Source organism: Kitasatospora sp. NPDC057936 (genome assembly GCF_042887525.1).
Lineage (GTDB): Bacteria > Actinomycetota > Actinomycetes > Streptomycetales > Streptomycetaceae > Kitasatospora.
In genome coordinates this window covers 55258-112928 of the sequence record NZ_JBHVPD010000004.1, presented here as the reverse complement: position 1 = coordinate 112928, position 57671 = coordinate 55258, and the positions used below count along the sequence as shown (strand labels likewise).

The following is a 57671-nucleotide window of genomic DNA, read 5'->3' as shown; positions in this document are numbered from 1 at the left end:
GCGGGTTCCCGCGGATCTCGGGGAGTTCCGCGCCGGGCCGTCTCCGCACGGCCCCTCCGGCGCGACCCCGTCCGCTCACGCGCGGGCTCAGGCGCGGGCGTAGGCGCGGGGCGTAGGCGCGGGGCGTAGGCTGGCCCGATGGCCGAACCCACCGTCCTGCGGGACGATCTCGACCTGCCCGTCCGGCTCGGTCCGGGCCCGGTGCGGCGGGTGGTCTCGCTGGTGCCGTCGCTGACCGAGTCGCTCGCCGTCACCGCCCCCGGCCTGCTGGCCGGCGCCACCGACTGGTGCACCCACCCGGCCGGACTGGACGTGCCGCGGATCGGCGGCACCAAGAACCCGGACGTCCGGCGGATCCTCGCCCTGGCCCCTGACCTCGTCCTCGCCAACGACGAGGAGAACCGTCGGCCGGACCTCGACGCGCTGCGGGCGGCCGGCGTGCCGGTCTGGGTGACCGACATCCGCACCGTCGACGACGCGTTCCGCTCCCTGGAACGGCTGCTGACCCTCGCGTGCGGCCTCCCGCGGCCGGGGTGGCTGGACGAGGCGCAGGCGGCGTGGCGCGGGGTGGACGGTCGGCGCAGCGGGCAAAAGATCGACGGACGGCGGAGCGGGCAGAAGACCGACGGTCCGCGGGCGATCGTGCCGATCTGGCGGCGCCCGTGGATGGTCCTCGGCCGCGACACCTTCGCCGGGGACGTGCTGCGGCGCCTCGGGGTGCGGCTCGTCCACGCCGGCCACGCCGAGCGCTACCCGGCCGTCCCGCTGCCCGAACTGCTCGCCTGCGCACCCGACTTGGTGGTCCTGCCGGACGAGCCGTACCGGTTCACCGCCGGGGACGGCCCGGAGGCGTTCCCCGGCGTGCCAGCGGCGCTGGTCAGCGGACGTCACCTCACCTGGTACGGGCCGTCGCTCGCCGAGGCCCCGGCGGTGCTCGGCACGGCGCTCGACCACCCGTTCGTACAGGATGGGAACATGCCCCCGTAGGATGACCCGCCACTCGCCGGGACCACCGGCGATCAAGTGGGGGAACCACACATGGCAGTGAGCACATCCCGGCGTGCGCTGGTGATGGTGTCGGCCGCGGCCGTCTCGACCGCCGTCCTGGCCGGGTGCGGGAGCAAGTCCGCGACGACCGACACCCGTGCGGCGCCGGGCACGACGGCTCTGGCCGCGAGCGCCTCGCCCGCCGACACGGCCGGCGCGAGCGCGTCCGCGAGCCCGGCCGCGAGTGCGACGCCGTCGCCCGGCGCGAGCGCCACCGGCAGCCCGAGCGCGAGCGCGTCGGCGGGCAAGTCGGCCAAGGCGAGCCCGAGCCCGGGCCCGACGGCGAGCGGTGCCAAGCCCGGCGCGGCCAAGCCGTCCACCGGCAGTGCCGAGAAGGCCCCCGCCCCGGCCGCCGCCCCCGTCGCCGCGGCCCCGGCGCCGACCGCCAAGCCCGGCCCCGTCGCTCCCCCGCCGCCGCCCGCGCCCGAGGGCCCGCACGCCCCGCCGCTGCAGAGCAGTTGCAAGCCGAGCAAGCCGCAGCCGGACGAGGCCAAGGAGGCCGTCGGCGCGGCGCTCACCGCCGCGGCCGGCCAGGCCCGCACGCTCACCCTCAGCAGCGGAGGCACCGACAAGCTCCCGCCGCTGCCGGTCAACCTGGTCAAGGCCATCGCCTGGCAGGAGAGCGGCTGGCAGTCCGGCATCCTCGCCTGCGACGGCGGGATCGGCACCATGCAGGTCATGCCGAACACCGTGAGCTGGATGAACACCAAGTTCGGCACCGTCTCCGACGCCAAGACCCTCGCCGGCAACGTCCAGCTCGGCACCCAACTGCTCGACTGGCTGGTCGCCTACTTCGGCGACTCCGGGTTCGGCGGCACGTACGACCTCTCCCCCGACCCCGCCACCGGGAAGACCCCGCTGCTCGACCTCGTCATCTCCGCCTACAACGCGGGCGCGGGCAACGTCCACTACAACACCGCCACCGACCCAGCCACCGGCGCGACCGTCGGCAGCCTCGTCATCCCGAACCCGGGCTACATCGCCAACGTCAAGGCGCTCATGGCGAGTCAGCCCTGGAACAAGGCCGGCTGAGACCGGAGAACGCCCGAGGGGCCCGGAACGCACGTCGGCGTTCCGGGCCCCTCGGGCACTGCGATGGGTCCGTCAGCCGCGCGCGGCGGTGACGGCGGCGCCCAGCGCCTCCTTGATGCGCGGACCGAGGCGGCCGAAGCCCAGCTCCTTCATCGCGGCGCGCAGCAGCTCCTCCTCGCTGCGCTCGACCCCGTCGCCGTCCACCCAGCGGACGACCGCCAGCAGTTCCTCCGCCGAGTAGGCGGTCACGGGCCGCCCGGGCGTGAAGTCCGGCTTCGCCGGGCGACCGGCGGACGCGGCCGGCTCGACGGGCTGCTCCTCCGCCTCGACCGCCACTGCCTCGGCGGCGGACTCCTCCTCCACCGGGGCCGGAGCCTCGACGGCGGGCTCGACGGCGGCCTCCGGCTCGTCCGTCACCTCGGCCTCGACGGCCACCGGCGCCTCAACGGCCTCCGGGGCCTCGGCGATCGGCTCGGGGGAAGCCTCGGGGGTCGGCTCGGCAGCGGCCTCGACCTCGGCGACCGGCTCGGCGATCGGCTCGGCGAACGGCTCGGCCTCGACGGCGGCCTCGGGCTCGACAGCCTCGGGCTCGGCCTCGACGGTCGTCTCCGGCTCCACCGCCTCTGCCTCGACGCCGGGCTCCTCCTCCACCACGGCGGGAGCCTCGACGACGGCCTCGGGCTCGGCGACCGCAACCTCAACGGCGGGCTCGGCAATGGCCTCGGCCTCAACGACCGTCTCCTCGACGACCTCCACCGGCTCCGCGGCCACCTCGGCCACGACGGCCTCCGGCTCCACAACCTCGACCGGCGCCTCGACGGCCGCCTCGGCGGTCACCTCGGCCACCGCCTCCAGCTCGACAGCCTCGGCCTCGGCCTCAACGGCCGTCTCCTCGACGACCTTCGGCTCCACAACCTCAACCGGCGCCTCGACGGCGGCCTCGGTGGTCTCCTCGGCCACGGCCTCCAGCTCGACAGCGTCGGCCTCGATCTCAACGACCGTCTCCTCGACGACCTTCGGCTCCACAACCTCAACTGGGGCCTCGACGGCCGCCTCGGCGGCCACCTCGGCCACCGCCTCCAGCTCGACAGCCTCGGCCTCGGCCTCGGCCTCGACGGCCGTCTCCTCGGCGACCTCCACCGACTCGGCGGCCACCTCGGCCACGACGACCTCCGGCTCCACGACCTCAATCGCGGCCTCGGCAGCCTCAACGGCGGTCTCCTCGACGGCCTTCGGCTCCTCGGCCTCGACCGGCGCGTCCTCGGTCTCGACGAGCGCGGCAGCGGCGGCGGCCACGAGGTCGTCGGCCGCCGGGGACGGCGCCGGGAGGGAGACGACGGACGGCTCGTCCCCGATCTCCGCCTCGACCTCCGCCTCGGCCACCGGCTCCGCCGAAGTCTCGGCCTCGGCCTCGGCCTCGGTCACGGCCTCGGTCACGGCCTCGGTCACGGCCTCGGTCACGGCCTCGGCCGCCTCGTCGGCCTCCTCCGCGACGACAGCCGCGGCAGGAGCCTCCGCCAGCCCGTCGCGCTGGCCGCCGGCCAGGGCCTGGCGGGCCGCGTAGGCGGCGTCGGCGGCGCGGCGGTCGGCCCTGGCGGCGGCGAGCTCGGCGAGCAGGTCGCCGAGTCCGGCCTCTTCCAGGGTGGTGCGCAGGCTGTGGATGGTGGGCAGGCGGTAGAGGGTGCCCTCGTCGGCGGCGAGGCGCTCGACGAGGTCGACGAGCTCGGCGAAGGGCAGGCCGTCGAGGTCATGGTCGGGCAGGACGCGGGCGAGTTCGCGCAGGCCGGCGTTGATCGCGTCGAAGGTCTGGGCGGTGCGCTCGACGAGGGTGCCGTCGCCGGGGGCAGTGGGCAGGGTGCCGGAGGGGGCGAGGGCGGCCCAGGCGCGGCGCTCGACCTCGGCGGAGGCGAGGGCCTCGTGGAGGTCCTCGCGGCGGGTGCGGCGCTCGGTGGCGAGGGCGGCGGCCTGCTTGCGCAGGGCGCGGGCGCGCAGCCAGGAGAGCTTGACGCCGCGCTCGCGGCGCCAGGCGCCGTCGGCGGTGGCGGCGGTGAGGGCGTCGAGGTCGGCGTCGTAGGCGGCGGCCGTCAGGGTGCCGGAGGTGCGGTGGACGCGCTGGAGGAGTTCGACGAGGAGCACGGTCTTGGCGACGGTGTCGGGTTCGTCGAGCTTGGCGTCGGCGGCGAGCGCGGTGACGGCCTCCCAGGTCCGGGTGAGGTCGTGGCCGCGCAGTTCGGCGAGGGCGCTGCTGGCGGCGCGGGCGTCCTCGGGGGTGGCGACGGTGTCGAGGGCCGCGTACCAGGCGTGGGTGTCGGTGGTGAGGGTGAAGGCGCCGAGTTCGGCGTAGCGGCCGAGGTCCTCGCGGAGGTCGGGCTCCGCGGCGGCGTCCTGGGGGTCCTTGACGTCTGCGGCGTCGGCGACGTCCGCCGGGTCGGCTGCGTCGGCGTTGCGCGAGTGAAGCACTGTCATGTGAGGTCCGGTTCTGGGCGACGGCGGCGGGGCTGGCGGCGAGGGGGCGACGGACCGTTCGCGCGGGGTGCCCCGGGGCCGGGGCGGGGGGCGCGCGGTCGAACCGCCGGTTGTGGACGCCCAGAATACGGGTGCCCGTTCGAGCCTTGCACGCACCCACCGTCCGACGGGCCGGTGTCGCGTGCCATGACGCCCGGCTGGGCGCTACTCGGGAGGTCCGGGCGGGTGACCGCCGGCGGGGCCGGGCGGGTGGTGGTGTCGGCCGTCCGGGCGACGGAGGCGATCGAGGGGGACGGTGCGGGTGCGCCGACCGGGCGGTGGCCGGTGGCCCGGGGGCGGGCGGTGGCCGGCTCGGGCGAGGGCGGCGAGGTCGACGGGGGCGAGGTATTCGGACAGGGGGGTGCGGTGCCACCACGCTCCGGTCCGCCGCAGTTCGCGCCATCCGGTGAACCGGTAGAGGTGGAGGGTCGCCCGGACGTGGGTCGGCGGGGCGTCGGGGAAGGGGTTGTGGCGCAGCAGTCGCAGGGTGGCGGGGTCGCCGGTGAGGAGGCGGGCGGCGAAGGGCAGGAACCAGGGGCGGGCGTAGCCGGGTGAGATGCCGGCGAACCACATGAGCCAGTCGAGCCGTAGATGGTAGGGGGCGTACTGGCGGGGCAGGCGGCGGACGTCGCCGGGTTTGCCCTTGAAGCCGTATTCGCGCCAGACGGTGTCGGGGGTGAGGGCGGGTTCGTCGGTGCCTTCGACGACGACCTCCTGGCGGACGCGGTTGATGCTGCCGAAGGCGCCGTAGGTGTTGACGAGGTGGAGCCGGTTGAAGGAGCGGTTCATGACCTGGCCGCGGGAGAGCAGGTTGCGCACGGGCCAGTAGCTGAGGACGGCGACGGTCGCGGTGAGGGCGAGGACGAGGGCCTCGTACCAGGCGGGGGTGGCCGGGTAGGTGCGGGTGCGGACGGGCAGGCCGATGCGGGCGGGGTCGACGGCGGCGAGGGCGAGGGCGATGGTGAGCCAGTTGAGCCAGGCGAAGTTGCCGGAGGCGATCAGCCACAGCTGGGTGGCGGTGATCAGGCAGGCGGCGTAGGTGGCGACCGGCTGCGGGAGGAAGAGTCCGAGCGGGACGACGAGTTGGACGACGTGGTTGGCGGCGGCCTCGACGCGGTGGAGGGGGTCGGGCAGGTGGTGGAAGAACCAGCTGAGCGGTCCTGGCATGGGCTGGGTCTCGTGGTGGTAGCGCAGGCAGGTGAGGTCGCGCCAGCAGCTGTCGCCGCGGATCTTGATCAGTCCGGCGCCGAACTCGACGCGGAAGACCAGCCAGCGCATCAGCCACAGGACGGGGGCGGGCGGGGCGGTGTCGGCGGTACCGAGGAAGGCGGCGAGGAAGCCGGCTTCGAGGAGGAGCGACTCCCAGCCGAAGGAGTACCAGGTCTGGCCGACGTTGACGATGGAGAGGTAGAGGACCCAGAGCAGGGCCCACGGCAGCGGGGAGGCCCAGAGCGGGAGGGTGTCGCCGAGTCCGGCGGCGAGGGCCGCGGCCACGGCGGCTCCGGTCCACGCGACGGCGGCGAAGTAGCGGTCGCTGTAGTGGAGGTGGAACAGGCTGGGTGCCCGGCGGAAGGGGACGCGGGCGGTGAAGCGCGGCACCGGGAGCATGCCGTGGGCGCCGATCAGGGCGCGGAACTGGGCCGCGGCATTGAGGAAGCCGATCAGGTAGAGGCCGGCGAGCATCCGCTGGACGAGCAGCCGGCTCGGCCAGTAGTCGGGGGCGGCGAACCAGTCCATGCGGCCCATGCCTACCACCGCGGGCGGCCGGTCGGGCCCGAACGGGCGGGTGGGGGCGGGCGGTTCACCCGCTCGGTGGCGGCTGATGGCGGAGTTCGAACGGCAGGCGGCAAGCGGCAGGCGGTGGCGTACGGACGGTTGGGGTCCGGGCCCGGACGGCAGTGGGGCGGGGAGCCTCTCCTCGGGGGTGAGAGGCGCCCCGCCCCACTGGACGGTCCGGTGATCTCGACGGTGCCGCGGACGGCCGCTCGGCGTTCAGCCCGGCAGGACCATTCCGCTCTCCCCGGCGATGCCCGGGCGGCCGGCGGATCCGTTCTGCTGGAGCCGGTCGACCAGGAGGGCGGCCAGCGTGCCGAGCTCCTCCTCGGTGCGGGACTGCGCGGTGACGTCCATGCCGACGGTGAGGACACCGTTGACCTGGCCGGTGCGGGCGGTGCGCATCGGGGTGCAGGTGAAGCTGAAGATCTGCTGCCCGCGCTGGTCGGGGCGCCCTGACTGGATCCGGACGTCGCCGAGGACGGTGGCCCGCCCGGTGTGGTAAGCCTCGGCGACGGCCTGCTGGAGGCCGGCCGCACCGAGCTGCGGGTAGGCGGCGCCGACCGCGCCGTACGCCACCGGGGCTCCGAAGGTCTCGGCGTGCTGGGCGTTGGCGTAGCGGATCTCCTGGCCGGGGCCGTCGGTGAGCATGATCGGGAAGGGCGAGCCGTCGAAGGCGGCGAACATCTCCTGCTGCTGGGCGAGCAGGGTGTCGCGCAGCCGGATCTCGGAGAGGAGGGCCTCGGCGAGGTGCTGGATGTCGCGCAGGCGCTCGCGCCCCCACTGGCGGGGTTCGCGGTCGAGGACGCAGACGGTGCCGATGACGGTGTTGGTGTCGTCGACGAGCGGGGCGCCCAGGTAGGCGCGCACGCCGAGTTCGTCGACGACCGGGTTCCCGGCGAACCGGGGGTAGGCGAGGATGTCGTCGAGGGCGAGCGGGGAGCGCTGGGCGACGACGTGGGGGCAGAAGCCGTGGCTCAGCGGCATCTCGCGCGTGGGGAGGTCGAACGCGATGCCCCGGTCGGCCCAGGAGGCGCCGTCGTCGGAGGCCGTGTCGGAGGAGTTTGGCGGAATGTAGAGCCCCCGGAACATCTGGCGCTCGTCGTTGATGAAGTTGACCATCGCGATGGGGGCCCGGGTGATGCTGGCCGCCAGGTGGGCGAAGCGGTCGAAGGCTTCGTCCGCGGAGGGTTCGTTGAGACCGAGGGTGCGCAGTCTGCGGGTGCGCTCGGACTCGCCGGCGGCACCCGGGAACTGGCCTTGAGTGCTCATCACATCAGTCATGGCGCACATGTAATCAGACATCCGGGGGGTTCGGCGCCCCCGGGCCGGGTGGTTCTGGTTGCTGATGGACAGTCAAAGCCGCATGTGAACGGCCGCTCGGCAGGTTGCCGCGGGGACGAAGATCACTTCCCATCCGGTCACGTGGCGAAACCAAGCGAAATTCGGACGATCTTTTTCGCGCCAATCCAAGATCGGCTCTGGGTGACTTCCTTATGCCCATATGACAATGAGCCCTGCCGAAGACACGGACGGTAGCCCCAACCCTCGGGGATCCCGGCCGGAGTTCCGCACGCACCGGTTGCAAAGGGGCGAACGAGGGCAACCGGCCGCCACCCACGACCCCACACCCCACCGCAGCGGCGGCCGGCGCGGCATCGACGGCACGGACGGAGGCACGACACCCCGAAACGAGAGGACCCCGGCATGACCATGGACTACTTCACCGACGAGCGCCACGAGAGCCTCCGGGCGGAGGTGCGCGAGTTCGCGGAGAAGGAGATACGTCCGCACGTGGCCAGAATGGAGGCCGACCGGCAGGTGGAGTTCGAGCTGTCGCGCGAGATCGCCCGCCGGGGCTGGATCGGTGTGACGATCCCGCAGGTCTTCGGCGGGCTGGGGCTCGGGCACCTCGCCAAGACCGTCATCGTCGAGGAACTGGCCCGGGTGAGCGGTGCGATGGGCGCCGTGGCCCAGGCCTCGCAGCTCGGCGTGGCCAAGGTCCTCCACTACGGCTCGGACGCCCAGCGGCGCAAGTGGCTCCCGAAGTTCGCCTCCGGGGAGGCCCTGCCCACCATCGCCGTCACCGAGCCGGAGTCCGGCGGCCACGTGCTCGGCATGGCGGGCACCGCGCGCCGGGAGGGAGACGAGTACGTCCTCAACGGGCGCAAGTGGTTCGTGGGCAACTCCCACATCGGCGACGTCCACGGCGTCGTCCTGCGCACCGACCAGGGCAGCCGGGGGCTGTCCGCGTTCCTCGTCGAGAGCGACCGCCCGGGCTTCCGCACCGGCACCCGCGGCTCCCAGAGCGGGCTGCACGGCTTCAGCTTCGGCGAGATCGTCTTCGAGGACTGCCGCGTCCCGGTGGGCAACCGGCTCGGCCGCGAGGGCCAGGGCCTGGACGTCGCCTACTCGTCGTCCACGCTCTACGGACGGCTCAACCTGGCCGCCGTCGCCCTCGGTATCCACGTCGCGATCGTCGAGGACACCGCGCGCTTCGCGGAGGAGCGGGTGCTGTACGGCAAGCCGCTCAACCAGCTGCCCAACATCGCGCTGAAGCTCGGCGAGATGCAGTCCCGGCTGATGACCGCCAAGCTCGCCGCCTACCACGCCTCGCACCTGCTCGACCACGGCAAGGCCTGCGACGCCGAGCTGATGAACGCCAAGCTCATCAACACCGAGTACGCGCTCGACTCGGCGCGCAACGCCATGGAGATCCACGCGGCCCGCGGCCTGCACACCGACTTCAACATCGAGCGCTACCAACGGGACGCCACCCACGTCTACCCGCCGGCCGGCACCTCGGACATCCAGCGGCTGCGGCTCGGGCAGATCGCCTCGGGCACGTACGGCAAGCAGTGGTCGGCCGAACTGTCCGGGCCGGCCAGCTGGGCGTGGACCGAACTGGCCCAGCGGGAAGCGCAGCTGGAGGAGGAGGCCGAGCGCCGCGGCGGAGAGGTGATCACGATGCCGCTGGCGGGATAGCGGCCGGGCCCGGCAGCGCCGTCGACCCCGATCGGACCGACCACCCCTGTTCGCCGGTCCGCCCACTCGTCGACCGTCCGCCGACGCCCCTGCCGATGTGCCTGCCGACGTCTCAGCCGACGTCCCCGTCGCTGTCTCCGTCGATGCCTCTGTGGCCGACCCTTCAGCATACCGACGTTTGACCTGTTCCTGACGGCTCCGCGGAAGGATCCCCCGACCTCCCGCGGAGCCGTCCCCCTCACCGGGAAAACGGTTCGACCTGCGACGATCCGTCACCGCACCATCCGACGGGGGGTGTTCGCTTCTGCCATCAGCCGGTCACATATCGTCAGTTGATGTTGCGATGAGGGCACCTGGGGCTGGTAGCGTTCCTGCCGTCGGCGGCCGTGCTGCACCCCGCCCGGACACTGACACCGAGTCACCCCCGTGACACCGCGTCATGATCGTGACACCGCGTCACCCCCGTCCGGCAACCCCGGCCGTGGCGCCCCGAAGCCCCGGCCGGACCGCGCGCGGGCACAACCGCCGTTCGGCCCAGCAACAAGGAATCAGATGCCAGGCATATCGGCCCCCCGCACGGGCCACCGCGCCGGCCGGTCCGGCTCCCTCCGCAGCTCGCTCCTCCTCCTCGTGCTGGTCCCCAGCGTGGGCCTCGCCGCCGCCTGGGGCTACGCCGCCTACCTGCTGCGCGACGCCGGGCAGAACACCGCGCTCGCCGTCGGCAGCGCCGCCGTCGCGCTGGTCCTGCTGGTCAGCCTGGTCCGCGGCATCCGCGCGGCCCGCTCGCTGCCGGCCCGCCTCGCCGGACTCCGCGCCGACACCCTCGCCCTCGCCCAGCAGGAACTGCCCGCCGTCGTCGGACGGCTGCGCTCCGGCGAGCCCGTGCCCGTGCCGCCGACCTGGTCCCCGTCCCGGCGCACCGGCGACGAGGCGCAGCAGATCGCCGACGGCCTCGCCGCCGTCCGCCAGGCCGCCGTCGCCGCCATCGTCCACCAGGCGCAGGGCCGCGAGGGCACGAAGAAGGTCTTCCTCAACATCGCCCGCCGCACCCAGATCCTGATCCACCGGCAGATCAGCATGCTCGACGCGCTGGAGCGCGAGCACGAGGAACCCGAACTGCTGCGCGAGCTGTTCGCCGTCGACCACCTCGCCACCCGCATGCGGCGCAACGCCGAGAACCTGGTGATCCTCGGCGGCGCGCTGCCCGCCCGCCGCTGGCGCAACGCCGTTCCGGTCGTCAACGTGCTGCGCAGCGCCGTGTCGGAGACCGAGAACTACTCGCGCGTCGTCGTGCAGGGCGTGCCGCGCGCCTCCCTCAGCGGGCAGGCCGTCGCCGACGTCATCCACCTCGTCGCCGAACTGATCGAGAACGGCACCACCTTCTCGCCGCCTTACACCCAGGTGCAGGTCTCCGCGCAGGAGGTCCCGAAGGGGCTCGCGGTCGAGGTCGAGGACCGCGGCCTCGGCATGGGCGAGGAGGAGTACGAGCGGCTCAACGACTACCTCGCCAACCCGCCCGAGCTGGACGTCTCCGCGCTCGGCGACGACCTGCGGCTCGGCCTGTTCGTCGTCGCGCGCCTGGCCGCCCGGCACGAGATCCAGGTGACCCTGCGCCCCTCGCCGTACGGCGGCACCCGGGCCGTGGTGCTGGTACCGGCCGTGCTGCTGGAGAAGGCCGAGCAGCCGGCCGCGGTGCCCGGGCTGCCCTCCGGCGCACGCGTCACCCGCACGCCCGTGCCGGGGCCGCGTCCGGCGGCGACGGCGGACGATCTCGGCGTGCTGGACGGGGAGTTGGTGGACGACCTCGGCGTGCTGGAGGACGTGGCCCCGGGGCCCTCGATGCCCGCGGTTCCGGCCGTACCGGCGGTTCCCTCGATGCCGTCCATGCCATCCATGCCGTCCATGCCGTCCATGCCGTCCATGCCGTCCATGCCGTCCATGCCGTCCATGCCGTCCATGCCGTCCATGCCGACTGTGCCCCCGGCGTCCTCGATACCTCCGGGCGCTTCGGCGCCGCCGGTCGGCTCCGCGCCGTCGGCTGTTCCGGCGCCTCCCGCGCTTCCGGTGCGTCCGGTCGGCGGTGGCTCTGGGTCCGGGGCCGGCTCCGGCTCCAGCTCCGTCATCAGCGAGCTCCTCGCCCAGTACCCCGTGGACGACGACCGGGACGACGCGCAGGCCGCTCAGCCCGCCAACGGCGGCCTGACCGTGGGTGCCTCGATCCCTGGCCTGCCCGGCGCCGTCGTCGTCCCCCGGCCCGTGTACCCGCGCCCGTACGACGACATGGCCGAGAGCCACGCCGACGGCCTCGGTGGCGACGGCACCGGTGGGTCGAGCGGGACGGGTGGGGCGAGCGGGACAGGTGGGGCGAGCGACGCGCTCGAGTCCGACCTCGGCACCGTGTCCGCCGACCGGATCGCGCCCACCCACGAGCGCGCGGCCGACGCCCCGTTCGCCCACGACCCGGACGGCGAACTGCGCACCCCGCGCGTCCTGCCGCAGCGGGTCCGCAACGCCAGCCTCGCCGAGCAGTTGCGGGAGGCCAACGCGCCCGGCGGCGTGGCGGGCCCGACCGGCCCCGTCGCCCCCGCCCCGGCTCCCCGGTACGGCGGGAGCGACGACGGGAGCGTCTACAGCGACTTCGGGGACGCCGGGCGGGGCGACGGCTCCCGGGGCGATGGTCCCCAGGGCGGCGGCGCTCGCGGTTACGCCGACGAACCGTCCCCCCAGCGCTCCCGCGCCACCATGGCCGCCATCCAGCGCGGCACCCGGACCGCCCGCGCGTCCGACCCCGTGCCGGGCGCGCCGACCGCACCCGGCACGCCCACCACACCTGCCACGTCTGCCACGCCCATCGCGCCGACCGCACCCACCACACCCCCCGCACCGGCCGCGCCTCCCGCCGCTAAGGAAGCCAAGGAACAGCAGTGATGACGCAGCACACCGACACCCAGCGCGACCTCAACTGGCTGCTGGACCAGCTGGTGGCGCGGGTACCCGAGACCCGGCACGCCATCGTCCTCTCCGAGGACGGCCTGCTGGTCGGCCTGTCCCAGGGCCTGGACCGGGCCGACGCCGAGCACCTGTCCGCCGTCGCCTCCGGGCTGCAGAGCCTCGCCCGCGGCGCCGGCCACCGGTTCAACGGCGGACGCGTCCGGCAGACCGTGATCGAGATGGACCAGCTGTTCCTGTTCGTCACCACCGCCGGCCAGGGCGCCCGTCTGGCCGTGCTCACCAGCGAGCAGGTCGACGCCGGACTGATGGCCTACGAGATCAACATGCTGGTCAAGCAGGTCGGCCAGTACCTCACCGCCGCGCCGCGCAGCGACGCCGGCCAGGTCGGCGTGGGTGGCGGTGCGTGACCGCCGACGCCGACGAGGCCTGGTTCTTCGACAAGGACGCAGGCCACCTGGTCCGTCCTTACGCGATCACCAACGGGCGCACCGGCCCGGTCCGTGACGGCTTCGCGCTGATCACCCTCGTGGTCACCGCCGACCCCCGCACCGACACCAGCCGGCTCACCCCCGAACCGGCCGCGATCATCGACCTGTGCCGCGAACGGCCGCTGGCGGTGGCCGAGATCGCGGCCACGCTCGACCTGCCGGTGAGCGTGGTCAAGGTACTCCTCGACGACCTGGCCGAGGCCCGGCTGATCCTCACCCGCGCCCCGGTCCAGCTCGCCGAGGCGCCGGACATCTCCCTGATCCAGGCCGTGATCGAGGGGGTCCGCCGGCTCTGAACCGGCGGCGGCCCCCTCACCCAGCAACTCCCACTCCCCTACCAGGAGACCGAATTGACGACCCAGAGCCTCGTGCCGGGCGCGGTCAAGATCCTCGTCGCCGGCGGCTTCGGCGTCGGCAAGACCACCATGGTCGGCTCGGTCAGCGAGATCGAACCCCTGCAGACCGAGGAGCGGATGACCCGCGCCAGCATCGGGGTCGACAGCCTCGAAGGCGTCCAGGGCAAGTCCACCACCACGGTGGCCATGGACTTCGGCCGCATCACCGTCCGCGACGACCTGGTGCTCTACCTCTTCGGTACGCCCGGGCAGTTCCGCTTCTGGTTCATGTGGGACGACCTCGCCCTCGGCGCCCTCGGCGCGATCGTCCTCGCCGACACCCGCCGGCTCGAAACCAGCTTCGCCGCCGTCGACTTCTTCGAGCAGCGGGGCATCCCCTTCGCGATCGGCGTCAACTGCTTCCACGGCCGCCGCGACGCCACCCCGGAGGACGTCCGCCACGCCCTCGACCTCGGGCCCGAGGTGCCGGTCGTCCTCTGCGACGTACGGGAACGGGCCTCCAGCAAGGAGCTCCTGCTCGCCCTGCTCGACCGCGTCCACCGCAACGCCCTCGCCGGGCGGCGCTGAGGCGCAGGGGTACTGACGGGTGGAGGTACTGACGGGCGGAGGTACTGACGGGCGGGGTGGGGTGCGGTTTCAGGCGGAGGCGGGCGTCTCCAGGGCCGCGAGCGCACGGACCAGCGGTGCCAGCTCCGGTACCTCCGCCGCCCGGGCCAGCGTCGCCTCCAGGGCGGCGTCGTGCACCGGGCGGGCGGCGGCGAGCAGTTCCCGGCCCTCCGGCGTCAGCTCGGTGTAGATCCCGCGGCGGTCGTCCGGACAGAGGTAGCGGCTGAGCAGGCCGCGACCCTCCAGCCGCGCCACCAGCCGGGTGGTCGCGCTGCTGCTCAGCGCCGCCGCCCGGGCCAGCTGCTGCATCCGCATGTGCCAGCCGTCCTGGCGCGACAGCGCGTCCAGCACCGTGTACTCGACCACCGAGAGCCGGTGCTCCGCCTGGAGCGCCTTCTCCAGCGCCGTGTCGATCAGCCCGTGCAGCGCGGCGAGCGTGCGCCAGCCGCCGGCCCGGATCTCGGCGGCGTCGTCACGGATCCCCATGGCTCGACTCCCTCTTGCGCGGTTCGGTCCCTCGTCCGCTCAGTATGACAGCCGACGCCGGTTACCTGTTTCTGCAATTACCTGGCCTTATGTGTCGGGCGCGGGGCGCCCGGTGTGGGCGGCTCGGGGAATCAGGCCCGGGGATTCAGGCTCAGGGAATCAGGCCCGGGGAATCAGGCTCAGCGAACCATGCGTGGGCCTCCGGTGGGGTCCAGGCCGCCTGGCAGAGGGCCGTCGCCAGGGCCTCCGTGTAGTGCGCGGCGGCCAGCCAGGCGGTGGTGAACGTGCTGTGGTCGTCGGGGAGCACGCGGCCGAACACGTCGCGGCGGTGGTCGGTCGCGGCGGTGCGCAGCGCGTCGAGGAGGTCGGCGGCGGTGGTCAGGCCCGCCTCGCGCAGCCGGGCACCGTCGGCTGCGGTCGTGCTCGTGCCCGGGGTCAGGGCGCTCCGGCCGGAGGTGACGGTCTGCTCGATCCGACGGCCGAGCAGGTGCGCGGGCGGGTCCAGCGGGTGGGCGGACGGGTCGAGGGGAGGGGCCTGGACGCCCGGGGTCGCGGGGACGTCGGCGGCCTGGAGGCGTTCCAGGCCGAGGTTGACGCGGCCGGCCCGGTCGGCGGGGAGGGCGAGCGTCGGGGTGTCGGTCGGGCCGGCGTCCGGGGTGTCGGTGGACTCCTCGGCCGCAGCGGTGCCGATCGCGAGCAGCCGCAGTTCGGGACGGGCCGCGCGCTCCAGGCGGCCGATCACCCGCAGCCGCAGGCCGGGGGCGGCGGCGAGCAGGGCCAGGTTCGCGCGGTGGGCGAGCCCCGGGTGGTCGTGGGCGGCGCGCAGCGCGACCACCGGGCCGTCCTCGCCGCAGCGTGCCAGGAGGCGTGGTGCTCCCCCGGGCGTCTTCGCCGGGGCGTGCTCGGTGGGAGCGTCGCTCGTCGGGCCCAGCAGGGTGACGTCCAGGAACAGGAGGTCGCTCCCGGCCGGGCGCGTCTCGTACGGGACGGCCTGCGCCGCGAGCGCGCGCTCCACCTGGGCGGCCACCGGTTCGGCCCAGAGGCCGGCGGCGGGCTCCGCCGTCCACGCGGCGCCCGCGGCCCGGACGGCGCGCACGGCGGCGCCGGCCCCGAGCCGTCCGCTCGCCGATCTGGTGGCGCCCTGGACGGCCAGCCCGGCGCGTGTGAACTCGCGGTGGCTCAGCGAGGTGTCGCCCAGCCGGACCGCCCGGTTGCCCGCCCCGACGGCCTGTGCGGCCGCCGCGTCGGGGTCGGCGTACGGCAGCACCTCGGAGACGGTGCTGAGCCGGCCGCCCGCGTCCACCGCCCAGCTGAGCACGCCCGCGTGCGTGGCCGTCAGCACCGGCTCGGCGAACAGCCCGTGCAGCCGCAGCCCGCCCGCGTCGCCGTACGCCTGGCGGGCGGTGCCGCGCAGCTCCGCGACCGGGCCGCGGACGGGACCAGTAGCGGAACCGGTGACGGAACCGGCGGCGGGGCCGGCGGCCGGGTCCGCGGTGAGGCGGCGGGTGAGGGTGAGCAGCTCGCGCAGATCGGCGACGAGGTCCGCGAGGCGGTGGTCCGGCGCGCCGGAGCGGGCCGCTCGGATCCGCGTCGCCACGGTGACCGCCACCGCGGCCGGGCGGTACAGCCCCGCCGCGCGGGCACCGTGGGCCGCCCGCAGCAGCTCCGCCTGGGCGACGGCTCCCGCCCCGCTCACGCCCGCCGCCAGGACGGCGGCCGCGGCGTGGTGGAGGTGGCGGGCGGCGGCCTGCTCGGCGGGGGTGAGGACGTCGTCGTCCGCCGCCTGTTCGGTGGGAGCGGCGGGATCAGCGGGTTCGGTGGGTGAGGCGGGTTCGGACGGCCCGGACGGCCCGGACGGCCCGGACGGCCCGGACTGCTCGGGATCGTCCGTGGCGTCGGCCAGCGGGCACAGCGTGACCGCCGCCGCCCGGTGCACGCACGCCGGGGCGAGCAGGCAGCCGCAGTGCACGCCGGACGGGTCGGCGAGCACCCCGCCCGGGGCGTGCAGGACGAGCACCGTCTCCTCGTCCACCTCCACCCGCCACTCGTCGCCGGAGCTCGTCACCGGACGCTCCGCCAGCTTCGCCGCCGCGCCGTCCAGCCGCTTCTGCAACCGGGCGCTCAGCCCCGCCACCACCTCGGCGACCACCTCGGGCCGCACCCGCGGCCAACCGATCGACCCTGCCGTCATCGCACCTTCTCCCCCACCCAGCGGGCCAGTTCCAGCGGGCTCAGTGCCGCCACCGGCATGCCGGCCGCGACCAATTGGCCCGCGACCGCGGTCGAATACCGGGCCGCGCCCGTGTCGTCGAGCGCCGCGCAGCCGAGCACGTGCACGCCCGAGTCCACCAGCGCCCGGGTCTGCGCGAGCAGCGCGCCGACCGGGCCGCCCTCCTCGAAGTCGCTGATCACGGCGACCAGCGTGCGCGACGGCACCGTCACCAGCTGCCGCGCGTAGCGCAGGCCGGACGCGATGTCCGTGCCGCCGCCGATCCGCACCTCCAGCAGCAGGCCCAGCGGGTCCTCCACGCGCTCGGTCAGGTCGACGATCTCGGTGGAGAAGGCCACGAAGTGCGTGCTCAGCGACGGCACCCCGGCCAGGATCGAGGCGGTGAGCGCCGCCCAGACCGTCGACGCCTCCATCGAGCCGGAGACGTCCACCACGAGGATCAGCCGCCAGTCCGCCGACTTCCGCGCCCGCGTCCGGAACACCGGGCGCTCCGGCACGATCACGGTGCCGCCGTCCGGGGCGGGGCGGGCGGTGGCGAGGTTCGCGCGGATCGTGCGGTCGAGGTCCAGCCCGCCGCCCGGGCGACGGCTCGGGCGCGGCAGGCTGATGCCGGTCAGCGCCGGGCGCAGCCGGGTCGCCAGCTCGCGGGTGAGCTCCTCCACCAGGCGCCGCACCAGCGGGCGCAGCCCGGCCACCCGCGCCTCCGGCAGACCGCCCGCGTGCTCCAGGACGGTGCGCAGCAGCTCGACGGACGGGCGGGCGGCGCCCGGGTCGATCGCCTCCAGGGCGTCCGTACGGCCCTGGGCGACGGCCGCCGCCAGGACCTCCTCGCGGATCCCGGGCCCGAACAGCGCCGACAGCTCCTCGGCCCACTCGCGGACCCCCGGGTAGGGGGCCTCGCGGCCGCCCCGCCGGCCCCGGCCGTCCAGGCCGGGGCCGGAGCCCTCGCCCCGGCCGGTGCCGTACAACTCGTCGAGGGCGGTGGCGAGTCGGGCGGCGCGGGCGCCCCGGCCGGAGCCGCCGGGGCGACCGAGGAGCAGACGCCAGCGCTCGGCGGGGGCGAGGCCGTGGCCGGTCTCGGGGAGGGCGGGCAGGGGCTCCGGGGTGCGGGCGGGTGCGGTGGGCGGTGCCGGGAGCAGTCCGAGTTCGCCGAGCACGCCGCGGGCGGCGAGGTCGGCCCTGGCCCACGTCGCCAGGACGGCGGGCGGCACGGCGTCGGGCAGGTCGACGAGCCGCGTGCCGAGGCGCTCCTCGACCAGCGCCAGCAGCCGGTCGCGGGCGGCCGGGCTGAGCGTGTCGAAGCCTCCGCGCAGGGCGGGCAGACGGTCGAGGAAGGCCTCGTCGGGCAGGGAGACGACTCGTTCCAGGACGGGTTCGAGTGCCTCGGGCGCGGCTGCGAACAGCCCCTCGGCGGCCGACAACAGCCCGACCAGTGACCGGGCGAGGGCATGGCGTGCCTCCGGCACGGTCGCGCCGTCGACCCACGACGCGGCCCGGCCACCGAGCTCGGCGGCCGGGTCCTGCCCGAGCAGGACGCGGACGGCCCCGGCGGCACCACGCACCAACGGGCTCCCGCCGTCGGCGAGTTCGCGCAGCACGTACCCGAGCCGGACCCCGCCGTCGAGATCCGCCCGCCGCGCCAGCTCCACCAGGGCCCGAGCGTCCGCAGGATCGTCGGACCCGCTCAGACCCTCCAACTGCCGCACGGCAGCGGCGATCAGGAGGTCGCTGACGGCGGCCGGCGAGGCATGGAGGTGGGAGGGGGTGGCCGCCTCCGGGGCGGCGCCGTGCGGCAGCGGGGCGGCGCTTCCGGGGGACGGCGTGAAGGGGTGACGGTCCGACAGCGCAGAACCGCCCTGCGGCAGAAGGACGTCGGGGGCGCCGGTGGGATCGGTGGCGGGGGCGTCGGGAAGCGCCGCTCGGGGGTGGGCCTGGGTGGGGGCGGCCAGGGACGTGGTGTCCGGTGCAGGCCCGGAGCCGACGTGGGCGCCACCCGGCACGGGCACGCCGCACACGACGCCCGGGGCCGACTCCCCCGCCGGCTCCGACTGCGCGCCCGGCGCCGTGACGGTGACCGGGGGCGCAGTGCCCTGCGCGGCGCCGTCTGCCGGCTCCTGTTCGGGCGCGGGTGGGGTCAGGGTCACGGGGAAGTGGCCGGCGGACAGGCGGTCCAGGGTGGTGAGGGCGTCGAGGAGGTCGGGGAGGGTGCCGGCGGCGGGGAGGGTGGTGGCGAGTTGGGTGAGGCGGGTGCGGGTGAGGGCGGGGAGGTCGCAGGCCGCGGCGTCGGCGAGGCCCTGGATGACGTCGCGCGGGGTGGGGCCGTCGGCCTGCTGCTCGCGGCGGAGGCGGTCGCGCAGGGTGCCTTCGGCGGCCTGGGCGGGGGTGACGCCGCGGGTGCCGGCGACGGTGAGCATCGCGGCGGTGGCCGGGGTCCAGTGCAGGCGCCAGCGGGTGCCGAGGGTTTCGGTGCCGCCCGGGCCCGTCGAGTCGACCCGGTCGCCGTAGGGGACGCCGCAGGCGGAGAGGCGGTTCAGCAGGGTCTCGCGGCGGCGGTCGAGGGCGCTGCGCAGCGGGTCGAGGCGCAGTTCGCGCGGGCCCGGTTCGGCGGGGCCGGGCAGGCCGAGCGTCCCGGTGAGGGCTTCGACGGCGGGGCCGAGGCCGCTGCGGGGTGCTGCGGGGGTGGCGCGGCCGGTGCGGCTGCCGACGAGGACGCGTTCGAGGGCGCGGGCGACGGCCCGGCCGCGGCCGAGGGGTTCCCCCTGGGCGAGGACGGTCTGGACGGCTTCGACGAGTTCGCCGCGGCCGGGGGCGGCGAGGCCGCGAAGGCGGGCGAGGTCGCCGGTGAGGCGCACGATCTCGCGGGCGTCGGCGGGGCCGGAGGGGTGGTCCTGGGTGCGCAGGGCCTCGGTGATGCGGACGGCGGTGGTGGTGAGGGCGGCGGCGAGGCGGTCCGGGTCGCCGGCCGCGTCGAGGACGGTGTGCTGCCACTCGGGGTCGCGGATGCCGGCCGGGTAGCCGGAGCGGGCGTCCAGGAGCGGGTAGGTGTAGGGGATGAGGGAGACGACGTGGGCGGGCGCCTCCGCGCCCGGCGGTTCGTCGTCGGCGTGGGGCCCGTGGGCGTGCGGCCAGGCGGCGTACGACTGGTCGGCGTGCGTTTCGTCGGCGTGCGGCCCTTCGAGCAGCGCCGGTGCGTGGAAGGCGCCGATCACGGCGGCGACGCGCCGCCCGCCGGCCGAGGCGGCCGCGATCCGGGCGCGCATCCAGGCCTCGCGCCGGAGGTCGTACGGGTCGACGCCGGGGCCGGTCTCGGCGTCGCGGCGCATGGCCCAGCCGACCAGCAGCGCGGCCCGGCGGACCGCCTCCGGGGCGGAGCCGGGGGCGGCGGTCTCGACGAGGCGGTCCCAGAGGTCCTCGTCGCCCTCGCGGCCGGTGAGCCGCCGGCGCAGGGCGTCGGTGACGGACGGGCCGGCGGCCGGGCCGCCCGCGGACCGCTGCCCGGCGCCCCGGTGGGCGAGCGGCAGGTCGCAGGCGAGGGCCTCGACGCCGTTGCGCCGGGCCCAGCGCAGGGCGGCGAGCTCCGGGGAGAAGTCGGCGAACGGGTAGAAGGCCGGTCCGTCAGCGCTCTCGGTAGAAAGGTCGGCGGGGGCCGCCGCGAGGGCGACCGGGGCCTCGGTGGCCTCGTCCGCCAGGTGGCCGAGCCAGGGCTGGAACTCGGCGGGGAGTTCGACCAGCACCGCCTCGGGCCGGGCGGCGTCGAGCAGCGCGGGGACGACCGCGCTGAGGGACGGCGCGTGGTGGCGCACGCCGATCAGGTACGGCCCGGGCCGTTCGGTGCCGGCGGCGGCCAGGCGGGCCGCCGCCTCCTCGACGGCCTGCCGGGAGCCGTCGGACCCGGCGGCACCGGTCGGGATGTCGGGCATCACCGCGCTGCTCATGACCTCACGCCTCCAGGGCCGGGCGCAGGTCCCACAGGGTGCGCCAGGTGGCGGCGCCCTGTTCGGCGCGGCGCCGGACCGGGCCGTCCCAGTAGCCGAGCAGCCGGCCGGCGTCGGCCGGGTCGTCCTTGCGCACGACGCCGATCAGCTGGCCGGGCAGGCGGCCGAGCAGGTCGCCGCCGTCGGGCAGGTAGGCGGCGGTGACGCCGAGGGCGGTGGCGACCGAGACGGCCTCGGCGGTGCTCATCACCGTGGACGGGCGCTCGACGTCCCAGCCCTCGGTGGAGCGGCCGGTGCGCAGGTCCCGGAAGGCGGTGACCAGCGCTTCGAGGACGGTGTCGTCCACCGTGAACGGCGCGCCCGCGCGGGCGACGGCGGCGGTGGACTGGCGGCGGACCAGGTCGACCTCGGCGGCGAGGCTCGCGATCGGGCCCACCGTCTCGAAGTTGAACCGCCGCTTGAGGGCCGCGGACATCTCGCTGACGCCCTTGTCCCGCAGGTTGGCGGTGGCGATCAGGGTGAAGCCGGGGGCGGCGTGCAGCTGGGCGTCCGGGGTGCCCGCCAGCTCGGGGACGGCGACGCGCCGTTCGGAGAGCAGCGAGACCAGGGCGTCCTGCACCTCCGGCAGGCAGCGGGTGACCTCCTCGACCCGGGCGACGGCGCCGGCCGTCATCGCGGTGAGGACCGGGGACGGCACGAGGGCCTCCCGGCTGGGGCCCTTGGCGAGCAGGAGGGCGTAGTTCCAGCCGTACTTGAGCTGGTCCTCGGTGGTGCCGGCGGTGCCCTGGACGGTGAGCGCGCTGGTGCCGCACACGGCGGCGGCGAGCAGTTCGGAGAGCATCGACTTGGCGGTGCCGGGCTCGCCGACGAGCAGCAGGCCGCGCTCGCCGGCGAGGGTGACGACGCAGCGCTCGACCAGTGCCCGCTCGCCGACGAACTTCCGCTCGATGACGAGGCCCTTGCGGCCCGCCTTGAGCTTCTCGCCGTCGCTGCCGAGGACGAAGGTGACGACGGCGCGCGGGGTCAGCCGCCAGCCGGGCGGGCGCGGACCGGAATCGTGCGCGGCGAGGAACTCGAGTTCGGCGGCGTACTTCTCCTCGGGCGGCGTGATCTGCCGGGCGGGCGCGTCGGCCGGGGTCGTGCCGGTAGGGGTCGTGGTGGGGGCGGTCATCGGCGGACCTTCCTGCGCTTCGCGGTCTGGAGCTGTTCGTATCCGGGGGCGTCGCCGTCGACGGTCCGCTGCCAGGCGCGGGCGAACAGCTCCGGGACGGGCTGGTGCGGCAGCGCGGGACGGTGGGTGGCCAGCTCGTAGAAGTCGGCCTTCCAGGTCTCGGCGGGCAGGGCGGGCGCCTTGGCCTCCTGCCAGCCGCAGGGCAGGAAGAGCGTGCGTCCGGCGCGGGCCCGCTTGGCCTCCATGACGAGGCCGGTGGCGGCGAGTTCGGCGCGGGCGCGCTTGAGCCGGGCGGGCTTCCAGCCCGTCCAGCGGGCAGCGTTGCGGTCGGTGGGGTCGGGCAGGGCGAGGAGCTGGAGGTAGAGCGCGGCGGCGTCCTCGCCGAGGCCGTGGGTGCGGGCCGCCTCGGCGACGAGGGCGGGGACGGAGAACTGCGGGTTGTGCAGCCACCGCGCGTCGCCCTCGGCGGAGCCGGCCGGCTCCGTGGGGGCGGCCAGGTTCTCCGGTTCGCCGCCGAGGACGGCCGCGATGGCGGCGAGCTCGCTCGCGAGCCCGTAGCCCGCGCCCAGTCCCTCCAGCAGTTCGAGCACCTGGTCGTCGGCGCCGGTGAGCCCGGCGGGGCGCAGCAGGACCCGCTCCATGGTGCCGCCGCTGGGGGCGAGGACGAGGGCGGGGCCGCAGCGAACCAGTCCGTCGGGATCGGCGCCGCCCTCGGGGGGCAGGCCGTAGTGGGAGCGCAGGATCACGGCCAGCGACTGGCCCTTGGCGGTCTGGAAGAGGTTGAAGTCGAACAGGAGCTCCGGGTCCGCGAGGCGTTCACGCAGGGCGGTGGCGGTGCGCGGCAGCAGCGGGCGCAGCGGGCTGTCGGCGGGCAGGTGGTAGACGAGCCAGCGGAGGGCGTCGATGGCCCCGCGCAGCATTCCGAAGCCGGGGACGGCGGAGGCGTCGGCCGCGACCATCTGCTTCGACGACCCGTCGGGGGTGGTGGTGAGGCGGAAGGTGGTGGTGCGGCTCAGCCAGGGCGTCCGGTCGGGGTTGAGGACGGCCTCGACGTGGTCGACGTCGACGCCGGTGACGGTGGCCTGGGCGTCGTCGGGGAGGGTGACGAGCCGTCCGAAGTGCCGGATCCAGGCCTCGGCTCCGGCGGTGAGGTCGGGGCCGTCGCTCGGGAGGGTCTCGGGGTCGGCGGGCAGCAGCGCGGCCCAGACCTCGTCGAGTCCGGTGCGCTCGCGCCGGCGCAGCCAGTCACGGGCGGCGGTGGCCTCGGCGGCCTTGAGGCCGAAGTCCGGGAGCCGGTCGGCGGGCAGCACCGGGCCGTGCCACTGGAAGAGGGCGGGCGCCGCGGCGAGGACCAGGGAGGCCCGGGCCGTGCCGATGCCGGTGAGCTCGCCGAAGGCCGTGGCCCGCGCCCGGTCGGCGGGGACGGGCCCGTGCAGGGCGAGGACCCGCAGGAACGTGGCGATCCAGGCGGCGTCGAGCCGCTCCTCGGTGTTGCGCTCCGCGATGGTGGTGAAGTGGTCGACCGGACCGAACTCGCCGCTCGGGTCGTGGTCGACGGCCAGCCAGTACGCGTGGTCGCCGCGGGTGTTGCGGTGGCCGAGGATGACGACGGTGCGGTCGCCGTGGCGCAGCACCTGGCCCTGGCGGTGGGCGGTGGGCCGGCCGGTGGTGGTGCGCTCGGTGGGCTCGCTGAGGGCGATCTGGCGCACGGTGGCGCCGCGGTCGGCGAGCAGGCCCCGGGTGAGCTCGCCGAGCAGGAGCACGAGGGTGGAGCGGTGGGCGGGCTCGGTGAGCGGGGAGGCCGCGGCCTGGACCAGGAGGTGGAGTCGGCCGAGCAGGGGCAGCCACGCGTGGTGGATGTCGCCGCCCTTGAGGTCGACGGAGGCCGGGCTGCTCCAGCCCTCGGCGGTGGCCGGGGGCGGGTCGGCGAGGACGGCGGTGACGGTGCGCAGGTTGTTCAGCACCTTCCAGGTGCCGGGGGCGCCCCACGAGGAGCCGTAGCGGTCGACGTCGGGCACCCAGCCGCTGACGGCGGCCTGGAGTTCGGCGTCGCGGCCGTGGTCGGGCCGGTGCTCGGGGGGTGCGGCGGCGGTGGCGGTGGCGGCGGTGGGTCGAACCTCGGCCTCGGGCTGTTCGACGAACCGGCCGACGCCATTGAGGAGTTCGGCGGCGATCCGGGCGAGTCCGGTGACGCCGGCGAGCAGCCGCGGGTCGGTGATGCCGGGGAGGGCTGCGCCGACGGCCCGGACGGGCAGCCTGCGGCGGGCGCCCCGGCGGTGCGTGAGTTTGCGGCGCACGCCCTGGACGGTGAGCCAGCGCTGCTCGTTCTCGGGCACCGGTTCGACGTCGGCGGGCCAGGCGATGTCGATGAGCGCGGCGGCCTGCTCGGGGGTGACGGCGCGCAGCACCTGCGAGCCGGCCTCGTCGCGGGGGCGCAGCGCGTGCCAGTGGTCGAGCGGCGGGACGAGTCCGGTGCCGACGGCCTGGAGGTCGCCGGGGCGGCAGGGGCTGAGGTCGACGGTGCGGGCGTGGTCGGCGGTGGCGACGTCGGGGCCGAGGTCGGGCAGGGCGAGGGCGAGGTGGTCGCGGATCGACCTGGTGACGACCGGGCCCGTCGGGGCGCTCTCTCCCGGTGCGGCGGCCGTGCCCGGCAGGGTGAGCCGGCCGACGGGGACGATGTCCGGGTGGGCCCCGTTCAGGGGCATGACGATCGTGCGGCCGTCGGCGCTGACGGTGGTGACGGTGCGCCCGGTGTCGACGCGCACCCAGCTGCCCAGCACTGTGCCGTCGGTGCCGAAGGGCGTGTGCTCCAGGCCGGGCTGGAGCGGCAGCAGCCGCGTACGGTCGAGGTCGAGCGTGCCCGCGGCGGCCGAGGCGGCGATCACGGGCGGTTCGGCGGCGCGGCCGAGGGTGCCGGTCGCCGGGTCGAACTCGTGCAGCGCCCGGCCCGTCGGGCCGTGCCGCAGCGTCCAGTGGCCGGTGCCGTCGCCGAGGACGGGGTGCTCGGCGGGCATCCGGGTGTCGCCCGTGTGCAGCGGGCGCTCGCCGGTGGTCCGGCCGCCGCCGGGCAGCGGGAGGGACGGGGCTTCGGGGTGCCGGTCGCCGTAGTAGTACCGGGCGATGGTCTCGCCGCCGAGTTCGAAGGTCTCGGCCGGGCGGCCGGACCAGTAGGCCCGCTGCTTGCCCTTCTCGTGCCAGACGACGAGGAGTTCGCCGTCGACGAAGCGCAGCCGCGGGCGGCTCCATTGTTCGAGCTTGGGCAGGCGCAGGGTGTGTTCCAGCACGATGCCCTGCGGGCCGACGACGACGGCGCGGTCCAGGCGGGCGAGGATCAGGTGCGGCCAGGCGTCCTCGACGATCAGGCCCTGCAGGGTGCGGCCGCCGGGCGTCTTCCCCAGGTCGTCGTCCTGGCTGCCGACGGGATCGGAGGTGGTGCCGGGGGACTTGGGCGGGTCGGCGAGCTTGTCGAGCGCCTCCTCCAGGGCGGGCCAGCCGAGTTCGTCCAGGATGCCGGCGCCGAGCGCGCGGGCGAGCAGCCCGGCGACGTCGAGGGCCGCGATCCGCTCGGCGGCGGCGGGGGAGATCGACCGGAGCACCGAGCGGTACGGCGAGAGCGAGCGCACGAGGTCGGCGGCGCCGGCCAGGCCGCGGGCGGCCGCCACCTCGGCGGCGCGTTCGTCCGCCCACTCGGCGAACAGCTCGCGCAGCAGCGGCAGCGCGGGCAGCTTCTGCTGCACGGCCGTCTCCCACGCCGAGGGCGTCGCCGCGCGCAGCACGCCCCGGAAGCGGGGGTCGGCGGCGACGGCGGCCAGGTCGGGGCCGGTGGAGCCGCTGTGGCGGGCCCAGCCGGTGAGGTCGAGGCCGAGGCCGGCCGGCGGGTCGGCGACGGGCACGCCGTCGGCCAGCAGCCGCTCCAGCAGGTCGAGTTGGGTGGTGCTGCGGCGGATCCCGGTGAAGAGGTCGACCGGGGTGCCGTCGGCGCGCAGCCGCTCGGCCATCCGGCCTGCGAGCGCCACCGTGGCGGCGCAGGTGGGCCGGGAGCCCCAGCCGCGGCCGATGTGGTCCGTCCAGCGGCGGAGCCAGGCGGCGGGCGCGGTGTCCTCGGCGCCCTGCACGCCCTGCGCGCCCGGGGTGTGCTCGGGGCGCGGACCGGTGAGCAGGCCCTCGGCGCCCGTCTCGGCGAGCACGGCCAGCCAGGCGGCGTCGTGCGCGGAGGCGTCGGAGTTGCCGCCCGCGGTGGGCATCAGCTCCAGCAGGCGGACCCGCACCGCCTCGTCGCGCCTGCCGAGGGCGACGAGGGCGCCGTGCCAGGACTTCCAGAACGCGACGGGCGCCCGGTTGGCCGCCGGTGCCGCCAACAGCTCGGCGAGCAGGGACTGTTCGTGTTCCTCCCGGTCCAGTCCCGCGGCCTTGACGAGGGCGCGGGCGTCCTCGGCCACCCCCGCGTAGGGGGCCATGCCGGCGGCGGCGCGCTCGGTGCACAGCTGGCGGAAGCGCTGCCAGGCCGTCGCCGCGTCGAGCCGGGCGCCGAGCGACTTCACGTACTGCCGCAGGGACTTGACGGTGAGCGCACCGGCCAGGGCGAACTCCAGGAAGACGGCGCGCAGCCGCTCCTCGTCCACCTCCAGGCCGTGCGTGCGCTCGGCCTCGCGGGCCTTGCCGAACCAGCTCGCGGCGTAGGTCTGGTTGCCGACCCCGAGGAAGATCCGGCCGACCTCCTCGCAGAAGGTGGGCAGGAAGTGCGGCACGGCGCGGCCCAGGCGCGCGGCGAGCGCGTCGAAGCCGTCCTTGGCGGCGCCGGGCTTGGACTTGGCCTGGCGGGCCAGCCGCTCCAGCTCCTTGACCAGGGCCAGCGCGTGGTGCCCGTTGGCCGGGTCGTGGACCAGCGCCCACGCCGGGAAGCCGAGCGCCTCCTGGCGCACCTGGCCGACCTCGGCGGGCTCGGCCTGCGGCGCGAGGCCGAGGAAGTCGACGGCCAGGTCCTCGGCGGGGCCGAGCGCGCCGGGCACCAGCCGGACGATCCGGCGGCCGTCGAGCGCGGGGTGGGCGTAGGTGCGGGCGGTCAGCACGTCCGCGGCGCTGTCGGAGCGGCCGGCACCGGGCACGGTGCCGGCCGGGAGGACGGCGCCGGCGTCGAGCAGCCGCTCGTGCCGGCCGGTGTCCGGCAGGGCGCTCTGGCCGGTGCCGTCCGGGCCGGTGCCGTTGACGGTGATGCCGTTGGCGGTGGTGCCGTTCAGGCTGGTGGCGGTCATGCCGCTTCCTCCCCTTCGATCGTGCGGCCGGCGTACAGCGCGGCGGCCATCCGCATGCCCTCGGACCACGCCACCGGACCGACCTGCGCCAGCGGCAGCGCCCGGCCGTCCGGCCCCGCCCAGCTGAGCGGGCCCGTCTCGCACTCGTCGTAGTCGTAGTAGTCGCCGACCCACAGCCGGGCCTCGACCGTGCGGCCGTCCTCGACCACCGGCACGACGGCGCTGCCGCCGCGCACCCGGTAGCCGAGCCGGGCGCAGCGCCCGACGAGCTCGCGCAGCTCCTTGTAGCGCCCGCCCGCGTACGTGGTGACCTCGGTGCCCGCCGGCACCTCCGCCGGCCGGTGCCAGACCTCGCGGTAGAGCTGCTGGACCCGCTGCGAGACGCCGAGTTCGACGGCGAACTCGCGCAGGTCGTCGAGGTCCGCGAGGAGGACGGGGTGGGGTATCCGGATCTCGCCGTCGGCCAGGCGCACGGTGTCGCCGTCCAGGTCGACCAGCCCGAGCCCGCGCTCGGCGTCGGCGTCGCGCAGGAACCCGGCGACCTCGCCGTCGGCCCCGGTGACGACCAGGTCCCGCAGGACGCCGCGCCAGGCCTCGTCCGCCCACACCGCGGTGACCACGGCCGCGGGCACGGGCAGCGAGCGCACCATCCACCGCTCGACGTCCTCCAGGCAGCGCCGCTCGTGCGCCCCCAGCCACTCGGCGAGCTGCCTCAGCTGGGTGACCACCGGATCGTCGCCGAGCTTCGGCGGCACGGCCTTCAGTTGCCGCCCCGCCGCGTTCCGGCACAGCACCGTGCCGTCCCCGTCGAGCGCGACGCGGTACCCGCCCGCACTCGTCTCCACCCATGCCACGGCCGTTCTCCTCCCACCTGTCGGTCAGCGATGGGAGGAACGTAGCGAGGCCCACTGACAACGCGACGCCCAGGGTCCCGGCTCCACGACCTGCGGAAACCAAACCCATCGAACGAGTGAACGATCCGCTGCTACGCCCCGGGCTCCGCAGCCTCCCGGAGCCAGGCCCGCATCTGGCGCAGGCGCAGCCGCTTGGCGGGGGCGGTGGATTCGGCGTCGATCAGCTCGGTCATCTTGGCGACCGCCTCGGGGACCAGGTCCGCACGCTGAACGTCCCGGAGGAGGTGCCACTCGAGGACGCGCGGCGGCACCAAGTCCTCAAGGAGGCGCCACCAGAGGCGGACGGCAGCTTCCCGCTCGCCGATGGAGACGAGGTCGGACGCGAGGTCGACCATCTGACCGAGAGTCACCCTCGGGTCGGTGATGACCGTGTCGACCAGCCGGTCGACGTGTTTCCTGCCTTCGACGAGCACCAGAATCCTCAGCGCATCGAGCAACTCCTGACCGTCGACCTCCGGGGACTGCAATTGGCAGTGCGCCAATTCGACCATCAGGCCGTGATGCCGGTCCCCCTCCTTCAGCGCCAGCACGTGGAGAACCCCGGCACGCCAGCCCGGGTCCCTGCCCGCGAGCCCCTTCGCCTCACGTTCCAGGACGGCGAGCGCATCCACCGCGGAGACCTCATAGAGGACGTCCACGGCGCGCCCGGAGAGTTCCGGGCCGAGACGGGGTGTCCGCAGGGCTCGCTCCGCGAATTCCCGCGCCGCACGCTGAACGCCGCCGTTCAAGAGCTCCTCCGCGCACGGCACCAGATCGAACGGATCGATCCGCTCTCCTCCTCCGAATCGGTCGGTGATCTCCGCCATGCCCGCCGGGCCGAGAGCGGCCAGCAGCACGGCGATGATCCGGGAAGCGCTGGCGTTCCGCTGCTGCGCCCCGGCGGCATGCGTGCGGGCCCAGTCCAGCGCGACCGAACTCGCTCCCAGTTTCGCCGCGGACGGCAGCAGGCCGCTGCCATCACCCTCGGGCTCCATCCGTTCGAAGGCTTGCAGCAGCAGGTCTGCGCCTTCGTGGCCCGGGGCCTTGGCCCACAGTTCGGCGGCTTGTTGGAGTTGCTCGCCGTCCAAGAGGTCCGAATCCAGCAGTCCTTGGGCAATCCTGGCGGCTGCCGAGCCCTCCCCGAGCTTTTCGAGCGCCAAGGCCACCGATATCGCGCCACCACCGCGGGCACCCGGGTACCGGAGGGCCAGTTCGGCGATCTCCCCGGCGGCGCCGGGGTCGGCACTGAGCCACGCCTCGGCCGCCATTCGCCGGTCACTGGCATCGGCGACCGGGGTGCTCAGCACATCACGGGCGTATCCTGCCGCCTCGGAGGCAATCCCGAGGGTCTCCAGCGTTTGCGCCTTGACGGCCGTCGCCCAGAGATGGTCCCACCTTCCTTCCCAGGCATGTGCATGTTGGATCACCGCTTTCTGAGCACCTGAACTGATGGTCCGGGCGATCCGGGCAGCTCGCGGAAGCAGTCCGTACGTGTCGGGCAGAACAGACCGGAGCAGCTCTTCGAGTTCGATGACCGGCAGGCTCCTGGTGAGCGCGCCGACCGCCTCGAGCCGATAGAAGAGTCCCAGAGCGGTCCCGGTCGCCACGGCTCGCAAGCGCTCGACCACCATCGGATCATCGCCGAACGCGGCGAGCCCTCGCATGGCCTCGACCGTCTCGCTGGAGTCATTCCGCGCGCAGTCCATCAAGCGGTCCGCCAACGCCATCCGGAGCCCCGGGCCGATCGTCACCCCTTCCGCGATCAGCGAAGCGGCCAGGGTGAGGGACTCGATCTCCACCTCGCCCAGCAGGTGCCCGACGATCAGGTCGCCGTCGCAGCCCTCCCGCTCCGACCACAGGCGGAATGTGAACAGGGCGAGCGTCTTGCCCGCGCCGCCGGTTGCGCGGGCGACCCAGGCCTTCAGATCGGGGAAGTCCGGGGGAATCTCCGCGGCGTAGGAGCGGGCGGCGAGGAACTCCGCGAACGACTGGTGCAGGAAGCGGAGGTCGTCCCCGTGGGCGACCAGCAGGCCCGAGTCCAGGAGCACGGCCCGCAGTTCCCGGTCGGACGGGTCGGCACGGCCCTTCAGCCACTCCCGGGCGGCGGCCGTCAGCAGGCCGCCCTGTTCGATCCGGTAGCGGCCGAGGGTCTCCAGCAGGTCCTCCAGCCATGGCGCCCCACCCTCCCGGCGGCGGAGCAGGTACTCCAGGAAGCGCCGGTAGAGGCTCAACCGGTTGCTGGGCAGGGCCCGCAGCGGCTCCAGCGTGGCGCTGATCGCCGCGATGGTGGCGAGCAGGGGGTTGCGGACGAGTTCGCTGAGCCGCCCGTCCGCGATCTCCTCCAGGAAGCGGGCGACGGACGCGGCCGCAGCCTCGGCGTTCTCGCCCTGGGCGGTGAACCACTGGTGGGCGAAGGTGCGCAGTTCGGCCTCGTCAAAAGGCTCCATGCGGTAGCCCTCGAAGCCGGCGGCCCGCAAGGGTGCGAGTTCGGTCTCCGGCAGCGGCCGGGAGGTGACGAGGAAGCGGTAGGCGCTGTCGGCCCGGGCGTGCTGGGCGACGGCCCGAATGATTCCGGCCCGTTCCTGCCGGTCCGTCACTTCATCGAGGCCGTCCACCATCACGAGCCAGCGGGCTCCGTGGACACGGCCTGCGAAAAGGCCCGGTTCAGGGTCGACGAGCAGGCTGTGGCCCATGCAGGCGAGGGCGGCCCCGCACAGGGCGGCGCTCCACGAGCCCTCCTCTCCGACCAGGTCGCGGGCGGCGATGCGCAGCGGGACGAGCGGTTCGGCGGTCGGGGCGGCGTCGATGGACTCCTCGCGCAGCCAGATCCGGGCGAGCAGCCAGGTGAGGTGGTGGGCGAGCGTGGACTTGCCCGCCCCGGGCTCGCCGGTGACCAGCAGATGGGTGTGCCGGTCGAGGAGGTCCGAGGCGGGCAGCACGGCGTCCCACTCCGGTGACTTGGTGCCGCTCCTCTCCTGCGCCGCCGGGCCGCCGCGCGCCTCCGGGCCGCCGTCGGCCGGCTCGCGGACGGTCTGGGCGCGGACGTGCTGGCGCACGTAGATCGCCGACAGTGGCGGTTCGACGACATCGAGGAGGTCGTAGGGCAGCCGGTCGACCACGGCGGCCTGGGCGCCGAGCAGATTGCCCAGCACGGCCCCAGCGGCGGGCAAGCGGTCCCAGGAGGCGAGCCGGGGAGCGTCGGCGGCGCGTTGGGCGGCGGTCGCCCGGTCGAGGGCCAGCTTGGCGCGCTTCCAGAGCGGAGTGACCTCTCCGGGGTCGCGGCCGAGCGCCGTGGCGAGCAGTTGCACGGTCGCGAGCGGATAGAACTTGGCGGCGTTGTGCACGCCGTAGACCAGGTTCTTGTCGAAGAGCCCGGCCTGCACGAACGCGTTGGGCGTGCGGTAGCCCTTCTCGGCGAGGGCCTGCCGGAACCAAGCCGCGAGCGGTTCCAGCTCCCGGTACCGCACCTGCTCGCCCTTCGACGGACGCCCCCCAGGCATCGCATCCCCGCCCAACTTCTCACGCCCGACCGGTGTTTCCCCCGGTTTCCGGAGCCTAGTGGGAAACTCCCGCCGGTCGACAGTCTGGGTTTCGGCCGCCCGGCACCGGGCCCGGCGGCGATGACCAGAGGAGGTCCGGCGTGTTGTCGACCGACTTGCTGACGAACCCGATGGTTCTGCCGATCCTGGCGGTGTCGGGAGTCGCTTCCGTGCTCCGGGCATGGATCTCCCACCGGACGACGATCCGGCTGGCTACCGAGCGGACGCGGCGGGTGGCGTTGGCGCTCGGCAAGGGGCAGAGGAGGTCTGCGGAGGTGTTGCTTGCCTGCGCGGAGTTGGAAGGAGTAATTGGAGACGGCACCCCCGGAGAAGCCGCGGCGGCCCGTCAGCGGGTGCGCGGGCGGGGGACGATGACCGGGGCGCCGTCGGCCGGGGCGGGGAGGACGTCGGTGTCGACGTCGTACAGGGCACGCACGAGGTCCGGGTCGACCACCTCGCGGGGCGGGCCGCTGGCGACGACGGCGCCGTCGCGCAGGGCGACGAGCAGGTCGGCGTAGCGGGCCGCCGCCGCGAGGTCGTGCAGGACCATGACGACGGTGCGCCCGTCGGAGGCGACCTCGCGGACGAGTTCCAGCACCTCGACGGCGTGGCCGAGGTCGAGGGCGCTGGTCGGCTCGTCGAGCAGGACGACGGGGGCGTCCTGGGCCAGCACCATGGCGAGCCAGCAGCGCTGGCGCTGGCCGCCGGAGAGGCGGTCGAGGCGGCGGTCGGCGAGCGACTCGACGCCGGTGGCGCGCAGGGCGTGGGCGGTGCGCCGCTCGTCCTCGGCGGACCACTGGCGGAACAGGCCCTGGTGCGGATGGCGGCCGTAGCGCACCAGGCCGGCCACGGTGACCGCCTCGGGCGCCTGCGGGCTCTGCGGGAGCAGCGCGACGCGGTGCGCCGCCCGGCGCGGGCGCAGCCGCCACACGTCCTCGCCGCCGACCAGGACCCGCCCGGCGTCGGGCCGATGCAGCCGGGCGACGGCCCGCAGCAGCGTGGACTTGCCGCAGCCGTTGGGGCCGACGACGGCGACGACCCGGCCGGCCGGCACGGCGAGGTCGACGCCGTCGAGCACGGGGCGCCCGGGGCCGTAGCCGGCGGTGAGGCCCTGGACGGTCAACTCCACGGTGTCTCCAGATGGTTGATAGGCGTGCGGTTCAGGAGGCGGTCAGGGCCTTGGTGATGTCCTCGATGACGACGCCGGCCGCGAGCGGGCCGCCGCGGGTGGACCAGACCGAACCGTCCACCGTGACGGCGTGGTTGTTCTTCACGGCGCCCAACTCCCGGTAGGCGGGCTTGGACTGGACGTCCTTGAGGGCGGACTTGCCGTCGTCGGTGAGGGTGGAGAGGAACAGCCAGTCGCCGTCGATCTCGTCGAGCTTCTCCAGGCTGAGCGCCGGGCCGTGCGCGTTGCCGTCCTTGTCCTGGGACTTGGGGCGGGTGAGGCCCATGTCGAGGGCGACGCCGCTCGCGAACTGCTTCTTCTCCATCCAGCTGGGCCCGGTGGGGTTCCATCGGACGATCGAGACGGCCGCGCCCTTGCCGGGGCCGAGGCCCTCGCCCGCCTGCTTGGCCTTGGCGTCGTAGTCGCCGATGACCTTGTTGGCCTGGTCGAGCTTGTTGACGGCGTTTCCGATGCCGCGCAGGGCGAGCTTCCAGTCGTCGGTGGGCGCCATGGTGACGAGCGTGGCCGGGGTGATCTCGCGCAGTTGCTTGAGCACCTGCTCGTCCTGCATGTCGCCGGCCAGGATGAGGTCGGGCTTGGCGGCGATCACCTTGTCCATGACCGGCTGGAGCAGGTTGCCGACCACCGGGACGCCCTCGACCTTGCCCTTGAGGTAGGCGGGCGGCGCGTCCAGGCCCTGGCCGTTGGTGATGCCGACCGGCTGCACGCCGAGGGCGAGCACCGCGTCGAGGTCCTCCTGGGTGAGGGTGACGATCCGCTGGGGGGCGGCGGGGACCTCGACGGCCTTGCCCGTGGCGTCCTTGACGGTCCGCTTGTCTCCGGACGACTGCGGCGCGTCGGCCGCCTTGGCAGAGGAGCCCGACGAGCCCGACGAACCGCACCCGGCGAGGAGGAGGGCGGCCGCCCCGGTGACGGCCAGCACCCGGGCCGCGCGGTGGCGGGCGGGACGGAGCGGGCTCTGGGCGTACGGCATGGGTGCCTCCGGGCAGCGGTGGTACGGGAGTTCGGCGGGCTCCGCCGGATCGGCGCGACGGGGGCGCCAGGACGGACCGCTTTCGACGTTAGGTTAGCCTTACCTTATGACATTGTCGCAAGTGGGCGTCCACGAAGCACCCCGGACCGGCCCGCGCAGCTCCCCCGCATCCCCCGAGCCCTCCGGGCCCGCCGGGGCGCCGGCGCGCGAGGGCCACCGCCGGACCTGGCCGGTCGCCGCCGGGGTGCTCGCGGCGCTGCTGGCGCTCGCCGCCCTCTCGCTGTCCGTCGGCGCGGGCGAGGTCGGCCCGGGGCGCGTGCTCGCCTACCTGCTGGACCGTGACGGCGCCCGCGCGGACGGCCGACTCGCCCTCGTCGTCGGCGATCTGCGCCTGCCGCGCACGCTCGCCGCGCTGCTGGTCGGCGCCGCCCTCGGGGTCGCGGGCGCGCAGCTGCAGTCCGTCACGCGCAACCCGCTCGCCGAGACCGGCCTGCTCGGCGTCAACGCGGGCGCGTCCCTCGGGGTCGTGCTCGGCATCGCCGTGCTCGGCGTCCAGAGCTCGTACGGCTACCTCGCGTTCGCGTTCGGCGGGGCCCTGGTGTCCGGCGTGCTGGTGCTGCTGATCGCGGGCGCCCGGGGCGGCGGTTCGCCGATGCGGCTGGTCCTCGGCGGATCGGCGGTCGGCGCGACCTTCGGCGGTCTCACCGGCGTCCTGATCGTCAACTCGCCGGAGGCCTACGACCGTTACCGCGTGTGGGTGCTCGGCTCGCTGGCCGGGACGGAGGGCTGGTCGACGCTCGGCCGGATCGCTCCGGTGCTCGCCCTCGGCTTCGCGGTCGCCGCGCTCGCCACCCGCCCGCTCACCGCGCTCGCCCTCGGCGACGACCTCGCCCGCGGCCTCGGCCACCGGCCCGGCGCCACCCGGGCGGCGGTCGCGCTCGCCGTCACGCTGCTCACCGCCTCGGCGGTCGCGCTCGCCGGTCCGGTCTCCTTCCTCGGCCTCCTCGCCGGGTTCCTGGCCCGCGCCACCGCCGGGCCGAAGGTCGGCCAACTGGCCATGCTCGCAGGCTTGTTCGGCGCCGCCGTGCTGACCGGCGCGGACGTCCTCGCCCGCGTGGCGGCCCGGCCGTTCGAGGCGCCCGTGTCGGTGATCGTCGCCCTGATCGGCGCGCCGGCCCTGATCGCCATCGTCCGCTCGCGCCGCACGGCCGCGCTCGCCGTCACCGAGACCGCCACGACCTCCCCACCCGGCCGGGAACTGCCGCCCGGGAAACCGGATTTGGTCCTGCGTCGCGGCGCATGGTCGCTGTTCCTCCCCCGTCGCGCGCTGCTCGCCGCGCTCGGGCTCGGCGCCGCCCTGCTCGCCGCCGTCGTCGTCTCCGCGCACGCCGGACAGGGCGGATTCGGCCTCGGCCGGACGTTCCAGGCCGTGTTCGGATACGGCGACCGGCTCGACGTCCTGCTCGTGCAGCGCTTCCGGCTCGGCCGGATCGTCGCCGGGCTCGCCGCCGGGGCCGCCCTCGGCCTGGCCGGCTGCCTCACCCAGACCCTCGCCCGCAACCGCCTCGCCACCCCCGAACTGCTCGGCGTCAACGACGGCGCCACGGCCGCCGTGCTCGTCAGCGCGACCGTCTCCGGCACCTTCGGCGCCTGGTGGGCCGGACCGCTCGGCGCCCTCGCCGCCGTCCTCGCCGTCACCCTCGTCTCCGGCGGGCTCGGCGCGCGCGGCTACCGGGTCCTGGTCGTCGGCCTCGCGATGTCGGCGCTCGCCTCGGCCGTCGTCCAGGTCGCGCTCGCCCGCCGCTCGCTCAACTCGGCGGGCTCGCTGTACGTGTGGACCTCCGGCAGCCTCAACGGGCGCGACTACGACGTCGCCGCGCCCGTCCTCGCCGGGCTCGCGGTCCTGGTGCCGGTCGCGCTCGCGGTGGCCCGGCGCCTGGCCGTACTGCGCTTCGACGACGACGTCGCCGCCTCGCTCGGGGTCGAGCCGGGGCGCGTCCGGCTGGTGTGCCTGCTGCTGGCCGTCGCGCTGGCCGGCCTCGCGGTCGGGGTGTGCGGGCCGGTCGGCTTCGTCGCCCTCGTCGCGCCGGTGCTGGCCGGACGGCTCGCGGGGCCGGCCCGGGTCCCGGTGGTGGGCTCGGCGCTCGCGGGCGCCCTGCTCGTCGTGCTCGCGGACACGCTCGGGCGGGTGCTGATCGGCGGTGTGGAGATCCCGGTCGGCATCGTCACGACGGTGCTCGGCGGGCCGTTCCTGCTCTGGGTGCTGCTCGGGCGCAGGGGCGGCGCGGTGTGACGGCGAGCACGGTGCGGGAGCGAGCGCCGCGTGAAAGCAAGCGCGGCGTGACGACTGATTCGCTTGAACGAAAGGGAAGTTGGACCATGGAGCAGCAGACGGGCCCGCGCATCGAGCCCGATCCGGACGATCCGGCCTACCGGCAGGTGACGTTCACGTACGACGGCCCGGACTGCGACGGCGTGCTCGCGCTCGTCCACACCGTCACGGACCGGGACCGGCACGCCGGCGACCTCACCCCGCACCTCATGAAGCCGACGGGGAGAGGGCGTTGGGAGATCACCTACCGCCTGCGGGCCGACCATCGCGCGTCCTACCAGGTGTACCCGTTCCACGGCGCGCCCCCCGGCACCGCGCGCGCCGACTGGATGCGCGTCCTCGACGACGCCCGGCCCGACCCGCACGGCGGCCCCCTGCTCCCCGCCCGGGACGGCCGGCGGCCCGCCACCGTCCTCAGCCTCCCCGAGGCGCCCGCCCAGCCGTACGCGGCCCGGCGCGACGGCGTGCCGCGCGGGCGGACGACGGCCCGTGCGCTCGACGGGCGCCGGGTGGACGTCCACCTCCCGGCCGGCTGGAGCGCCGACGGGCCCGCCGCGCCGTACGCGGTGGCGGTGCTGCTCGACGGCGAGATGTGGGGCGAGGTGCTGTCCGTCGGCGACACCCTCGACAACCTGGCGGCCGACGGCGCCCTCCCCCCGACGGTCGCGCTGCTCGTGCACACCATGGGCCCCGAGCGCGCGGCCGACCTCAGCTGCAACCCGGCCTTCGTCGACTTCCTCGCCGACCGGCTCCTCCCCTGGGCCGCCCGCGAGTTCGGCGCCACCACGGACCCGGCGGCCACCGTCGTCGCCGGCCAGAGCGCGGGCGGCCTCACCGCCGCCTTCGCCGCCTACCGGCGCCCGGAGCGCTTCGGCAACGCGCTCGCCCAGTCCGGCTCGTTCTGGTGGCCGGACGAGACCGAGTTCGACGCCGGCAGCGAGTGGCTCACCCGCCGCTTCGCCACCGAGGAGCGCCGCGCGGCGCGCTTCTACGTCGAGGTGGGGCTCCAGGAGTGGCTGCTCCTCGCCCAGAGCCGCCACCTGCGCGACGTCCTCACGGCGCGCGGCTACGACCTCGAATACCGCGAGTTCAACGGCGGGCACGACTACGCCTGTTGGCGTGGCGGCCTCGCCGACGGGCTCGCGCACCTGCTGCGCGACCGCCGCCGACCCGGGCCCCTCACCCCTCCGGGGGACCGCCCTCCGCGGGCCCCAGCCCCGTGCGGGCCAGCCAGCGGGCGGGGGAGGTGAGCTCGCGGCGGGTCGGCACCAGGGAGCGGTCCGTCCAGATCCGGTTCACCGTCTCCGTCCCGCCCGCCTCGACCAGCGTGCGCACGAACCGCACCGCCTTCTCGTGGGTGTCCGACTCGGCGCGCACGCCCGGCAGGCGGGACAGCAGCCGGGCGGCCCGGGCCGTCTTCCGCTCCCCCGCCTGGTCCCGGGCCAGCAGCCGGCGCGTCGCCCAGCGCGCGTGCCCCTCCCACAGCGCGCCGAGGACCGGGTCGTCCTCCCGCGTGCCGCCGGAGGTCCGGTGGAGCAGCAGCGCCTCGACCGCGTCCGCGCCCGGCCGGGGGCCGCCCGCGCGGATCTGGGCCTGGTGGGTCAGCAGGTGCGCCAGCACCGCGCGCAGCGGGGCCCGCTGCGGCGCGCCCGCCAGCAGCGCCGGGGCCAGCAGGAGCACCCACCGGCCCTCCTCGTCCTGCACCACCCGACCGGACGGCACGCAGCTGATCCTGCGGTCGGAGTCCGCCGAGGCTGGCCCCTTGCGCAGCGCCGCCTCGGCCTTCTCGCGCTTCGCCGGGTCCGCGACGGCCGCCAGCGCCTCGCCCGCGAGGACGGTCTCGCAGACCCGGCGCACGTAGGCCTCGCGGCGCTGCGCGAACGCGTCCGGGTCCACCAGCGCGAGGCGCACCCCGGGGCCGAGGTCGAGGCCCGTGGTCTCCTCGACGGGACCGGCCAGTTCCCCGGTCAGGGCGCGGGCCGCCTCCGCCAGGGCGTCCCACGCACCGCCCGCCTGCTGTTCGACGACGATCTCGATCTCGATCACGAAGCGGAACTGTACGTCGCCTGGAAAACTCTTCCCACTCGGTGCGCCGGACCGGCCGGAAACCGGCGTCCGGGAAGCGGTCCCCGGAGCGTCATGAGGGCGGCCCGGCACCGTGCTAGCGTCCCGGTGGCGGCGCACCGGCGCGCCCGCCCCGGACGAGACGTGCGCCGTACCCGGCCCGACAAGACGACGCACCGGAGGAGGCGTCATGCCCGACTTCACCCGGGCCGTCCCGGTGCCGCGGCCGCTGGACGTGCGGTGGATCCACGGCTCGCCGTCGGCCAAGCACGACACCGGGCCGGAGATCCAGGTCCACGCGTACGACGAGCACACGGTCGTACTGCGGCAGAACAAGGCCGTCCACTACGAGGCGCCGTTCCTGTACCTCCTGTTCGGGGCCGAGCGGGCGGTGCTGCTCGACACCGGGGCGACCGCCGACGCCGCGCACTTCCCGCTGCGCGCGGTGGTCGACGAACAGATCGGGGCGTGGCTCGCCCGCCACCCGCGGGCCGGGTACGGACTGCTCGTGCTGCACACCCACCCGCACGGCGACCACGTCGCGGGCGACGGCCAGTTCGCCGACCGCCCCGGCACGACCGTGGTCGCCGCCGACCCGGCCGTCGCATGGCCCTTCTTCGGCTTCGACACCGACCCGGACGCCGTGGCCCTCGTCGACCTGGGCGGCGGCCGGGTGCTGGAGTGCCTCGCCACCCCGGGCCACCACCCGGCGGCGGTCACGTACTACGACCCCTGGACGGGCGTCCTCCTCACCGGCGACACCGTCTACCCCGGGCGGCTCTACATCGACGACTGGCCCGCGTTCACGCGCAGCATCGACCGCCTGATCGCCCTCGCCGACCGCCGCCCGGTCACCCACGTGCTCGGCTGCCACATCGAGATGACCACCACCCCGGGCGTGGACTACCCGATCCGCACCACCTACCAGCCCGACGAACCCCCGCTCCAGCTCACGGTCGAGGACCTCCACGACATCCGCACAGCCCTCACATCGTCGGGCGGCACCCCGACCCGCCACGCCCTCCCGAACCTGATCCTCTGGCCGAGCGAATAGTCAGTCCCGGTAGGGGACCAGCCCGGACAGGTCGAGCTCGAAGCCGAACGGCTCGGGGACGCGGATCGACTCGCCGAACTTCCGCTCGGTCCTCGTGTGGTAGCGGTCGTGGTTCGGCTCCGAGAACAGCGTCACCGTCTGCTGCCGGGGGTCGACGATCAGGTAGAGCGGGAAGCCCATGCGCGGATAGTCGCGGACCTTGCCCGTCCAGTCGTTCTCCGGATTCGACGGCGAGACGATCTCGACGGCGATCAGGGCCAGCTCGGCGGGGATGTCGTGCTCGACGAGGTCGGTGACCTCGTCCGGCACGTAGGTGAGGTCGGGGTTCCGGACGGACCCGGCCTCGGGCGAGGCCAGGTCGCTGTTCCCGGTCGGGAAGTAGCCGGGCGGGCAGTGCGCCTCGAACTGGCGCTGGACGACTGCCAGGTTGCGCTGGTGGATCGAGGACGGCGGCGCCTGCATCACGATGATGTCGCCGGAAAGCTCCACCTTGTAGCCCTCCGGGAGGCTCCGGCGGTCCTCTTCCAGGAGGCGGTAGCGCTCAGGGTTCATGCGGTCACCATACGGAAGGCGGGGCAGGTCACGGGGTCGCACTGGCTGGTGCCTTGCCCGGGAATCGCATGGCGAGCGGGGTGGCGGCGGCGATCGGGAGGGCGGTGGCGAGGAGGGCGATGCGGTAGGGGGTGGGGTTGTCGCCGTCGGCCAGGAGGGCGACGAGGGCGGCGGTCGTCGCGATGCCCAGGGCTCCGCCGAGGGTGCGGACGATCGTGAACAGGGCCATCGCCCGGCCCGTCGCGGGCGGCGGGACGTCGGCGAAGCCGGCGATCTGCAGGGTGAGCACGGCGGTGCCCAGGACCAGGCCCACGGCGAACATCAACGCCCTTACCGCCCACGGGTCTTCGGTGAACGCCAGCGCGGCCAGGACCGCCGCCGCCAGCAGCAGGGCGGGCACGGCCAGGCGGCGCGGGCCGAGGCGGGGCAGGAGGCGGTCCACCGCCTGGGAGGCGGCCATCAGGCCCACCGCCTCGGGGAAGACGCTCAGGCCCGCGTCCAGCGCCGAGGCACCGAGGGCCACTTGGTAGAGCAGCGGGAGGACGAACAGCGCGCCCATCAGCCCGGCCGACGTCAGCAGCGCGAGCCGGGCGGCGGCGCCGAAGGTGCGGTCGGCGAGCAGCCGCAGGTCCACCAGTGGTTCGGCGGACCGGAGTTGGTGACGCACGGCGGCCACGAGGAGCGCCGTCCCGGTCACCCCGCTCACCAGCACCTCCGGCGACGACCAGCCCTGCGCCGGGCCGAAGCCGAGCGCGTACGTGAGCAGGCCGAGGCCCGGGGTGGCGAGCAGGAAGCCGGTGGTGTCGAAGCGTCCGGCCGGTGGCTCCTCCCCCGCCCGCAGGCCGACGAGTCCGACGGCCACGGTGGCCGCGCCGATCGGCACGTTCACGAGGAACAGCCAGTGCCAGGAGAGGTGTTCGGTGAGGAACCCGCCGAGCGGCGGGCCGAGGGCGGGCATCAGTGCCGTCGGCACGATCAGCACCTTGCCGAGGCCCGCCCGCTCGTGCGGGGCGAAGGCCCGGAACAGCAGCGTCATCCCGACCGGCGTCAGCAGGCCGCCCGCGACGCCCTGGACGGCCCGGGCGGCGGCCAGTGCGCCCAGCCCGGACGCGGCGGCGCACAGCGCGGAGGCGAGCGTGAACGCGGCCAGCGCCCCGAGGAACACCCGCTTCACCCCGTACCGGTCGCCGAGCCAGCCGGCCACGGGCAGGCCGGCGGCGAGGCCGACGAGGAACGCGGTCTCGACCGCGTTGGCCGCCTCGACCGGCCGGCCGAAGTCCCCCGCGATCGTGTACAGCGCGGGGTTGACGATCGTCGAGTCCAGGCCGCTCATGCACATCGCGGCCGTGTAGGCGACGACCACCGCGGCCCGGCCGGCCGGGAGGGGCCGGGCCTCGGCGGGTGCGGTCACAGGTCGGTCCAGTGCGCGGAGATCCAGTCCAGGGCGGCGGTGCGGGCGCACGGGCCGTGGGCGACGTCCCAGCCGGCCGGGACGGCGGCGAAGGCGGGCCAGAGGGAGTGCTGGCCCTGGCCGTTGACAAGGGCGAGGAAGTCGCCGTCGGCGTCGAAGGGGTTGGCGGGTGCGTCACTCATGGGTGGCGTTCTCCAGGTGGTCGGCGATCACGCGGGCGATGTGCGCGATGGGCGCGGGCAGGGTCATGTCCTTGTGCGAGCAGGCGACGTCGGTGTCGGCGATCCGGCCGGACACGTACGGCGTCCACAGCTCGGGCACGAGCGTCTCGTCGATGGTGTCGACGGTCGCGCGGAAGAACAGCACGTCGCCGTCGAAGCGCCGGTGGTCGTAGCCGCGCACGAGGTGGTTGGTGTTGAGGTAGATCCGGTTCAGGGCCTCGACGGTGGCGTCGCCGAGCCCGGCGAGCGGGCTGCCCTCGCGGCGCAACAGCGCGGTGACGGACGCGAGTTCGAGCGGCCGGCCGGCGAGGTCGGCCGGGCCGAAGCCGCCCATGGTGAGCAGCGCCTCCAGCGCCTCGGCCTGGTCGGGGACGGGCAGCTCGCGGAAGCCCTCGGCCGGGTAGGCGTCCAGGATGGCGAGCAGCTCGACGGCGTGGCCCAGCTCCTGGAGCCGGACGGCGACGGCGTGCGCGATGATGCCGCCGGTGGACCAGCCGAGCAGCCGGTACGGGCCGTCGGGCTGCACCTCGCGCAGCCGGTCCGCGTAGTGCGCCGCCAGCTCCTCCAGGCTCCGCGGCAGCGGCTCCTTCGCGGTGGCGGCGCCGACGCCCTGCGCCTGGAGGCCGTAGATCGGCACGTCGGCGGGCAGGTGGCGGATCAGCCCGGTGTAGCACCAGCTCAGGCCGCCCGCCGGATGGATCGCGAACAGCGGGGCCTGCCGTCCGGGTGCGGCGGGCCGCAGCGGGAGCAGGACGTCGAGCGCGTCGGCGTCCTCGTCCCCGGCGGCCAGGGCTGTGTCCAGGGCGGCGACCGTCGGGGCGCGGAACAGGGTGCCGATGCCCACGTCGACGCCGAGGACGTCGCGGATCCGGCCGGCGAGGCGGACGACCAGCAGCGAGTGGCCGCCGAGGGCGAAGAAGTCGTCCTCGACGCCGACCGCGGGGGCGCCCAGGACCTCGGCGAACAGTTCGCACAGCTGCTGCTCGCGCGGAGTGCGCGGCGGACGGCCGGCGCCGGCGGCGGGCGCCTCGGGGGCGGGCAGCGCGCGGCGGTCCAGCTTGCCGTTGGCAGTGAGCGGGAGGCGGTCGAGGAGCACGACCGCGGACGGCACCATGTGGGCGGGCAGTCCGGCGGCGGCGTGGGCGCGGAGCTCGTCCGGCGTGGCCGTGGCGACGGCGTAGCCGACGAGCCGCTTGTCGCCGGGTGCGTCCTCCCGGACGACCACGGCGGCGTCGGCGACGCCCGGGTGGGCGGCCAGGACGGCCTCGATCTCGCCGGGTTCGATCCGGAAGCCGCGGATCTTCACCTGCTGGTCGGCCCGCCCGAGGTACTCCAGTTCCCCGTCGGCGCGGCGGCGGGCGAGGTCGCCGGAGCGGTACATCCGGGTGCCGCGCTCGCCGAACAGCTCGGCGTACGGGTCGGCGACGAAGCGCCCGGCGCTCAGCGCGGGACGGCCGAGGTAGCCGCGGGCGAGGCCGGCCCCGGCGACGTACATCTCGCCGGTGACGCCGGGCGGCACGGGCTGGAGGTGCTCGTCGAGGACGTAGACGCGCAGGTCGGGGATGTTGACGCCGATGGTGCTGCCGGTTCCGGCGGCGGCGCTCGCCCGGTCGAGGGCGCGGTGGGTGACGTGCACGGTGGTCTCGGTGATGCCGTACATGTTGACCAGGACGGGCGCGTCCTCGGGGTGCCGCGCGTACCAGTCGTCGAGGCGGCCGGGTTCGAGCGCCTCGCCACCGAACACGACGTAGCGCAGGGCGAGTTCGCGCCCGGGGTGGTCCCGGTCGGCGGCGCTGAGCTGGTAGAACGCGGACGGGGTCTGGTTGAGGACGGTGACGCGCTCGCGGGCGAGCAGGTCGAGGAAGGCCGCCGGGTCGCGGCTGACCAGGTGCGGGACGACGACCAGCCGGCCGCCGTGCAGCAGGGCGCCCCACAGCTCCCAGACGGAGAAGTCGAAGGCGTAGGAGTGGAAGAGCGTCCAGACGTCCTCGGGACCGAAGCCGAACCAGTGGTCGGTGGCGCCGAACAGCCGGACGACGTTGTGGTGGGTGACGGGCACGCCCTTGGGCCGGCCGGTGGAGCCGGACGTGTAGATGACGTAGGCGGTGTCGTCGGCCCGCAGTGGACGGGTGCGTTCGTCCTGGGCGAGCGGGACGGCGGGGAACGCCTCTTCTTCGTCGTCGACGAGGAGTCGGGGCACGTCGTTGCCGGGCAGTCGGGGTGCGGTGGCGCGATCGGTGAGGAGGGCGGCGGGGGCGGCGTCGGCCAGCATGTAGGCGAGGCGGTCGGCCGGGTAGTCGGGGTCGAGCGGCAGGTAGGCCGCGCCGGACTTGGTCACCGCGAGGAGGGCGACGACGAGTTCGAGCGAGCGGGGCAGGGCGAGCGCGACGATCGTACCGGGACCGATGCCGCGCGCGGCGAGGGCGCGGGCCAAGCGGTCGGCGCGGGCGCCGAGTTCGGCGTAGTCGAGCCGATCGTCCCCGTAACCGACGGCCACGGCCCCGGGATTGGCCTTTGCGGCCGCCTCGAAGAGCTCGGGCAGCGTCGCGCCGGGCACGCCAGGGCCAGGCAGCCCAGGACCGGGCACCGAGGGGACGGGCGTGCCGTTCCAGTCGACGAGTGCGCGCCGGCGCTCCTCCTCGCCGAGCAACGGGAGTCGGCCGATGGCGGTGTCGGGGTCGGCCGCGGCAGCGGTCAGGAGCCGGGCGAGCCGGGTGGCCAGGGCCTCGGCGGTGGACGCGTCGAACAGGTCGGTGCGGTACTCCAGGAAGCCGCCGATGCCGCCGCCGGGGAGCTCGCCCGCGTTGAGGGTGAGGTCGAACTTGGCGGTGCCGGTGGGCACGGCGGCCATGCGGGCGGTGAGGCCCCCGGCCAGCGCGAAGTCCTCGTCCGGGCGGCTCTGCCAGGCCAGCATCACCTGGAAGAGCGGGTGCCGGGCCAGCGACCGGGGCGGGTTGAGTTCCTCGACGAGCCGGTCGAACGGCAGGTCGGCGTGCTCGTGCGCGGCCAGGACGGTGCCGCGGACGCGCCCGAGCAGCTCACGGAAGCCCGGGGCGCCCGAGGTGTCCGTGCGCAGGACCACCGAGTTGACGAAGTAGCCGACCAGCGCGGCGGTCTCCGGCTCGTCGCGGCCCGCCACCGGGGTGCCGACCGGGATGTCGGTGCCGCAGCCGTGCCGGGTGAGCAGGGCGGCGAGACCCGCCTGGACGGCCATGAAGACCGTGGCGCCGGTGGCCCGGGCGAGCGCCGCGAGGGCGGCGTGGGCCTCGGCGCCGAGCGCGAACGGCACGGTGGCGCCGTCGTGTCCGGCGACGGCCGGGCGCGGGCGGTCGGTGGGGAGTTCGAGCTGGTCGGGCAGGCCGTCGAGCGCGGTCCGCCAGTGGTCGAGCTGCCGGGCGGCGAGCGGGGTCGGCGCCTCGGGCGTACCGAGGAGCTGCCGCTGGCGGGCGGCGTGGTCGGCGAACTGGACGGTGAGTTCGCCGAATTCGGGATCGGACCCGGCTGCCCGGGCGCGGTAGGCCGTGGCGAGGTCGCGGGCCAGCGGGGTGGTGGACGCGCCGTCGCCGGCGATGTGATGGAGCAGGAGGAGGAGCGTGTGCTCCTGCCCGCCGTCCCTGAACAGGCTTGCCCGCAGCGGCGGTTCGGCCGTCAGGTCGAAGGCGTGGCGGACCGCCCCGGCAAGGCTGTCGCCATGGTGCAGCGCAACGGGCATGGCCGGCAGAACCCGCTGGTACGGCGTCCCGTCGGGCTCCTCGCCGTAGACCGTGCGGAGGATCTCGTGCCGGGCCGCGAGGTCGGCGACGGCGAGCGCGAGCCCGTCCCGGTCGAGCGGACCGGTGAGGGTGAGCGCGAGCGGGATGTTGTAGGTGGGGCTGGGGCCTTCGAGCCGGTGCAGGAACCAGAGTCCGCGCTGGGCGGGCGACAGCGGCATGCGCTCGGCGCGCGGGACGGGCACGAGGGCGGGGCGCGGCTCGGGGGCGGGGCGCGGCTCGGGGGCGGAACGCTCGCGCAGCAGGGTGGCGAGCCCGGCCGGGGTGGGGTGGCGGAAGACGTCGGCGAACCCGACGGTGGCGCCCAGGGTCTCGCGGACGCGCGCGGCGAGGCGGCCCGCGAGCAGGGAGTGGCCGCCGAGGTCGAAGAAGGACGCGTCCCGGCCGGGCGTCTCGGCGAGGGCGAGGACGTCGGCGAAGAGGCCGCACAGGACCTCCTCCTGCGGGGTGGCCGCGGGCTCCGATCCGCCCGCGGTGGCGACGGGTTCGGGCAGGGCGCGGTGGTCGAGCTTGTCGTGGGCGGTGCGCGGCAGGTCGTCGAGGACGAGGACGGCGGCCGGCACCATGTGCGCGGGCAGGCGGGCGGCGAGTCCGGCCCGCAGCGCGGCCGGCGAGGGCGTCGCACCGGGCGCGGGGACCGCGTAGCCGAGCAGCCGCTTGCCCTGCGGGCCCGGTCGCGCGATCACCACGGCCCGCTCGACGTCGGGGAGTTGCGCCAGGACGGCGGCGATCTCGCCGGGCTCGACGCGGAAGCCGCGGATCTTCACCTGGTCGTCGGCGCGGCCGAGGAACTCCAGCGTCCCGTCGGGGCGGCGCCGGGCGAGGTCCCCGGTGCGGTACATCCGGGAGCCGGGCGGGCCGTACGGGTCGGCGACGAAGCGCTCGGCGGTGAGGTCCGGGCGGCCGAGGTACCCGCGCGCCAAACAGGCTCCGGCGATGTGGAGTTCGCCGGTGGCGCCGTCGGGCACCGGGTGCAGGGAACCGTCCAGGACGTAGGCCCGGGAGCCGCGCACCACCCGGCCGACGGGAGTGCCGTCGGGGCCCGGGGTCCACGCGTAGGCGTCGACGGTGGTCTCGGTCGGACCGTACAGGTCGACGGGGCACACGCCGGGGACCGCGGTGAGGCGCTGCCACAGCGCGGGCGGGGTGGCCTCGCCGCCGACGGCGATGACGGCCGGGCGGTGCCGGCCGTCGTCCAGGAGGCCTTCGGCGAGCAGGACTTCGAGGTAGGACGGGGTGACGTCCAGGTAGTCGACGCGCTCGCGGTCGACGTGGGCGACGAGGGCGGCCGGGTCGCGGAAGGTGGCGTCGTCGAGGAGGTGCAGCTCGTGACCGTGGACCATCCACAGCAGTGGGTCCCACGAGGCGTCGAAGGCGAAGGAGGCGCTGTGGGCGACGCGCAGACGGGTGCGGCCGGTGCGCCGGACGGCCGGGGCGATGTGGTCCTCGCCGTGTCCGGCGTGGAGGTTGGCCAGCGCGGCGTGGGTGACGACGACGCCCTTGGGCCGGCCGGTGGAACCCGAGGTGTGCAGGATGTAGGCGGGGTCGGCGAGTTGGGGCGCCGGAAGGGCGGTGACCGGCGGTTCGGGGAGCGGCGGTTCGGGAAGCGGCCCGTCGAGGACGATCGTGGGCACGTGGCCCGGCAGGTCGAGCCCGGCGAGGGCGGCGGCGGTACCGACGGCGCAGGCCGGGCGGGCGTCGGCCAGGACGGCGGCGAGGCGCTGCCGGGGGTGGGCGAGGTCGAGCGACACGCAGGCACCGCCGGCCTTGAGCACGGCGAGCATCGCGACCACGGTGTCGGCGCTGCGGGGCAGGGCCAGGGCGACGGGTGCCCCCGCGCGGACGCCGAGCGCGGCGAGGCGGTGGGCGAGGCGCGTCGACTCCTCGTCCAACTCCTGGAAGGTGAGCGCGACTTCGCCGCAGCGGACGGCAGCGGCGGCCGGGGTCCGGACGGCCTGCTCGGCGAACAGCTCGGGCAGCGTCCGGTCGGCCGGCGGCTCGTCGCGGCCGGTGGTGGCGCGGCGGAGGGCGTCGGCGTCGAGCAGGTCGATGCGGGCGATCGGCGTGCCGGGGGCGGCGAGGAGCAGGCGGGCGAGGCCGTCGAGGTAGCGCAGCAGGCCGTCCCGGTGGGCGGCGAGCGCGTCGGCGTCGTAGCGGACGGGGTCGGCCTCCAGGACCAGCCGCAGGGCGCCGTCGGGGCCGGGCGAGACGGCGAGCGCGAGGTCGTCGACCGGGCCGGCGGCGAGGTTGCGCACGGTGCCGGGCAGGCCGGCGAGGTCGAGGTCGCCCTCGAAGGCCTTGATGTTGACCACCGGGCCGAACAGCGCGCGGCGGTCCCCGGTCAGGGCGAGGTCGCTGCGCAGGTCCTCCAGGGGATAGCGCTGGTGGCGGCGGACGGCGCGCAGTTCGCGGACCACCCGGCGCAGGAGCCCGTCCGCGGTGTCGGCGGGGTGGACGGCGACGCGCAGCGGGAGGACGTTGGCGGTGGCGACGGGGGTGCGCAGGGCGGCGGGGCCGCGCCGGTTGGCGAGCGGGAGGCCGAGGACGACGTCCTCGGTGGCGGCCAGGCGGTGCAGGTAGCCGGCGGTGGCGGCGAGGACGAGTTCGGCCCAGGTGGCGCGGGCGGCGGTGGCGGCGCGCTCCAAGCGGTCGCGGGTGCCGGCAGGGAGGTCGGCGGCGAGGCGCAGGGGCGGGGTGGTGGTGGCGGCGGAGGTGGCGTTGGCGTTCCCGTCGGGATCGGCGGTGCGGCCGGGGAGCGTGGCGGGTGCGGCAGTGTCGGTAGCGGCGTCGGCGGCGGCGCTGCCAGTGTCCGCGAGGCGGGCGGTCCAGAAGCCGCGGTCGGCGGCGTACTCGTCGGAGTGGCGGTAGGCCTGCTCCTCGGAGACGAGTTCGGCGAGCGGGGCGAACGGGCTCTCGGCGGGACGGGTGCCGCCGGCGCCTGCCGTGTACAGCTCCGCGACGCGCTCGCCCAGGAGGGCCAACGCATAGGCGTCGACGGCGAGATGGTGGATCCGCCGGTACCACAGGTGCCGGTCGGCGGCGAGGCGGATCAGGGCGTGGGTGAACAGCGGGCCGGCGGTGAGGTCGGCCGGGCGGGCGAGGTCGGCGCGCATCCAGGCGTCGGCCTCGGCGTCTGGGTCGGCGGCGGCGCTCACATCGAGGCGGTGCAGCGGCCAGGGGCGGCCGGGGCGCAGCCGCTGGCGCGGCGTGCCGTCCGGGCCGGTGACGACGACGGCGCTCAACGCCTCGGCCTCGCCGACCGCCCGCCGGAGGCTGCGTTCGAACAGGGTCTCGTCGAGCGGGCCGGTGATCTCGACGGCGTCACCGGTGTTGTACGCCGGGCTGCCGGGGTCGAGCGACTGGGCGAACCAGATGGCCGCCTGGGAGGCGAGCAGCGGGAGGTCGGCGACCACTCCTCGGAGGGAGGCGGCTGGGTCGGACGCGGCCTGGTGGCGGGGCATGGTACGAAGAGCTCCTCGGGGTCCGGTCGGGTCCGGTCGGGTCCGGCAGGCGGAACGGGAAGGCGGAACGGGAAGGCGGCTCGGCAAGGGGAACGGCAGGGGGAACAGCAAGGGACGAGCGACTTAGGTTAGCCTAACCTAATGTCATACGATCTGGTCAACGGCCTGCTGGAGCGCGGGCCCTGACCGATCGGAGACACCCGCCGTGCCGCTCACCACGACCAAGCAGGCCGTCCGCGAGCACGTCCACGCTCGACGCGCGGACCTGCTCGCGCTCAGCCACCGCATCCACGCCCACCCCGAGACCGCGTTCGCGGAACACCGGGCGGCGGCCTGGTGCGCCGAACTGCTGGACGCCCACGGGTACGCGGTCACCGCACCGGCGGGCGGCCTCGACACCGCGTTCACCGCGACCCTCGGCAGCGGGCCGACGACCGTCGCGCTCGTCTGCGAGTACGACGCACTGCCCGGGCTCGGCCACGCCTGCGGACACAACCTGATCGCCGCCGCCAGCGTCGGGGCGGCGCTCGGACTCGCCCCGCACGCGGACCGGCTCGGGCTGACGGTGCGCGTGATCGGCGCACCGGCGGAGGAACGCGGAGCCGGGAAGGCCCTGCTGCTCGACGCGGGCGTGTTCGACGGGGTGGACGCCGCGATGATGGTGCATCCGTGCCCGGTGGAGGTCGCGGACTTCCGGTCGTTCGCGCTCGGCACCCTGTCCGTCCGCTACACCGGGCGCACCGCCCACCCGAGCCTCAACCCGCACGAGGGCCGCAACGCCGCCGACGCGCTGACCGTCGCCCAGGTCGCCCTCGGACTGCTGCGCCAGCACCTCCCGCCGCAGTGGCGCGTCCACGGCATCACGACGGCCGCCGGGACGGCGCCCAACCTCGTCCCGGACAGCGCGAGCGCCGAGTACGAGCTGCGGGCGACGGCAGCCGAGGACCTGACGGAGTTGCGCGAGCGCGTCGAGTCCTGCTTCCGCGCCGGGGCGCTCGCGACCGGTTGCGAGGTGGCGCTGACGCGGCCCGAGCCGGACTACCTCGACATGCGCGGCGACGCCGGGCTGCTCGCCCTGTGGCGGGCGAACGCGGCGGCGCTGGGGCGCCCTGAACCGGTCGAGAGCGGACCGTTCGCCTGCACCGACATGGGCAACGTGTCGCACGCGGTGCCGGCGATCCACCCGGTCCTGGACATCACCGGCGGCACGTGCGCCCCGCACGAACCCGCCTTCGCGCAGGCGGCGGTGTCGACGGAAGGCGACCGCGCCGTGCTCGACGGCGCGGTCGCCATGGCGTGGACGGCGGCGGACTTCGCGGCGGGCCGGGCGGCGGTGGCGGAGGGCTGACGGGGGACCGGGGGCGGGTAACAGATGACAACTTTCAGATAACAGATTTTGAAATCTGTTATCTGAAAGTTGTTCGCTGTCTTCTGTCGCCCGTCAGCCGTCAGCCGTCAGCGAGCACGATCGCCGCACCCGTCCGCAGCGGCCAGAAGTACGCCCACGTCGGCAGCCCCGTCTGAAGCACCCGGTCGTCCGGGCCCAGCCGGTACGCCGCCTGGAGCTCGCGCACCCGGCGGTCCGCCTCCCCGTGCGTCAGCCGGGCGGCCGACGGGTGGGAGCCCGGGCCGGGGGCGACGCACAACGGGTGCTGCGGCGTCAGTGCCCTGGGCGGGTCGGTGGCGAGCCCGCCGCCGACCGCCAGGTCGTCCTCCTCCAGCACCAGCAGCGGAGTCGCCGCGGCCGGGACGCCAGTGTCTCCCGGCTCCCCCAAGTGCCCAAGCTCTCCCGGCTCCCCGAGCTCCCCCGGCTCCGGGACCAGGAACGCCGCCCCCGACTTGGCCACCGCCAACAGCGCGGTCAGCTGGTCCACCGGTCTCAGCCGGCCCAGCCCGACGACCGTGCCCGGCCGGGCACCCCGGGCGGCCAGGGCGCGCGCCAGCCTGTTGGCCGCCGCGTTCAGCTCCCCGTACGTCATCACCGCCCCGCCCGCGAGCACCAGCGCGGGTGCGGCGGGCGTCCGGGCGGCCTGCGCCTCGACCGGGCCGATCACGGTGGTCGGCGGGTGCTCAGCCGCCCGCTCCGGCCGCGCGCCACCGATCACGGTGACCGCCACCGCAGGCGCGACGGCGGGTGCGACGGCGCGCGCCCCAGCCGGCGCAACCACGGTCAGCGCAACCACGGTCAGCGCAGCCACGGCCGTCACGCCGCCGCGCCCAGCAGCGCGGCCCAGGCCCCGACCTCCGGGCGCTCGGCCAGCCGCACGAACGCGACGTCCGCGCCCTCGGCCCGCCAGCGCTCGGCGAGCGACATCAGCCGCACCGAGTCCAGCCCCCAGTCCGCCAGGTCCTCGTCCAGCGGGATGTCCGCCGGGTCCTCGCCGAGCAGGTCGGCGACCTCGGCCCGGATCCGCTCCACGGTGAAGGCCATGGCGCTCACTTCCCTTCCAGCATGCTCAGGACGGCGTCGGTGGTGGTGACCTGCCCGCAGCGGCCGGCCACCCAGGCGAGCGCGGCGCGGTGCTCGTCCGGCCCGAAGTCGGCGACGGCGTCGGCCACCACGAAGGCCGGCAGGTCGCGCATCCACGCGTCGCAGGCCGTGGCCTGGACGCCGATGTGGGCGTAGACGCCGGTGATCACCAGCTGGTCCCGGCCCTGTTCGCGCAGCAGGCCCGCCAGCTCGGTGCGGACGAAGGCGCTGTACTTCCACTTGGTCAGGACGGTGTCCCCGGGGGCCGGTGCCACGGCGTCGGCGATCGCCACCGCGTGCGGGTCGTCCGGGATCCCGGGGCCCCAGAAGTCCTGCTGGAGACCGCGTTCGATCGCACTCTGCCCGCCGGGCTGGGCCGAGTACACGACCGGGATTCCCCGGGCGCGGGCCGCCTCGGCCAACCGCCGGACGTTGCCGAAGAGTTCGGGCACCGGGGCGGCGGACGTGTCGAAGGCGGAGAGGTAGTGGTTCTGCAGGTCGTGCACCAGGAGGACGGCGCGCGACGGGTCGACCGTCCAGGCCACCCGGTTGGCGGGCAGCTCGGCGGCGCCGGGCATGGGGTACGAGGGGATGCGGGGCAGGCCCACGGCGTCACTACTTTCGGTTCGGGCCGACGTTCGGCCCGACGTTCGAGCCAATATTCAGGGCGGCGTTCGGGCCGGCGTTCGGGCCGGCGGCCGTACGGAGGGAGGCGGCGATGGCGGCTCGCAGGTCCTTCTTGCTCACCTTGCCGATGCCGGTGGCGGGGAAGGCGTCGACGAACTCGACCCGGTCCGGCACCTTGTAGTCGGCGAGCCCGCGCCCGCGCACGAATCGCTTCAACTCGACGGCCTTCGGCGGGTGTTCGCGTTCGGCCCGCCGCAAGACGACGTACGCGCAGGTGCGTTCGCCGAGGTAGGGGTCGGGCATCGACACCACGGCCGCGTCGTGCACGGCCGGGTGGGCGAGCAGGTGGTTCTCGATCTCCTCGGCGGCCACCTTCTCGCCGCCTCGGTTGATCTGGTCCTTGGCGCGGCCCTCGACCACGAGATGGCCGGTGGAGGTGCGCCGGACGAGGTCCCCGGTGCGGTAGAAGCCGTCCGCCGTGAAGGAGTCGGCGTTGTGTCCGGGTGCCTTCCAGTAGCCGCGGATCGTGTACGGGCCGCGGGTGAGCAGGTGGCCGGTGGTCCCGTCCGGCACGTCCCGGTCGTGGTCGTCGACGACCCGGACCTCGTCGTCCGGGGAGATCGGGCGGCCCTGGGTCGTGGCGATGACGTCGTCGGGGTCGTCCAGGCGGGTGTAGTTGACGAGCCCCTCGGCCATGCCGAACACCTGCTGGAGCGTGCAGCCGAGGAGCGGGCCGACCCGGCGGGCGGCCTCCTCGCTGAACTTGGCGCCGCCGACCAGCAGGACCTCCAGACTCTCGAAGCCGCACGCGCCGCGCTCGGCGGCGTCCAGCCACAGCAGGGCGAGCGGCGGTACCAGGCCGGTGATCGTCACGCCCTCGCGCCCGATCAGCGGGAACGCCGTTTCGGGGCCCGGCCGCGGGCAGAGCACCACCCGGCCGCCCGCGTACAGCGTGCCGAGCGAACCGGGCGAGCTGAGTGGGAAGTTGTGCGCGACGGGCAGGGCACACAGGTAGACGCTGTCCTGGTCCAGCGCGCACAGCTCGACGGAGCCGCGCAGGGAGTAGATGTAGTCGTCGTGGGTGCGCGGGATCAGTTTCGGTACGCCGGTGCTGCCGCCGGAGAGCTGGAGGAACGCGACCTCCCCGGGCTGCGGCTCGCCGAACTCCCCTCCGAGGGGCATGTCGCAGGGCAGCACATCGCAGGGCACGTCGGCCAGCCGCACGTGCCCCCCGGGGTCCTCCCCCGCCACCAGCACCAGCCGCAGCCTGGGACTCTCCGCCTGTACCCGGTCCGCCAGTTCGCGGTAGTCGAAGCCCCCGTCGACGTCCGGGATCACGTACGCGACCGCGCCCGTGAAGGAGCAGAAGTGCCCGATCTCGGTGTACCGGTGGGCGGGCAGCGCGAAGACCGGCAGCGCGCCGATCCGGAACAGCCCGAAGACCACCTCGAAGAACTCGGCGACATTGGGCAGTTGGACCACGACGCGATCCCCGCGCCGGATCCCCCGGGCCAGCAGTCCGGCGGCCATCCGGTCGGCCCGGCGGTCGAGTTCGGCGTACGTCCAGCGCCGTCCCTCCCCCGCCGGATCGACGATCGCGACGCGCTCGCCGTGCGCGGCGGCGCGTTCGCGCAGCATCCGGCCGAAGGTCTCGCCGCGCCAGTGCCCGGCGGCCCGGTAGCGCTCGGTGAACTCGGCCGGATACGGGGTGAATCCGGCCAGCACCTCGTCCATGGGCGTCACCTCGCTCGGAGCCGTCGCCTCCTCCGACCCCGTCGCCTCGTCCAGCCCCGTCGCCTCTTCCGACCCCATCGCCTCCTCCGACCCCATCGCCTCGTCCAGCCGACTCATCGCGGCACCCCCGCCGCGTCCAGGAAGGTGCGGAACTTGGCCTCGGTCTCGGCGAGTTCGGCCTCCGGCCGGGACTGCGCGACGACGCCCGCGCCCGCGAAGACGCGCAGGGTGCGCTCGTGCGCCTCGGCGCAGCGGATGGTGACCACCCACTCGCCGTCGCCGTCCGCGTCGCCCCAGCCGACCATGCCGGCGTACAGGCCGCGGTCGAACGGTTCGGTCTCGCCGATGACTCTGCGGGCGACGGGGGTCGGGGTGCCGCACACCGCCGGGGTGGGGTGCAGCGCGGCGGCCAGTTCCAGCGCGGAGGCGGCCGGGTCGGCCAGTTCGCCGGTGATCGTCGTCGCGAGGTGCCACATGGCGGCCGTCCGCACGAGGGTCGGCCGCGCCGGGATGTCGAGGGTGCGGCAGTACGGTGCCAGCGCGGTGCGGATGGCGTCGACCACGACGGCGTGTTCGTGCAGGTCCTTGGGCGATTCCAGGAGGGCGGCCGCCCGGCGAACGTCCTCGCCGAGGTCGGCGCTGCGCGGCACCGAGCCGGCCAGCGGGTTGGCGAGGACGGCCGTTCCCCGGCGCGAGAGCAGGAGTTCGGGGCTGGCGCCGATCAGCGTACGGCCGCCGCCGGCGGGGACGGCGAAGGTGTACCCGCCCGGGTCGCGGCGGGCGAGGCGCTGGAGGACGGCGGGCAGGTCGAGCGGGGCGCCGGAGGTCAGTTCGAGCGTGCGGGCCAGGACGACCTTGCTCAACTCCCCTGCGCGCAGCCGTTCGACGGCCGCCGCGACGCCGGCGCCGTACCCGGCTGGCTCGGGTACCGGGCGCACCTGCCAGTCCACCTGTTCGGCCGGCGGTGCGGGGAGGGCTATCAGCGGGTCGTCGCGCAGTGCGCCGGTGGCGCGGACCCGGACGGGCACGGTGAGTTCGGCCCGCGCGTCGTGGTCAAACGCCACCGCACCTACCACGAACGGTCGTTCGACTCCGGCCCGGCGAGCGTCGGCGAGCGTGGCGGCCACGCGGGCGGGCAGCGGGCGCCCGTCCTGCGGCACCCGGACGTGGACGCCGGAGGTGAGCAGGGTGCGGGTCGGCGAGGCGAAGAAGGCCTCGTCGGGGGCGGCCCGGTACAGGCCGAGCAGGCCGCTGGCCGCGCCGATGACGGTGTGGTCCGGGGCGGTGGTGGCCGCGGGGGGATACGGCGGGTCCCCGACGGGGGCGTGGTGGACCGTGGTCACCTGGAGTCTCCAGTCTGCGTGGGGTGGACGTCCGGGAGCTGCCCGGGAGTTGACGGCCGACGGGGACCTGGGGAGGCGTCGGCCGGGAAGGATCGGAAAGGACCGGAACGGGCCTGGGGAGAGGGCCCGGGGAAAGGGCTTGGGCAACGGAACGGCGGCCCGAGGGCCCGATACGCCCGTCAGGCGCGCAGGGTGGCGCCGCCGTCGACGTACAGGTCGTGCATGGTGATGTGCCGGGCCCGGTCGGAGACCAGGAACAGCACGGCCTCGGCGACGTCGGCGGGTGCGGCGATCCGACCGAGCGGGATGCCGACCCGCCAGGCGGCCAAGTCGCCGTCGATCACGCGTTGTTGGGCGGCCTCCGCGTCGTCGCCCCAGAGAGAGCGCTGCATCGCGGTGTCGGTCGAGCCGGGTGAGACGATGTTGCAGCGCACGCCCGAGCGGGCGAGTTCGAGCCCGAGGCAGCGGGTGAACATGGTGGCCGCCGCCTTGGAGGCCGCGTAGGCGGCCATCCCGGCGCGGGGCACGCTGGCGGCGTTGGAGCCGACGGTCACGATGGCACCGCCCCCGCGCGCGGCCATCCGCCGGCCGGCCGCACGACACGCGTGGAACACCCCGGTGGAGTTGACGGCAAAGATGTCCGCCCAGTCCCGGTCGGAGAGTTCGACGGCGGGTGCGGCACGGAGGATCCCGGCGACGTTCACCAGGGCGCCCAGCGGCCCGAGTCGGGCCTCGACGGACGCCACGACGGCCTCGACGGCGGCCGGGTCCGTCACGTCCAGGACGTACGGGCGGATGGCGGGCGACTCCTCGGCGAGTTCGGCGAGCGCGCCGGCGCCACGGTCCGCCGCCGCGACGACGGCCCCCTCGGCGACCAGCGCCCGGACGACGGCCGCGCCGATGCCCCGGGCGGCCCCGGTGACCAGGGCGACCGTACCGGCGAGTTCGGACTGCAGCACGGACTTCCCCTCCGACCAGCTCTATTAGGTAAGGCTAACCTAACACAGCTGTTCGTCCACGCCCAGACGCCGGGAGGCACGGCGCTCCCGCGACCGAACCACCCCGGGCGCCCGGCCTCCTGAAGCCCCGACAGCCCGAAGCACGGCAGTCCCAAGCACCGCAGCCCGAAGAGCAGCAGCCCGCCCATCGGAACCCCGCCGGGCCGCCACCGCATCCGTGTAGAGCCCAGTCGTGAAGTCGCCTTCCTCGATGCCGAGTTCGGCCATCAGCCCGCGCACCACGTCCAGCGCCGGAGCCAGCTCGCCCGAGCCCTCGGCGGCCGTCTCCACCTCCAGGTACACCCCGTCGAGCCCGGGGACCCGGGGACCCGGACGAGGGTCGCGAAGAGGCCGGGATCCGTCCGCGCCCTCGATCTCGCGGATCCGCAGCTCCCGGTCGCCGTCGAGCAGTTCGCCGCCCGGCGTGTCGTAGGAGGTGTCCCGGTACACCTCCGCCCGGCCCCGGACCGTACCCGCCCTCCAGGTGGCGCAGGACCGCCCCCGGTCGGCGCACGAGCGCTTTCAGTTCCGCCTCGATCATCCGTCCGCCTTCCGGGCCGCACGACGGCAATACTCGGACGGCGCCATTCGGACGGTGCCACTCAGACGGCGCCAATCGGACGGTGCCACCCGGCGGTCCGCCCCGGGGGCCGATCCTGCCGTCGTCCGCACGTGCCGAAAACCGGGTGCCGCCGCGCGCCGGCTCTCCTAGCCTGGCGTGCATGTGCACGCGATCTCAGACCTCCCGGCGCCACTACGTCTGCGTGTCCTGCCGGGTGTCGATGAAGCGCCACGGCGCACCGGGGCAGGACGGGTGCCCGCGCTGCGGCTGGCAGTTGACGGACGCCGGGCACGACCTGGAGGTGCCGGGGAAGCGGGACGACGCCGGCTGGCGGGCGCTCACGGCGCTGCTGTGCGCGGGCGTGACATTCCACTCCTCGTGCTGCGACGGGCCCGGCTGGCGCCCGCGCACGCCGCGCGAGGTCCGCGAGCGACTGGCCGCGTCGCGCGGCACCGGGCTGTCCGCGGCCGCGGCGCTGACCACCCGGGACGTCGGCGAGCTCAGTGCGCGGCGACGGGAGCGGGCGCGAGTCCCGCGCAGCCGCGCAGGCCGTCGCGCCGCTTGAGCGCGGCCTCGGCGGCGGCGCCGGTGACGGGCACCGGAACGCCCCGGTCGTCGACCGTCGCCGGGGCGAACGCCTCGCCGGCCACCCGGCCGTCGCCGGTGACGGTCAGCGTGGTGACGCCGGTCTCGTTCGAGAACGGGTAGTTGGAGGTGCCGTACCAGAGGAAGTTGCCGAAGCCGTACCCGATGTAGGTGTTCCCGAGCATGCCGGAGCCGACCATCGTGTGGGCGTGGGTGCCGACCACGGCGGTGGCGCCGGCGGCGGCGAGCTTCTTCGCGATGGACGTCTGGTCGGCGGTCGGGCATGCCTTGCCCTCCTCGCCCCAGTGCAGGTAGACGAGGACGACGGAGGCCTGGCGCTTCGCGTCCTCCACCGCCTTGACCACGGCGGGGACGTCGAGGGCGGAGGCGATGCCCGGCTTGGCGGCGCCGGCGCGCCACTTCTGGTTGGTGAGGTCCTCGATCTGGCTGGCCGCGACGACGGCGACCTTCACGCCGCGCACCGTGGAGACGTACGGCGCGTACGCCTCCTTGGCGGTGCGGCCGACGCCGATGACCGGGATCGGCGCGGAGTCCTTGGCCGCGAGGGTGTCGGCGAGGCCGTCGGCGCCGAAGTCGACGGCGTGGTTGTTCGCCATGGAGACGACGTCGACGCCGGAGGCCTTGAGGGCGTCGAGCGCCTTGGGCGTGGTGCGGAAGGTGTAGAGCTTGGGCTCCGGGGCGCCGCGGCCGGTGATCGCGGTCTCCAGGTTGAGCACGGACAGGTCGGCGTCCGCGAGGGTCGCGGAGATCGGGCCGAGCGGCGGCTCGGGCGGCTGCACGGCGAGCCGGGCCTCGGTGCGGCCCTCGAAGTGGACGTCCCCGGCGAAGGCCACCCGGATGGTCCCGTCGGGCCGCGGCGCCGTCGGCTTGGCCGTCGCGGGGGCGGGAGCTGCCGCGGAGGCGGTCGGCGCGGAGGAGCCCTTCCCCGAAGCCGCGGCCGACGGGGCGGCGGCGGACGCGGAGGCCCCGGACGCAGGGGCTCCGGCCCCGGACGCCGCGTCGTCGGGCCCGCACGCGGCGACACCCGTCAGCCCGAGCAGGAGCGCGGTGCAGG

At 75.3% G+C, this 57671-nt stretch carries 37 protein-coding genes and 1 riboswitch (1 of these 38 running past the window's edge); of the genes, 12 read left to right on the top strand and 25 right to left on the bottom strand.

Annotated elements, in window-relative coordinates; all coding sequences use genetic code 11:
• Nucleotides 1-138 precede the first annotated feature (138 nt).
• Both ACFVU9_RS03660 and ACFVU9_RS03655 read left to right on the top strand, forming a co-directional pair.
• On the top strand, nt 139-987 hold the full coding sequence (locus ACFVU9_RS03660) for a helical backbone metal receptor (protein WP_387589519.1): 849 nt from the start codon (nt 139-141) through the stop codon (nt 985-987).
• Nucleotides 988-1038: 51 nt separating this feature from the next.
• The gene (locus ACFVU9_RS03655) at nt 1039-2079 is read left to right on the top strand and encodes a transglycosylase SLT domain-containing protein (protein ID WP_387589516.1); all 1041 of its coding nucleotides are present in this window, start codon (nt 1039-1041) and stop codon (nt 2077-2079) included.
• Between the two features lie 72 nt (nt 2080-2151).
• On the opposite strand, the gene ACFVU9_RS03650 is transcribed toward ACFVU9_RS03655, so the two are convergent.
• The 3 genes from ACFVU9_RS03650 to ACFVU9_RS03640 all read right to left on the bottom strand — a co-directional run bounded on the left by ACFVU9_RS03650 (nt 2152) and on the right by ACFVU9_RS03640 (nt 7641).
• A complete protein-coding gene (locus tag ACFVU9_RS03650; protein WP_387589513.1) occupies nt 2152-4545 on the bottom strand; it encodes a hypothetical protein in 2394 nt (797 codons plus the stop codon).
• A 204-nt stretch (nt 4546-4749) separates the two neighbouring features.
• A complete protein-coding gene (locus ACFVU9_RS03645; RefSeq protein ID WP_387589687.1) occupies nt 4750-6321 on the bottom strand; it encodes a lipase maturation factor family protein in 1572 nt (523 codons plus the stop codon).
• 255 nt (nt 6322-6576) lie between these two features.
• Nucleotides 6577-7641: a GAF domain-containing protein gene (locus tag ACFVU9_RS03640; protein ID WP_380500494.1), complete on the bottom strand. Its 1065-nt coding sequence runs from the start codon at nt 7639-7641 to the stop codon at nt 6577-6579.
• Between the two features lie 423 nt (nt 7642-8064).
• On the opposite strand from ACFVU9_RS03640, the gene ACFVU9_RS03635 reads away from it, so the two are divergent.
• The 5 genes from ACFVU9_RS03635 (at nt 8065) to ACFVU9_RS03615 (ending at nt 13705) form a co-directional block, all read left to right on the top strand.
• The gene (locus ACFVU9_RS03635; protein ID WP_380436183.1) at nt 8065-9342 is read left to right on the top strand and encodes an acyl-CoA dehydrogenase family protein; all 1278 of its coding nucleotides are present in this window, start codon (nt 8065-8067) and stop codon (nt 9340-9342) included.
• A gap of 552 nt (nt 9343-9894) precedes the next feature.
• The gene (locus ACFVU9_RS03630) at nt 9895-12270 is read left to right on the top strand and encodes a sensor histidine kinase (RefSeq protein ID WP_387589509.1); all 2376 of its coding nucleotides are present in this window, start codon (nt 9895-9897) and stop codon (nt 12268-12270) included.
• The gene (locus ACFVU9_RS03625; RefSeq protein ID WP_359957272.1) at nt 12270-12701 is read left to right on the top strand and encodes a roadblock/LC7 domain-containing protein; all 432 of its coding nucleotides are present in this window, start codon (nt 12270-12272) and stop codon (nt 12699-12701) included. The genes ACFVU9_RS03630 and ACFVU9_RS03625 overlap by 1 nt, the downstream gene beginning before the upstream one ends.
• Nucleotides 12698-13078 (top strand): DUF742 domain-containing protein, encoded by a 381-nt coding sequence (locus ACFVU9_RS03620; protein WP_380436179.1) that lies wholly within the window; start codon nt 12698-12700, stop codon nt 13076-13078. Before ACFVU9_RS03625 ends, ACFVU9_RS03620 begins: the two co-directional genes overlap by 4 nt.
• Before the next feature lie 54 nt (nt 13079-13132).
• A complete protein-coding gene (locus tag ACFVU9_RS03615) occupies nt 13133-13705 on the top strand; it encodes an ATP/GTP-binding protein (RefSeq protein WP_380436177.1) in 573 nt (190 codons plus the stop codon).
• Between the two features lie 69 nt (nt 13706-13774).
• On the opposite strand, the gene ACFVU9_RS03610 is transcribed toward ACFVU9_RS03615, so the two are convergent.
• The 9 genes from ACFVU9_RS03610 to ACFVU9_RS03570 form a co-directional block, all read right to left on the bottom strand.
• Nucleotides 13775-14230 (bottom strand): MarR family winged helix-turn-helix transcriptional regulator, encoded by a 456-nt coding sequence (locus ACFVU9_RS03610; RefSeq protein WP_380436175.1) that lies wholly within the window; start codon nt 14228-14230, stop codon nt 13775-13777.
• Between the two features lie 151 nt (nt 14231-14381).
• On the bottom strand, nt 14382-16421 hold the full coding sequence (locus tag ACFVU9_RS03605) for a hypothetical protein (protein ID WP_387589505.1): 2040 nt from the start codon (nt 16419-16421) through the stop codon (nt 14382-14384).
• Nucleotides 16418-20395, bottom strand: a complete 3978-nt coding sequence (locus ACFVU9_RS03600) for a DUF5682 family protein (protein ID WP_387589503.1) — start codon at nt 20393-20395, stop codon at nt 16418-16420. Before ACFVU9_RS03600 ends, ACFVU9_RS03605 begins: the two co-directional genes overlap by 4 nt.
• 4 nt (nt 20396-20399) lie before the next feature.
• Nucleotides 20400-21566, bottom strand: coding sequence for an AAA family ATPase (locus ACFVU9_RS03595; RefSeq protein WP_387589500.1), 1167 nt, complete (start codon nt 21564-21566; stop codon nt 20400-20402).
• On the bottom strand, nt 21563-26818 hold the full coding sequence (locus ACFVU9_RS03590; RefSeq protein WP_387589497.1) for a hypothetical protein: 5256 nt from the start codon (nt 26816-26818) through the stop codon (nt 21563-21565). Before ACFVU9_RS03590 ends, ACFVU9_RS03595 begins: the two co-directional genes overlap by 4 nt.
• Nucleotides 26815-27672, bottom strand: a complete 858-nt coding sequence (locus ACFVU9_RS03585; protein ID WP_387589494.1) for a DUF4132 domain-containing protein — start codon at nt 27670-27672, stop codon at nt 26815-26817. Before ACFVU9_RS03585 ends, ACFVU9_RS03590 begins: the two co-directional genes overlap by 4 nt.
• 131 nt (nt 27673-27803) lie before the next feature.
• Nucleotides 27804-31055 carry an NACHT domain-containing protein gene (locus ACFVU9_RS03580; protein WP_387589491.1) on the bottom strand — a complete coding sequence of 1084 codons (3252 nt, stop codon included), beginning with the start codon at nt 31053-31055 and terminating at the stop codon, nt 27804-27806.
• A gap of 541 nt (nt 31056-31596) precedes the next feature.
• Entirely contained in the window at nt 31597-32379 is a 783-nt protein-coding gene (locus ACFVU9_RS03575; RefSeq protein ID WP_387589488.1) for an ABC transporter ATP-binding protein, read from the bottom strand.
• Nucleotides 32380-32410: 31 nt separating this feature from the next.
• The gene (locus tag ACFVU9_RS03570) at nt 32411-33412 is read right to left on the bottom strand and encodes an ABC transporter substrate-binding protein (protein WP_387589485.1); all 1002 of its coding nucleotides are present in this window, start codon (nt 33410-33412) and stop codon (nt 32411-32413) included.
• A 106-nt stretch (nt 33413-33518) separates the two neighbouring features.
• Here ACFVU9_RS03570 and fhuB point away from each other — a divergent pair, with 106 nt between their 5' ends.
• Entirely contained in the window at nt 33519-35705 is a 2187-nt protein-coding gene (fhuB, locus tag ACFVU9_RS03565; RefSeq protein ID WP_387589483.1) for a Fe(3+)-hydroxamate ABC transporter permease FhuB, read from the top strand.
• Between the two features lie 86 nt (nt 35706-35791).
• Complete coding sequence (locus ACFVU9_RS03560; RefSeq protein ID WP_387589480.1) at nt 35792-36994, top strand: alpha/beta hydrolase-fold protein; 1203 nt, start codon at nt 35792-35794, stop codon at nt 36992-36994.
• Here ACFVU9_RS03560 and ACFVU9_RS03555 read toward each other — a convergent pair.
• Nucleotides 36924-37790, bottom strand: coding sequence for a zinc-dependent metalloprotease (locus ACFVU9_RS03555; protein WP_380496120.1), 867 nt, complete (start codon nt 37788-37790; stop codon nt 36924-36926). The genes ACFVU9_RS03560 and ACFVU9_RS03555 overlap by 71 nt on opposite strands.
• A gap of 126 nt (nt 37791-37916) precedes the next feature.
• A riboswitch (guanidine-III (ykkC-III) riboswitch) is annotated at nt 37917-37986 on the top strand.
• Between the two features lie 12 nt (nt 37987-37998).
• Between ACFVU9_RS03555 and ACFVU9_RS03550 the strand changes: the two genes are divergently transcribed.
• On the top strand, nt 37999-38862 hold the full coding sequence (locus ACFVU9_RS03550; protein ID WP_387589477.1) for an MBL fold metallo-hydrolase: 864 nt from the start codon (nt 37999-38001) through the stop codon (nt 38860-38862).
• Here the strand turns inward: ACFVU9_RS03550 and ACFVU9_RS03545 are convergent, their stop codons facing one another.
• The 4 genes from ACFVU9_RS03545 to ACFVU9_RS03530 are packed head-to-tail and all read right to left on the bottom strand — an operon-like array spanning nt 38863 to nt 48277.
• Nucleotides 38863-39414: a Uma2 family endonuclease gene (locus ACFVU9_RS03545; protein ID WP_387589474.1), complete on the bottom strand. Its 552-nt coding sequence runs from the start codon at nt 39412-39414 to the stop codon at nt 38863-38865. It abuts the gene before it with no gap.
• Nucleotides 39415-39442: 28 nt separating this feature from the next.
• Nucleotides 39443-40825 (bottom strand): DHA2 family efflux MFS transporter permease subunit, encoded by a 1383-nt coding sequence (locus tag ACFVU9_RS03540; protein WP_387589472.1) that lies wholly within the window; start codon nt 40823-40825, stop codon nt 39443-39445.
• A complete protein-coding gene (locus tag ACFVU9_RS03535; RefSeq protein ID WP_380436147.1) occupies nt 40822-41007 on the bottom strand; it encodes an MbtH family protein in 186 nt (61 codons plus the stop codon). The genes ACFVU9_RS03540 and ACFVU9_RS03535 overlap by 4 nt, the downstream gene beginning before the upstream one ends.
• Nucleotides 41000-48277 (bottom strand): amino acid adenylation domain-containing protein, encoded by a 7278-nt coding sequence (locus ACFVU9_RS03530; RefSeq protein WP_387589469.1) that lies wholly within the window; start codon nt 48275-48277, stop codon nt 41000-41002. Before ACFVU9_RS03530 ends, ACFVU9_RS03535 begins: the two co-directional genes overlap by 8 nt.
• 205 nt (nt 48278-48482) lie before the next feature.
• Here ACFVU9_RS03530 and ACFVU9_RS03525 point away from each other — a divergent pair, with 205 nt between their 5' ends.
• Nucleotides 48483-49625 (top strand): M20 family metallopeptidase, encoded by a 1143-nt coding sequence (locus ACFVU9_RS03525; protein WP_387589466.1) that lies wholly within the window; start codon nt 48483-48485, stop codon nt 49623-49625.
• Between the two features lie 100 nt (nt 49626-49725).
• On the opposite strand, the gene ACFVU9_RS03520 is transcribed toward ACFVU9_RS03525, so the two are convergent.
• The 7 genes from ACFVU9_RS03520 to ACFVU9_RS03490 form a co-directional block, all read right to left on the bottom strand.
• Nucleotides 49726-50445: an AMP-binding protein gene (locus tag ACFVU9_RS03520; protein WP_387589463.1), complete on the bottom strand. Its 720-nt coding sequence runs from the start codon at nt 50443-50445 to the stop codon at nt 49726-49728.
• Between the two features lie 35 nt (nt 50446-50480).
• A complete protein-coding gene (locus ACFVU9_RS03515) occupies nt 50481-50708 on the bottom strand; it encodes a phosphopantetheine-binding protein (protein WP_380436139.1) in 228 nt (75 codons plus the stop codon).
• A 5-nt stretch (nt 50709-50713) separates the two neighbouring features.
• Complete coding sequence (locus tag ACFVU9_RS03510; protein WP_380436137.1) at nt 50714-51355, bottom strand: isochorismatase family protein; 642 nt, start codon at nt 51353-51355, stop codon at nt 50714-50716.
• Between the two features lie 7 nt (nt 51356-51362).
• A complete protein-coding gene (locus tag ACFVU9_RS03505) occupies nt 51363-53108 on the bottom strand; it encodes a (2,3-dihydroxybenzoyl)adenylate synthase (protein ID WP_387589684.1) in 1746 nt (581 codons plus the stop codon).
• A 113-nt stretch (nt 53109-53221) separates the two neighbouring features.
• Complete coding sequence (dhbC, locus tag ACFVU9_RS03500; protein ID WP_387589459.1) at nt 53222-54451, bottom strand: isochorismate synthase DhbC; 1230 nt, start codon at nt 54449-54451, stop codon at nt 53222-53224.
• A 179-nt stretch (nt 54452-54630) separates the two neighbouring features.
• Nucleotides 54631-55410: a 2,3-dihydro-2,3-dihydroxybenzoate dehydrogenase gene (locus ACFVU9_RS03495; RefSeq protein ID WP_387589456.1), complete on the bottom strand. Its 780-nt coding sequence runs from the start codon at nt 55408-55410 to the stop codon at nt 54631-54633.
• Between the two features lie 39 nt (nt 55411-55449).
• Nucleotides 55450-55899, bottom strand: coding sequence for a hypothetical protein (locus tag ACFVU9_RS03490; protein ID WP_387589454.1), 450 nt, complete (start codon nt 55897-55899; stop codon nt 55450-55452).
• Nucleotides 55900-56171: 272 nt separating this feature from the next.
• On the opposite strand from ACFVU9_RS03490, the gene ACFVU9_RS03485 reads away from it, so the two are divergent.
• Nucleotides 56172-56576, top strand: a complete 405-nt coding sequence (locus tag ACFVU9_RS03485; protein WP_387589451.1) for a hypothetical protein — start codon at nt 56172-56174, stop codon at nt 56574-56576.
• On the opposite strand, the gene ACFVU9_RS03480 is transcribed toward ACFVU9_RS03485, so the two are convergent.
• A protein-coding gene (locus ACFVU9_RS03480) for a CapA family protein (protein ID WP_387589448.1) crosses the window boundary here: on the bottom strand, nt 56512-57671 show its 3' portion. 28 nt of this gene lie beyond the right edge of the window; the window shows 1160 of its 1188 coding nt (coding positions 29-1188); its start codon lies off the right edge, out of view; the stop codon is at nt 56512-56514. The two genes, ACFVU9_RS03485 and ACFVU9_RS03480, sit on opposite strands and share 65 nt — an antisense overlap.

Bases quoted from the DNA above. Each gene is read 5' to 3' on its own strand.
- ACFVU9_RS03660 (WP_387589519.1), top strand. From the start codon at position 139: ATGGCCGAACCCACCGTCCTGCGGGACGATCTCGACCTGCCCGTCCGG.
- ACFVU9_RS03655 (WP_387589516.1), top strand. From the start codon at position 1,039: ATGGCAGTGAGCACATCCCGGCGTGCGCTGGTGATGGTGTCGGCCGCG.
- ACFVU9_RS03650 (WP_387589513.1), bottom strand. From the start codon at position 4,545: ATGACAGTGCTTCACTCGCGCAACGCCGACGCAGCCGACCCGGCGGAC.
- ACFVU9_RS03645 (WP_387589687.1), bottom strand. From the start codon at position 6,321: ATGGACTGGTTCGCCGCCCCCGACTACTGGCCGAGCCGGCTGCTCGTC.
- ACFVU9_RS03640 (WP_380500494.1), bottom strand. From the start codon at position 7,641: ATGACTGATGTGATGAGCACTCAAGGCCAGTTCCCGGGTGCCGCCGGC.
- ACFVU9_RS03635 (WP_380436183.1), top strand. From the start codon at position 8,065: ATGACCATGGACTACTTCACCGACGAGCGCCACGAGAGCCTCCGGGCG.
- ACFVU9_RS03630 (WP_387589509.1), top strand. From the start codon at position 9,895: ATGCCAGGCATATCGGCCCCCCGCACGGGCCACCGCGCCGGCCGGTCC.
- ACFVU9_RS03625 (WP_359957272.1), top strand. From the start codon at position 12,270: ATGACGCAGCACACCGACACCCAGCGCGACCTCAACTGGCTGCTGGAC.
- ACFVU9_RS03610 (WP_380436175.1), bottom strand. From the start codon at position 14,230: ATGGGGATCCGTGACGACGCCGCCGAGATCCGGGCCGGCGGCTGGCGC.
- ACFVU9_RS03605 (WP_387589505.1), bottom strand. From the start codon at position 16,421: ATGACGGCAGGGTCGATCGGTTGGCCGCGGGTGCGGCCCGAGGTGGTC.
- ACFVU9_RS03600 (WP_387589503.1), bottom strand. From the start codon at position 20,395: ATGAGCAGCGCGGTGATGCCCGACATCCCGACCGGTGCCGCCGGGTCC.
- ACFVU9_RS03595 (WP_387589500.1), bottom strand. From the start codon at position 21,566: ATGACCGCCCCCACCACGACCCCTACCGGCACGACCCCGGCCGACGCG.
- ACFVU9_RS03590 (WP_387589497.1), bottom strand. From the start codon at position 26,818: ATGACCGCCACCAGCCTGAACGGCACCACCGCCAACGGCATCACCGTC.
- ACFVU9_RS03570 (WP_387589485.1), bottom strand. From the start codon at position 33,412: ATGCCGTACGCCCAGAGCCCGCTCCGTCCCGCCCGCCACCGCGCGGCC.
- fhuB (WP_387589483.1), top strand. From the start codon at position 33,519: ATGACATTGTCGCAAGTGGGCGTCCACGAAGCACCCCGGACCGGCCCG.
- ACFVU9_RS03560 (WP_387589480.1), top strand. From the start codon at position 35,792: ATGGAGCAGCAGACGGGCCCGCGCATCGAGCCCGATCCGGACGATCCG.
- ACFVU9_RS03550 (WP_387589477.1), top strand. From the start codon at position 37,999: ATGCCCGACTTCACCCGGGCCGTCCCGGTGCCGCGGCCGCTGGACGTG.
- ACFVU9_RS03545 (WP_387589474.1), bottom strand. From the start codon at position 39,414: ATGAACCCTGAGCGCTACCGCCTCCTGGAAGAGGACCGCCGGAGCCTC.
- ACFVU9_RS03535 (WP_380436147.1), bottom strand. From the start codon at position 41,007: ATGAGTGACGCACCCGCCAACCCCTTCGACGCCGACGGCGACTTCCTC.
- ACFVU9_RS03530 (WP_387589469.1), bottom strand. From the start codon at position 48,277: ATGCCCCGCCACCAGGCCGCGTCCGACCCAGCCGCCTCCCTCCGAGGA.
- ACFVU9_RS03515 (WP_380436139.1), bottom strand. From the start codon at position 50,708: ATGGCCTTCACCGTGGAGCGGATCCGGGCCGAGGTCGCCGACCTGCTC.
- ACFVU9_RS03505 (WP_387589684.1), bottom strand. From the start codon at position 53,108: ATGGACGAGGTGCTGGCCGGATTCACCCCGTATCCGGCCGAGTTCACC.
- ACFVU9_RS03485 (WP_387589451.1), top strand. From the start codon at position 56,172: ATGTGCACGCGATCTCAGACCTCCCGGCGCCACTACGTCTGCGTGTCC.